The following is a 57671-nucleotide window of genomic DNA, read 5'->3' as shown; positions in this document are numbered from 1 at the left end:
CGGGGAAAACCCTCCTCCCCGCTCACCATGACCGACAGCAACAGACCACGATCCCACAACCGCCTTACTTGCGCCTTCAGATCAGCCGGCGTGGTCCACTTCATCCCTTGAGCCTCTGCTTTTCAGCACGGTATTCCTCGATACTTAAATTGCGTAGAACCGAAGCCTTGCCCTCTTCGTTGTAAACAAAACCAACGCTGGCGACAAAAGGTTCAATAATATGGATTTTCTGCAGTGGGGTAACAATCAACAGTTGCAGGTTGAGTTGTGAAAAAAGCTGCAAGCCATACTGGGCCGATTCGTCAGATCCTCGGCCGAAAGCTTCATCGATGACGACAAAACGAAACGAGCGCGAGCGGATTGCTCCCCATTCGAGTCCGAACTGATAGGCGAGGCTGGCCGCCAGTACCGTATAGGCGAGTTTTTCTTTCTGCCCACCCGACTTACCACCGGAGTCGGCGTAATGTTCATACTCGCTGTCGTCTTCGCGCCAGCGTTCGGCGGCGGCAAAGACGAACCAATTGCGCACATCGGTCACCTTGGCGGTCCAGCGGCGGTCCAGATCGGAGTAATCCTCGCGCCCACGGAAGCGCTCAATGATTCTTTTTACTTGGAGAAACTTGGTCTCTGAATACTGGGTGTCCTGTGAACCGCTCAGTGTCCCCTCGGTGCAGGTGCGCAGCTCACTCTGAAATTCCCGGACCTCAGCGTCTAGGGTCAGCTGGGCCTCAAGGCTGATATAGCGCCCCGGATTGTAGTCGATCTGGGTCAAGGATTCGTTGATCCTGGCTATCCGCTCCTTGATGGTTTCGCGCTCGCGAGCTAATTGCGATTGGAAATTTGCTACTTCACGAATGGTATTTTCATTTAATAACTCCTTGAAACGACCTTCGAAGCGCGGCAGATCGTCAGCCTGAAGCTGTTTCAGCATCGTTCTGAATTCGGATCCGGCGGCAATGTTGACATCGGCATCGCGGGTTTCAAGTGGCCACTCTTTCTTGTATTCCGCCATGGCTTTGATCATTTTTTCACCCAACTTGCTAAGCTTTCTGTCTTCGGCATCAATCCGGGTCTGCAACCAGTCGCGCATGTCCCGTTCACGATTGTCGCAAGACTCAACCGTTAATTGATGACTGCCCAGAGCTTCTTCCCGCAGCTCTTCAAGGATCGAAAAACGCCGCATGGTAGCGTCGGGCAGATCGACCAGCAACACCTGAGACTGTTGCTGCAAGGCTTTGGCATCACTGATTTTTTGTTCGGTGCGGGCGCGCTGATCATTGCGATCTTTAAGTTTTTGCTCGATTTCGCTGATGGTCTTTTCAACCCTGTGCAGCTGATCCGTCAAGGTCTTTAACAGATCGGATGCCGCTTCGAGTTCCTGCCTTTCCGTTTCCAGCCGGGCGACGGCAACAGCGACAGGTTGCCAGTCCAGCTCACGATAGTCCTCATATTCTCCAAGCTTGGACAGGGTTTGCAGACGTTCTTTGAGCTTTGACTGCTCCTGATGCAAAGCACCGATGCGACTACCTAGTTCCGCCAGGTGGTCTTCCTGCTTTTTGGCCCTGGCTTCAAGGACCGCGATTTTTTCGGCGTTACTCCATCCCAGCACGTAACGGCTACGATCATCGAGATGGTGGCGGTCATCTTTTTCATGACGTTCTCCCGGCGCCTTGATCTGTCCGGCAGGTGTAACGGCGCGCTTTTCGCGACGAAATTGCTCCTGGGTGAGACAGCAGGCCAGGTCAAAGCGGTGGGCTACTTCCTGTTCAAGCCAGTCGTAAAAGGGGGAATCAGGCTTGACCAGCAGTTTACGCACCAGGGAATCGGGGTGAAGGGTCGGCAGTTCGCCACGTTTGACATCACGGACGCGGAAGTACACCAGTCGTCCCCGCAAATGAGTTTGATCAACCCACTGGGCGACCTGGGTATAGTAAGCATCAGGAACCAGCAACGACAAACCAAAGTTATGCAGCAACCGCTCAATCGCACCCTCCCATGAGCGTTCTTCCTCACGGACCTGCAACAACTCACCGGCAAAAGGCATCTCAGCTTCCGGCAGATTCAGCGCCTTGCCCAGAGAACGTCGCAGGCTGATCTGCCTTTCATCAATATTGCTCTTGCGCGCTTTTAAGCCGCTGATTTCGGTTTTGAGCTGGTCGTACTCACCACGCCCCTGGGCAAAGAAAACACCCGCCTCATTGATATCGTTCTGAACGCGGATTTCTGCATCCTCTACATTTTGCCGTTGCTGCGAGACCTGCGCCCGTAACCGACTGAAATCTTCTATTGTCGATGGCGCCGACTCTCCCACTAGAAGCAGAAGGTCTTCGTAGCGTCGGGCTTTTTGGCGACGTCGGTCAAGCTCTTCCTGATGACGACGAATCTCCTCACCAATAGCGGCAATGCGATCACCACCATTTTCAGCAATATTGCGGCGCAATTCACGTTCCTGCGCTTGGTCATCAAGGCGCTGTTTATCCAGCCCGGCAATTGCCGACTGATGACGATTTAGATCCTCATTTAAGGTTATCAGGCGTTTTTCCAGCAAGCTCAATTTTAAACGGCCAAACCAGGGGCGCAGGGCATCGCGACAACCGCGTAGATTTTCAGCGGATTGGGACAGTTGCTGATGGCGATCACAATCGGCCACCAGGGGTTCTAACATCTCAACCTGATGCTTGGCCTTTAAAACGGCCTCATGAGCCCGGGTAAGATCCTCAAAGTGGCCAATCAAGGCAACGATGCGCGGCGCTACGTCAAACGCCTCCAACATGTGGCTGCGAACAAAATCGGTCAAATTACCTACCGATTTAAGGGACACGGTCTGATGAAACAGTTCCAGGGCTTGGTCATTATTGATCCCAAAACGGCGCCGAAACCAGGAACCGTAGGGAGGAAAGCTCTCGAACAAATCCACGCCGGCGGCGCGAAGCTGCTTACGCAGCCCACCGATCTCGCTGCCGAAACCGGAGAAGTTGCCACTGATGGAAAGATCACCTTCGCAGGCCACGTACAGCCGCGCCGGTTGGGCATTGGCGTCCTTGGTCCAGAAGACCTGGGCCAGGGTCACGGTTTTGTTGTAACCGGCATTGTGAAAAACCCCGAGGATGACCGAATAGCAATTGGTATCACGCAGGGGAACCGGCTTGGTACTACCAAGGGCTTCCTGACGTTCGGATTTGTAGTAACCCTGCACATAGGAACGCAATGAGCGCTCGCGGCTATCGGCCCCGGCCGCTTTATTGTAGGCAACCCGATGACTCGGCACCAGCAGGGTGGTAACGGCATCGACCAGGGTTGATTTACCGGAACCGATGTCACCGGTTAAGAGGGCGTTCTTGCCCCCGGTTCGCAAGGTCCAGACCCGCCCGTCGAAGGTGCCCCAGTTGAAAACTTCAAGACGATGCAAGCGGAATCCGGCCAATTGATCGTCGCCGATAAATTCCAGCTCCAGGTTTTCACTCATCGGTCCCCTCCGCTGCACCGCTTAATTGCTGCTGATATTCAGCCAAGCGTTGATCAAAGTCGGCAAGCCACTGGGCATCGACATAGGCCTTGATGATCCGGCGGACCTCAATCATCTGTCCCTGCCCGCGCAGGCGCCGAACAAAGCCGAGTTCGGCAATCTTGTTCAGGGTCGCATCCACCTGATCAATTAATTTGATCTCGTTGCTGCCCTCAGGCAGAAAAATGCGGATCAACTCCACTACCTCTTCCCGGGAAAGGATGAGACGAGTTTCCCCACCGTGAGCGTCGAACTCAGCCAATTTTTTACGCAACAGAGCCAACAGCAGACTGACAGGATACGACAGTTGACGCCGGGCAACTAATCGCGGAACAGCTATGGTATCATCCTCATCTGTTTCCGGTCGGGAGCGTAAAAAGGCATAGCCTTCCGCTTCATCAACGATCAGTTCCAGGCCGATAACAGCGACATAATCCTGAACGCTGCCCTGCATCTGCAATAAGGAGTTCCACAACCCCTGTTGCTCATCGCGGTAAACCACCCCTTTGAGCAAGGGCACCACGACCAATGACAGTTCGTAGGGAGGGTTGCCCGACTCGGCACGATCCTGTTGTATATTATCTGTCATTGGTTCCTCAGTAAGATTATCCGTGGCAGACTCGCCCTCCGCACAACTCCGTCATCTGCTTCCCAGCTGATGTGATCCTCAACCTCATCATCAACCACGGTATCAGGCCCGTCACCAGCTAGTTGCAGATAAGCCACCAGTTCGGCCAGTCCATGGCGCAGCGGATAGCGGGCAACCACCTCGGCAAGGCTGACCTGATGTTGCCCCTTCAGCGCCTGGCGAATATGGTCAGTCAATTCCGCACGGTCAACAATAATCTGGGCATAAAGGATAGCCGCGTCAACATCAGCGTCCCCTTCATCCATTACCAGATCAGAAATCACCGGCTTAAATGGGGCGCGATAGAGCGGCCTTTCCAGCGCCAGGTCAACGCTAACGCTGGTGTCGGACAGGGGCATAAAATGCCCCACCGGCTGATGCTCCCGTAAATCCAGGGCGCGGCTTTCAACACTGTGGAGAATATCCATAATCCGCCGATTCTCCAGCCACGCCTGGTCATCAAGAAATCGGCGTAATTGTTCGGACAGGCGCGCTACCGTTCGTTGGGTATGCTCCCCGGCTTCCAGCCAGTCGTAGTGAACCCGCTGTAATCGGATATCCGGGCGCATCTCAAGGATTGGCGGTAACGCCAGAACCTGTTCAAGCAGTCGGCTCAGTTCTTCCTGGCGTGACTGAGACATGAGAAAATCCCAGAAAGCGCGAAAACTTTTACCCTGGTCCGAATCTGCAATGGCATCCCGTTCCCCCATAATCTGTTCGAGTAAGGCGCCCTTAGCCCCCTCCCACCGGGCAATGCGTTCACGTACGCGGCGGTCGAGGGTGCGGAAGTTGTGCTCCACCTCACGAAAATCGGTCAACAGCTCACGCGCCAGCTGCAGAAACTGCTGAAAACGATCCTTCAACGCCGTTTCATCGAGGAGCGGGATGTTTCCCGCCATCACCTGAGCCATTTCCGCGTCAATCTCATTGCGGCGCTTCTGCAATTCTGCCAGGCGCAGTTGCGGATCATCCTGACTCCCCTCATTCATTTGCCGCAACAGATCAAACAGGGTCAGCAGGCGCGATTCTGTACCGACAAAAGAACGTTCCGTCAAACTCTCCAGCCAGGTCAGGGCTTTTTCCGTCGCCGGAGTCAGATCAAAATGAGGCTCATCTGTGCCCACTGGATAAAACTTGCGCAACCACCCCTTATCATTGTCGGCCCAGTCATTCAGATAGCTCTGGGCTGATCCGGGAAAAACATCGCCGCCCAGCTGTTGGCGCAAGGCAAAGAGTTCATCCTCAAGCGCCTCAACCAGGTCGGCCTGAGCCATGACCCGCTCATTAGGTACGATAAAAACCCGCTGCAAAAAACTCGCGACCAACGGCGCATGCTGAGCACGCAGCAAACGCCAGGCCGGGTGATTTGCCCGCAACAGTTCCAATGTAGTGAAATCAAAAGGCATGAATCAAAAGATTTCCATCTGTGGGCCGACAAGTTTGCGGTTTTTTTCCAATCCATCCAACACCTGCATGAGCCTCCGTTTAGCCTTGTGTTCTATCCGTAAGCGTTGCAGCAGCGATGTCCATTCAGACAGACGATCCGTTCTTTGGTAAACCTGATGCATCCGACGTAAATACTTTGCCGCTTCTTCATAGGCTTTGGGTTTTACCTCAGCGATCAACCCTTTAGATATGGATAGCCAGATCTGCAAAGCCGTATCCGGATGACTTTCGGCAACAGCCTGAGCCAGTTTTCCATCGATCAGCCTCCCCCTGCCCTGCACTTTAATCATTTCCTGGTAAATTGACACGGCATCGTTATGACGATGTTCGAGAATGGCAATATCGATTAACGTTTCCCAATCGGGGAAACGTTTGTATTTTATTGTGTTAACCGCAGGGGGTTTCTTAACCTCCGGCTCAGGCAAAGGCCAATTCAATTGACCCTTGTCTGAAGATGGGCTAACTCCCGTATTCAGATAATCAAGAATAGCTGTGCGAACTGCAGACCATGCCCCGATTCTTTCTGCCATCTGCCGCAAATCAAGGTATGTTGACTCATAAGATTGGTCAAAAAAATCTTCCGCAAGATAAGCTGCGGCCAGATCGTATCGCTGTTCTTTTTCAGCCAGTAACCGTAGCTCTTTCTGTAAGCTCGCAGCAATGCCCGGAGCATCGGCTATCGTTTGCTTAAAACCGTGAATACACCAGTGCCGGGCGGACTGATGCTGCCCGGCATCCAGCAAGAATTTAATCAGCACATCATAGTTGCGGCAAAGATCGGCTTCCTGCTCCAGCAAGGGGATGATTTTTTCAGGTTCACCGCCACACTGGTAGGCCGTTTTTAACCAGTTAACAATTCTGGTGCGCTGGTAACGCGCTGAGCATCTGTCTGGTTTTGCCTTGTCGCAATGATCAAGCCATTCCCTTAATGTCAATGACACCTGATGCCAGTCGTCAAGGTTATAGTTGTGGTCCGTCGCTATGGCACCAACTCCATCCAACAAGCCATATTCATCCTTCAATTCATGATCAATACGCCACAACAGTTGATCCGCCGGACCGAGTGATGTTGCCGGCAGAGCGCGCAACACTACGGCAAGGCAAGAAGAAATTGCCAGGGCCGTCTCGCCTTCATCATGTGCTTCTTCGACCTGAACAATACCCCGATTCCACAGTTCTTCACCCAACTCCAGGACAGCATCGGCATATCCTTTTGCCAGAAGTGCCTCGAGCTGTTCTTCAACGTGGCTGTAGTCAGGCAGATTCCCCTCATCTCGCCAGTGATTAAACCAAACCTCCTCGGCGGTCAATCGTCTGATTTCCCTACGCAGGGTCCGAACAACCTGGTCGACGTTTCCACGTTCAAGACGCATTATATCGTGCAGGCGACGAGACACATCGGGAACATCAAGAGCCAGATCAACCAGCAAGGCCAGCAGCTCTTGATGACTTTTCTCAGCCAGCATCGACTCCAATTGGGATGAGCGACCCTTTTTCAGACCACAGGGCTCCGCAACCTCGTCATCAGCATTCTCTTTAGCAAGCCAACCGCCCGCTTCCGCATCGAAAGCCTCCTGGTACAGCTCATCATCACGATCAAGCAACGGTATATTCTGTCCACGTGTCAACAATTGCGAAGCCGACAACAATACAGCTACTGAATGTTTACAGGGTCCGTAGTCATCATACGGACAGGTGCAGTCATGATCAAACTCGCCGTCTTTCACATGTCTTACCCATGTTGCATATTCATCCGTACCTGAAACCCAGGCCACCAAGGTACCGTCTTCAAGGCGAGAGAGTTGTGACACGCCGGCGATATACTCTTTGCCACGGTTATAGATTTTACTGCCGGCCCATTCGCGCAGGTCTTCAAGGGTCAGGTTTTTTAACGAATTGATGATTTTTTCCATAAAGTTGTTTCCGACAATCAGATCCTTACATCACTCCCAGAATCCACCCTTCAACCTGAACAGCCTGAATATCCCTGCCAACGACAAAAATTTCTCAGGGGTCAGGGGCTTACTGTTCAGTCTCCAATCGGTCCAAACTTAAAATCCCGCAGCAATGCCCGGAAGCGTGCTTCTGTCCGATCAAGGTTAAGGTAATGACGGAAGCGGCTTTTCATTTTTGCACCTGCCATGCGGGGTTGGCGCGGATCGAATTCCCAGGGGTGGATATAGAAGACAAAGGGTTGCTGCTCTTTGTTGTTGATCTGCTTCAAACCCCAGCGGGTGATATGGTACGGAAGCAGACGGAAATAACCGCCACCGGCAATGGGAAGGTTTTTGCCGGCGAGATCCAGGGTGGTGATAGGTATTTCACGGATCCCTTGCTGACCGGCAGCTATAGCGTCGACCGCCAGCCATTGCTCGCCTTGCTTGACGGCATAGCCGGCAAAACGGGGCCAATCGGGAATGCCGTAAAAGTCGTGATGCATGGGGAAAATGCTGGAATCGTAGGTGAAACCGGCATCAATCAGCTCATCAAAGGCCCAGCAGGTCCGGCGGGTAATAGAATAACTGGGTGCGCGATAACCGTTGACCGCCTGACCACTCTGATCTTCGAGCAGGGCTTTGGCGCGGCGGATATCCTGGCGATAGGTGTCGCGCTCCATCAGGGCGACGCGTTGATGGAGATAACCGTGACAGGCTATTTCGTGACCACGGGCAGCTATGCTTTTGGTCAGCTGAGGGTAGCGTTCAGCCACCCAGCCGAGGATAAAAAAGGTCGCTTTGGTGTTGTTTTCATCGAGAATAGCAAGAATCAGATCGGTATTGCCCTCAACCCGACACTCACGCGTCCCCCAGGTTTCCGGTGGCGAGATGTTCTCGAATGCTGAGACATGGAAGTAATCTTCAACGTCAATGGTAAGATAGTTAGTAATGGTCATTGGTCTGCCGCTAGAGCGGCGTCCTTTGTCTACCGCTTCGCGGTGTCCCTTGTCATTTGTCTGCCGCTAAAGCGGCGTCATTTGTTGAAAAACGTAAGCCGTGAACGGTGAGCCGTGAGCGGTAACTGCTTACTGCTTACTGCTTACTGCTTACTGCTTACTGCTCACTATTCTCTCATCCACTCCCAGGTACGTTTCAACCCGTCGGCGATTGGATATTGGTTGTGAAACCCCATCTGCTCTCTGACTCGCTGGTTGTCGGCGCAGGAATAACGGATATCTCCGCTGCGGGGGTTGCTGTAGCGGATATCCAATGGATGACTTGAAAAATCCTGGATAGCGGCCAGCAGTTGATTGAGGCTGGTTTGCTTGCCGTTGCCGACATTCATCGGCATAGCTGCAGGTTCGGTCGTAGTGACAGCCTGTTCCAGCAGACGGACCAGCTCAGCGACATAAACAAAGTCACGGGTCTGCTCACCATCACCAAAGACAGTGATCGGCTGGTTGGCCTGTGCCCGCTGAAGAAAGATGCTGATGACCCCGGAATAAGGAGATGATGGGTCCTGCCGGGGGCCAAAGATATTAAAAAAACGGAAAATGACGGGCTTGAGATGGTATTGGCGGCGATAAAAGTCGATGTAGTATTCGCCGGCAAGCTTGTCGGCAGCGTAGGGGGTCAGGGGATTAAGCTGAGTCGCTTCGCTGACCGGCAACTCGTTCGTATCGCCATACACAGCCGCGGAAGAAGCATAGACAAAACGCTTGATTCCCTGCTTTTTAGCCACTTCGAGCAGATTGAGGGTGCCGACCAGGTTGACCTGATGGGTACCGCAGGGATCCTCGACAGAAGCTTGAACCGAGGCCACTGCTGCCAGATGAACAATGGCATCACAGCCGGTTGCTGCCTGTTCGACGGTATCGCTGTAACGGATATCGCCATTGACAATGCTCAGCCCTCGATCAGCACTGGGGAGATTATCTAATTTCCCGGTGCTGAAGTTATCAAGAACCACGACCTGGTGATTCTGCGATAACAGGAGATCCACCAGATGTGAACCGATAAAACCGGCACCACCGGTTACGAGAATTTTTAATTTGTCATTTGTCATTTGTCTACCGCTTCGCGCTGTCTGCCGCAGGGCGGCGTGATTGGTCCATCGCTAAAGCGATGTCTACCGCTTCGCGGTGTCATTTGTTTAAGGCCGTGAACTGTAAAGCGTACGCCATGAAGGGTTAACTACCCACTACCCACTACCCACTACCCACTACCCACTACCCAACTACCCATTATCCTTGCACACAACCGATTCGAGCTTGATGATATCCGGATCGGCGACCCGGCGGTTGTCGGTCAGGACGGCCTGGCGTAAGCGCTCGACCTGGGAGGAGATCCTTTTCAGTTGATCCTCAATCTTGATATACTGCTTTTGCTGCTGATTGATCAGATACTCTATAATACTTCCCTGGCTCGACAAACGTTCAATAATCGCCTCGTTTTCCGCGCGGGCAGCACTGATTTTCGCGTAATTTTCTTCAATCCGCGCGACCCGGTCGTCAAGGCTTGAGCCGGTGAAGATCCGCCGCGCCGGCGAGACACTCTTTCCAGCTGCAGCCCCTCCCCGCTCTTCAGTTTCGTCCAGCTGTGTATCTTCAAAGGAAAGCTCATTGATTGCATCTTGAACCATATCCCTATCGACATTGCGGGTTTCTTCGACAAAGGCGGAAAGCATCAGAAAATCACAGATCAGATTGATCAGTCTTGGAATACCGCCACTGAATTTAAAAATGCCATCAAAAACCCCCTCCTCAAAAGTGACACAGTCACGCTTACCGACCGTGCCGAGGCGATGCAGGATATACTCCTCGATTTCTTCGCGATTGAGAGGGTTTAAATGGCAACTGATGCTGATGCGTTGACGGAGTTGGCGCAGTGAGGGACGGGCAATGATCTGCTTAAGCTCCGGTTGCCCGACGAGAATAATCTGCACCAGTTTGAAGCTGTCGGCTTCGAGATTGGAGAGCAGCCGAATTTCTTCGAGGGCTTCTTCGCTTAAATTCTGAGCTTCGTCGATAATGATGATGGCCTGGCGACCGGCGGCATTTTCACCAAGGAGAAAGTCGTTGAGTTCGTTGATCAGTTGAACCTTGTCTTTACCTTCAGTCTTCAGCCCGAAATCATCATTAATCAGGGCGATCAACTGATGTCCATCAACTTGGGTGTTAAACACCATGGCCAACGACATTTCTCCACTGATTTTATTAATGATATCCCTTAAAATGGTGGTTTTCCCTGAACCAACTTCACCCGTGAGGAGGGAAAAGCCGGCCCGCTCCTGCACACCATATTGCAGATAGCTCAAGGCCTTGCGGTGGCCTTTGCTTAAATAAAGAAACTGCGGGTTGGGCAGCAAGTCAAAAGGTTTGGCGCTTAAATCAAAAAACTTTGTATACATAATTAAAACCGTAATGTTCCTCGAAGGGTAATAATGTTGTTGCGATAGTCACGACCGTTGAGATCGGAATCGTTGTAACGGTGACGATAAGAAAGGGACAGATTAAAACGTCGATATTCGTAGCCGAGGGTGCCGCCAAGGGTGTAGCGATGAATTTGTTCATCCGTCGCCGAATCTTTATTATCAAAATGTTCATACCCGGCATTCATCCCGGCTGTCAATGAGCGTCCAAGCTGCCGGTCAATCAACAGGCGCACCCCGTAGGATTCATCAATACGGTTCTGCCGCTGATAGTCAAGTTCGCGCCAGAACAACTGGGTGCGCGCACTGACCTTCGGCGGCGTATAAACCAGGGTAAAGCTACCCTCGCGGGTTCGAGACAAACCGTCAATAGCAGTCATGGTAAAATCCTGACTGTAGGCCAGGGTTGCCTGGATGGCTTCACTGAGCCGATAGCTAAGATCCATTGACCAGATGCTGCTGTCGGTTTCATCACCAAGGTCATATTCGATCCAGGTGCGACCAACCGTTGCAGACAGGGTCGTACGTGCTCCGAGCCGATAATCCCCACCGACAGTAGCGGCATGACGATCATAGTCCTCCAGGTCGTCATCATTGTCATGCACAGTGTACTGGTAGCGGGCCCAGATATCGAGGTTGGCAGTCAGGTTGCGATTAAGGGTGACCCGCCCCTGATGCTCGATGTAATCATCTCCCCTGCGATCCGCGTAATCGACCAGATTAAAGCTGTAACCGAAGATCGCTGAGGTGGTGGGCCCCAGACGCAAGCGATACTCAGGGGTGACTGATAACCGATAAACGGTTGAACGATCGACCGTATCATTGTATTCGAGATCGCGATCACGCTCATTCAAGGTTTCCCGACTGATGGTGCCGGTGGTGCGCAAGGTAAAGGGTCGACCACGGAACAACAACAGGTTGGCAGATCCGCGCTGGACGTCGCGAAATTGATCCTGATCTTCTGAGGTATTGTTTTGGTACAACCGATAGCGCAGGGAATAATCAAGGGCGAGATCGATGGAGCGCTGGTTGTAGCCAAGAGATAATCCCGGTTCTATTGTAGTGATCCAGTCACTTTCACGGTTGGATTCACGCAGAAAAATATTGTCATTGTATTCCTGCGCCAGGCTGAAACGTGGGGTGATGTCAATCGCTGACCAGGCAACCGGGGTGATCATCAAGCTTACCGCCGCTACCAGCAAACAAGCAAGAAATCTCAATGTTTTCATGATGTTATCCCCACTTAATGATTTAATAGTTACCATAGTAATAACTCTGTCGATTGACAAAGCTGTGAGCATCGTTAAAGACCACCCCGAGCAGATGATGACGCTTGAATTCTTCGAGGGTTTCGACAATATCTTCCAGCTTGGCCTTGCCTTCGCGGACGACAAACAAGGTGGTATCGACCAACCCCGCCAGCACTCCGGCATCAGCAAAAGGCAAGGCCGGGGGGGTATCAAAAATCACATAACGGTCTGGATAGCGCTGCTTGAGTTCCTTGACAATTGCTTTCATCCGGCCTGAGGACAACAGATCCACGGGTTCCTTGATGGCCTCGCCGGCAGGCAGAACGACCAGTTTACCGACGCCGGTTTTGATCAGCGCTTGTTCAATCGGCAGGTTGTCACGCAGGCAATGAACCAGCCCGACCTCCGGCTGGATGTCGAGATAGCGATGAATCGATGGACGACGCAAATCGGCATCAACCAGCAGGACCGTATGATCATGCTCTTTGGCCAAAGAGATGGCGAGATTCAGGGCCGTCATGGTCTTCCCCTCTTCGCTGACGGTACTGGTCACCATCAACGTATTCAGGGGTTTTTCACCGCTGGTCAGGGCAATCAGGGTTGAACGGAGTTTGTTATATTCCTCAACTACGGCCGTTTTTTCATCACGGGCGGTGGCCAGCATCAAGTGGTTAATCTTCAGGGGAACCACATCAAGCAGGGCACTCACTTTTCGCTTGAGGGATGCAGGCGCTGGGGTTTGGGGCACGGTATCAGCCTGTTCCTCGCGACTCTGCTTGCGCTGTTGCGCGGCTTTTTTCAACGCTTCTTCAATACGACTCATACTATTAATAACCTGTCATCAAGGAGGTCACCAGGGGGATGATCTGATCGGAGAAGATAAACACTCCGATAAAGGCAATAAGATAGATACCGGAGGCGCCAACAAGTACGACATCTCTGTAAAAGCGCCGTTTGAGGACTGCCGGATCAGAAATATTCGGGACAACGGCCAGCACCTCGACACCGAGATCATTAAGCAGACCGACATCACGGACACGACTGTCCATGTTCTCGATCAGAAAAACCAACCCCAGGCCACAACCGAAGCCCCCGGCAACAGCCAGCAGCAACATGCGCAGCATGTCCGGCGAAACCGGTGCCCGGGGCAGCACGGCGGGGTCGATGACGCGGAAGGTGGAAGCCTTGTTTGCCACCTCCATCTGGGTCGAGACTTCTGATTTGGTCATCCGCGAGAGCAGATCATTATAAATGGTGCGGTAGGAATCTCGCTCCTGAATAAGGATGCCCAACTCTTTCTGCGCTTCCGGAATTTCCTGCAACTCTTGTTCACGAGTGCGGATATTCTGCTGCAGATTGCGCTTACGCGCCTCCAGCGATGACAATTCCGATTCCACCTCATAAAGTTGACTCTGCAATTGCTGGTGCAGCGGGTTCGTGGTGGTCATCCGCGTGCCGCCACGCTCCAGCTGTGCGGTTGCCGGATCTTCCATGCGCTGTTTGAGGGCTTCAATCTCAAACTTGAGCCGCACCACCTCCGGATAGTTTTCCGTATAGCGCAGCAACAGATTGCTCAGACGATTTTCCATCTCCATGACGCGATTGCTCTCTGCTGCCTCGCTGACCATGTCGATGGTGGGACTGGTATTTTTCAGTTGTTCGGTCAACTGCGTTTGGCGGGCACGCAGGGTGTCCTGATTCAGTTCAATGTCTTCGACCTGATTCATCATCTGCCGGATAGCGGCCAGGGTCCCGGCCTCATCGACGGAAAAAAAGATCCCCTGGTTGTTCCGGAACTCAATGATCCGGTCCTCGGCTGCTTCAAGGCGGATTTTGAAGGAATCAAGCTGTTCCTGTAAAAATCGGCCGGCGCCAAAGGTCTCTGCGCGAGTGGAAGACAGACTCTCTTCGATATAGATTCCAACCAACGAGTTGATAAAACGGTGGGCAAACTGGGGATCGGGATCATCGATTGAGACGGTAAAGCGGTCCATCTGTCGAGTAACATTGATGCGCGTACGGCTTTGTAATGCTGAAATATATTCCTGTTGCGCCGCTTCACTGCGGGTCAGGATGTTGGAGTTGAGCTCAACCAGGGTCTTGATGATCATGTCGCGGCTGAGCATGGCGGCCTGTAGCACCCGCACCCGATCTTCCATGCTTGGGGTGATGGCGATACCGCGCACCAATTCGTCAATCACATTACTTTCGATAAAAACCGTGGTATCAGCGCGATAAATCTTGGGCAGGGTAAGGCTGTAGATACCGATAGCCGTCATCACCAGCAGTGTTACGGCAACAAACAGATACTTATAGCGATAGAGGGCCTGCAGAAAACTAAATATTTGCTTAAGGGTGTCTTTCATTCGTTTTACTAACCTTTAAAAGAGACTTTCATCAACGATGAGATAGTCGCCGGGACGTAACTGAACATTTTCTTCAATATCACGACCTCGGCGCACTTTACGCAGATCGATATTGATCCGCTCCCCCCCTTCGCGAATAATCGATACCGAGTTTTCACGGGCAAAATCGGAAAAACCGCCGGCACCAAGGACGGCATCCAGCGCCCGCATCCCCTCAACATACTGAATCGGCTGGGGATTGTTAACCGCGCCAAGCACATAGACAATATTGGTCATGTTGCTCGGGATATAGATGATGTCTTCGGCCTGGATCGCGACGTCCTGACTCAAATCACCACGGAAATAAAGCGCGAAAAAATCAGCATTGATCTTTTCATTGTTACGCGACAGGTAAGCGCGGCGCAAATCGGCACGGCTGAAATCGCCGAGTTCACTGAGCAGCTTGAGCAGGGTCATCTGATTGGTCATATCAACCACCCGTGAAACGCTGCCACCAATGACATACACCCGGTTGTTGCGAATCTGCTGTACCGAAACAGTCACCACCGGCTGTTTCACGTAGCCTTCAATAACTTTCGCGATATGGCGGCTCAACACCATCGGCGCGATACCGTCGGCCACCACATCCCCCACCGCCGGCAAGGTAATTTTTCCGTCCGGACGTACGGTCACCGTACGACTCATCTCAGGGACGCCCCAGACCGAAACCTCCAGCACATCACCGCTGCCGATGCGATAGTCTTCTGCAGCTGCGGTTGTCATCAATACAACCAGAACAAAAACCCATGTAAATCCAAAAATTTTCATTTTTTATCTCCCGCCAAAACCTGAAGTAACAACACGAATGGTATCAAGAATAATCTTGAAGTCGAGCGCAATAGAATAATTCTTGATGTAATAAAGATCATAACGCAGTTTTTCCAGGGCATCTTCATCGGATGCGCCATAGGGGTAACGTACCTGGGCCCAGCCGGTCACCCCCGGCTTGACGAAGTGTCGGGTTGAATAAAAGGGGATCGACTCTTTCAACCGCTCGACAAAGGTCATGCGTTCGGGTCGCGGACCGATGAAACTCATATCCCCCTTAAGCACATTGTAGAGCTGGGGGATCTCATCGATACGGGTTTTACGCATGAATTGACCGACCCGGGTAACGCGTGGATCATTTTTCTGGGCCCACACCGCGCCGGATTTTTTTTCTGCGCCGTCGCTCATGCTGCGAAATTTATAAACGAAAAATTCATACTCATTTTCACCAACACGTAATTGCTTGTAAAAAATCGGGCCCTTTGAATCGATGATGATTGCCAGGGCAATAAAAGGAAAAAAAGGAGCGGTTATCAGCAAACCTGTTCCCGACAAGGCAACGTCAAATAAGCGTTTATAACTGCGCATAAATGGAGTCATGCGAAAGCGCTGATTGAAGATAAAAGAACTCGGATGCATTTCTTCGATCATCAGACAGCCGCTGACATGCTCATAGTAAGCGGCAGCATCGTACACTTCGACGCCACGCAATTTACTGTGCATGATCTCCTTAAGCGGCAGGTTTCCGCGCCGTTCGGTCAGGGCGATGACCATTTTTTGCGGACGATAATCAAGGATTATCTGGTCAATGTCATTGATATGGCCGACAATCAGGTCCGGGTCAACAACGGGAACCTTATCAGTACAGGCAACAAAACGGGTATAGCTGTGCATGTTGTGATCGGACGGCACAATCTCGGAAATTTTTTTGGCCAGGGAGCCGGCACCAACGATTAATACCCGGTTAGCAAAAAAAGACACCCGCGAGAATTTTCGGATCAACCAGCGCACCAGTATTTGGCAAAAACCAAACAGCAGTAAACTGATCAGTAAAACGCCGCGCCAGAAACCGAGGCCGGGAAGGATATAAAACAACGCTGACAGAGCAAGAAGAGAGACGGTCAGGGCAAAAACAATCTTGGCAGCAACCCTCCACAGCTCGTTAAACTGTTGAAACTCATAGAGGTTAAACAGATAGGAAATGGTAATAACAACAACCACGTAAGAGGCCAGCTTAAATATTCCACCCTCAAATATCAGGGTCTCGCTACTCAATCGACCATAACGCAGATAATGCGCCAGCATCAGGCAGACCACAGCCAGAAAGGTATCACTGAGCTGCAGCAGAAACGATGGTCTGATCATGCGCTGCACCCCTTAGAGTTGATTCAATATTCTTCTAGCGGTTGCCGCATCCTCTGCTGATGCATTGTCGCGGACTTGTTCCAGCAAGGAGCGGGCCTCCTCTTGATCGCCCAGAGCCATTTTGGCCTGAGCAAGGTGAATAGCCACCACCGGGATATCCGGGAGCAACAGATGGGCTTGTTGCAACAGGTTGAGTGCATCCTGTGCGCGGTCATTTTTGACCAGGATGTACCCGAGGGTATCCATGATGCGCGGGTCATTGGGACGCAACTGGTATGCGCGCATGGCGTAATCGAGGGCCTGTCGATCCTCACCGAAATTGTCGGCCATGATGTAGGCCAGATTGTTCAGGGCAATCACATTGTCGCGGTCGTGACTGAGGGCCTCCTGATAATGATCACGAGCAGCGCCCTTGTTGCCACGCCGCTCTGCCAGGGTGCCCATCGCAACGTGTACCGGAGCAAAGGTCGGATCGGAGCTGAGAATGCGTTGATACAGCTGCTCTGCCCGCTGTACCTGCTGCAATTGTTCGAAAATGGTGGCCAGCTGCAACTGCAGACGTGAAGGTCGCTGCAGCCTGCTGATTCCCTGTTGAAGCAGATTGGTGGCGGTATCGGTATCCCCTGACGCCAGATGCAGGGAGGCCGCCAGCAGATAGGGATATTCCTGCCCGGATTGCGAACGGAGCAGATCATCGACCAGCTCAACGGCTTTATCGCGCTGGTTATTACTCATGTAATGGCGCCACAACAGGGTATTACCACGCTCCGGGGCGACGGATGCCAGACCGGCAAAGGCTGCTTCAGCAGCGCCGAGTTCTCCTTGCTGTTGATGTAACGCACCCTTGATTTCCATTAAAGGGGCAGAGTTGCCATGGAGCTGCAAGCCACGATCAACCACCGTCAGAGCCGCCAGCTGGTCACGCTGACGCAGGCGATATTGAGCGGTGGCGACGAAACCCTGCTCAGTTCCTGTCGCTTCAACCCGGCGATAAGCGGCTTCAAGATCGTCATTGCGACCTTGCACATTGTAGATGGCGGCGCTGCCCAGCAAGGCTCTTAAATTGCTTCCATCACGCTCGATGACTTGTAGAAACTGCTGCAGGGCCTGATCATAATCGGATTGCGATGCATAGTAAGAGGCCAGATTAAAGTAAGGAGTCAGGTACTCGGGGTTGGCGGCTATGGCAGCCTGCAGTGCGGCGATGGCCTGCTGCGGACGATTCTGGGAGAAATAAGCTGCGGCCAGATAATTATTGAGCAACGCATCCTGCGGCGTGTCGTTCATCCCTTCATTGAGGGTATCAATGGCCGCCGGATAATTTTTCTGACGCAGATAGTGGGTCACCAGCATCAGTCGGCTATTAAGCAATTCCGGAGACATATGCAAAGCCCGGATGAGATCTTCTTCGCCGGCATTAAGCTCTCCCTGCGATAAACGTACCGCACCACGCTGCAGATGAGCCTCTACCAGCGTCGGATCGAGGTTGGTTGCCGCCTCCAGTTCGGCCATGCCGCGATCAAGTTGACCGGCAGCAAGCAAAGCGCTACCAAGAATATTTCGCGCATAGGCATTGTTGGGGTTGTCGCGCACAACCCTCTGGATCTGGGTAATGGCATCATCAACGCGTTCCTGCTTGAGCAAGGTCAGGGCAACCAGCACCCGCGCGCGCTCAAACTCGGGGCTGATATCGAGGGCATTCTGAAACTGATTGAGAGCCAGTTCATAACGCTCCAGGGAATAATGACTTAAGCCCAGAAACAAAAAGGTCAGCGGATGCTGCTCACTGCGTAGTGACTGCTCGAGCGCGACCCTGGCATCATCGTAGTTACCCTGACGATAATGTAACATCCCTTTTAACCGAGAGCCTTCAGGACGGTCTGGAAATGTACTGCCAAGCTGCGCAACAGTTTTTTCGGCAGCGGCAAAATCGCCCATATCTAGCTGTAAAATGCCGGCCATATAAAGGGCATAATGCTGACGCGGCTCAACCGCTACCAGATCCAGGTAAAGCTGCAGGGCGTTTTCAATGTCGCCCCTGGCAGTTACCAGCGGAGCTAACAAGAAATAGGCCTCAAACTGACGATCATCAAGAGCAATCGTTTCGCGCAAGCGCTGCTCAGCACGCACGATGTCGTTGCGCTGCAAGTAGGTTTTCGCCAGATTCAGATGGGCCGGGGCATAAGAAGAATTGAGGGCAACAGCTTGATTGAATAGATTTTCTGCTTCAACGAGATCTCCAGAGGCGCCATAAGCTCGCCCCTGAAGGGTTAAAGATTCAGCGGTGGGAGAAAGGACTGAATGGAAACGCTCAATTTCAGCCAAACCCTTTTGCGGATCACCATTATCAATAGCAATAGCAGCTAACTGGAGTAGAATGCCATGGGAGGAGGGATTTTGCAGTAACACTTTTTGCAACTCCTGCTCAGCCAGGTCCAGGCTGCCACTTTCCTGGTAGGCTGAAGCCAGACCAGTACGGGCAGTCAGATCATTGGCGTCCTTTTCCAGGGCATTTCTATAAAGCACAATGGCCCCGCGGACGTTACCCTCAGCCATAAGCCGGTCACCTTCGGCAACAAGCTCCTGAGGCGTCTGGCTAGAACAGGCCATGAGCAAACTAAAAGTGAATAGAACAAGCAGATATTTCATTTAGCCCCCTTTTTTTCTAAATTATTGTTTTCATTTGGTTTACTATATTTTCACAATCTGCTTCATGAATAGATAAAATCAATCACTCATTAAATGTAGCAGAATGCGAACAAAAAGCAAGAGAACAATCAACCCAAGCATGCAAACCCAACTCAATGAGGGTGAAATCGCATGAAATAAGCTAATTATTAGAATATATAACAACGGGCTTGATTGAAACAAGGTAGGACGAAACAGAGACAAAAGACACCAACCCCTTATGTATCAAGCCAGGCTCTGATGTCTTCGGGTGATGTCGGTTTTGTGAAAAAACAGCAACCAAGGGCCGTTATTTGTTGTTGCTGCTCTTGCGATAAGTCACTACAGAAGACCGCCTTATAATGATCTGGCAAACAGCAACCACCGCGCTTGAGGCGCTGCAAAAAATCGATCCCGCTCATCCCCGGCAACCGGTTTCCGACCAGGATCAGATCGAAGCAGTGTTTGTTCTCAGAGCAAAAATGCCCCTCACGTCGCAACATATAGGATATCGGGTTGGCAAACATATGAACCACATAGCCCATTGATGTCAGAACTTCCATCATCTGCTGACGATGTTCTACGTCATCATCCAGCAATAAAGCGGTTTTTTCTTGCACACTGAACTCCTCATCCTGGTTGCCCGGAATAAACAACAGCAAATAATGATTATTATATGGTAACTATTCACCACTGTCCTTGCGCAGGGTCGGGGTTTCTGTGGCAAGGGTGTTTGTCGCCATGGACGGCGACAACAAGCGGTCAGGGATGACGAAAATGCGTCCCTTGACATAGGAACCCCGATCCGGTGCTAAACAGATACATTATATGAACCATATCTGACAGAAATCTGACTGGGGGGAGCAAATGAATATTTTTTTTCATTTTTTTTTGTTATCTTTTCGCAGAACTTAAGGTAAATCCGGATTTGCCTTCATCCGGCGGGTCCAGATGGACACATACCGATGATTATTTGATCTGTTCAGCACCGGGTCGGGGATCCTATGGCTATGCGCAAGGATAGAGCTGAATAGTTACGATTATTTTTTCCTTCAGGGCTAAATTTTCAAACTAACGGAGATAACATGGATATCGAAAAAGGTGCTGGAAAAATTGCTAAATGTCTGCGTCTGATGCTTAAGGACAAGCCTGGCCATTTATCCAGCGTAACCAATGCCATTGCCCAGAATAATGCCAGTGTTGGCGACATTCACCTGGTGCGCGTTGGCCGCACTCACAATACCCGTGAAATTGTGGTTTATGTTGATTCGGAAGAACAGTTTGATGAGCTTGTTGAGGCTATTTCAAAGCTTGAAGGAATTATCGTTGAAGATCTGATCGATCTGGTTCATCAGGTTCACGAGGGCGGCAAAATCGCTACCCGCAGCCGCGTCCGGATTGAAACCATTACCGACGTTCGCCAGATCTACACCCCCGGTGTCGCTGCCATTTGCAAGGACATCCAGCGTTCACCGGAGTTGGCCAACAAATACACATCTATCCCGAATCAGGTTGCCATTGTCACCAATGGTACGGCGATCCTTGGGCTGGGTGACATAGGTGCCGTGGCGGGGATGCCGGTGATGGAAGGCAAGGCGGTATTGTTTGATCATCTGGTCGGGGTCAGTGGCGTGCCTATCCTGATCCAGAGCCACGATCCGCAGGTTATTATTGATACGGTTCTGAACATTGCTTCGACTTTTGGCGCAATCAAGCTTGAAGACATAAAAGCCCCTGAGTGTTTTCTGATTGAGGAGGTGCTTGATGCCCAGCTGGACATCCCGGTCATGCACGACGACCAACATGGCACCGCAGTTGTTGTCCTGGCTGCCTTGCTTAACGCAACCCGCTTCTCAGGCATGATGCTCAAGCAGGCAACGGTCGGGATGATAGGACTGGGGGCGGCGGGGATGGGAATCAGCAAACTACTGCTCTCCTACGGCGTAAAAAAGGTCATCGGCACCGACATCGACAGCAATGCCCGCGAGCGCCTGGTTGCTGCCGGCGGCAAAGAAGGAACCCTTGAAGAGGTCATGCAACGTGCCAACATTGTTATTGCAACGACCGGGCGACCGGGTTTGATCACCCCGGAGATGGTGCGTAAAGGGTCGGTTATTCTGGCCCTGTCCAACCCGAATCCGGAAATCGAACCGGAACTTGCCATGCAGGTCGGTGCATCCTTCGCTGCCGATGGTAAAAGCGTCAATAACGCCCTCGCCTTCCCCGGTCTGTTCCGGGGCGCCCTCAACGTCCGTGCAACCAGAATCAATAACAAGATGAAAATCGCAGCGGCCCAGTGCATCGCCCGTCATGCTGAAGAGCACGAACTGGTGCCATCCCTGCTCCACCCTGACGTTCACAAAGAGGTAACGGCTGCGGTTGAACGGGCGGCGCTGGAATCAGGGGTGATTAAACATTGGGATGGGGATTGATGTGGGTAGTGGGTAGTGGGTAGTGGGTAGTGGGTAGTGGGTAGTGGGTAGTGGGTAGTGGGTAGTGGGTAGTGGGTAGTGGGTAGTGGGTAGTAGGTAGTGGGTAGTGGGTCAACGAACAAAAAAAGACCGCTTTCGCGGTCTGTTTTTTGGTGCCGAAGGGGAGACTCGAACTCCCACGGGCCTACGCCCACTAGACCCTGAACCTAGCGTGTCTACCAATTCCACCACTTCGGCGCGAAACGTGCGCACGTTATAACAAAGGAATTTTTTGTTTGCAACAAAAAAAATCTCATCCATCCAAGGGGATCAGGGGCGTAAAGGCGCTGCAATCAGGGTCTGGTACTTTTTAACGGTTACCAGTCCGGGACGAGCACCCTTGGGGCGTGATACGCTCTCTGCGGTAGCCATCATCACCTCGACCTTGGCATCGTTTTGGGCTTTGGAATATCCGGCGGCGATGCTTGCGGCATAACTGATATCCTCAGCGGTTACCGGCACCGCGACGGTTGATGCTTTGAGCACCACATGGGCGCCGGGGCATCCGTTGGCATGAAACCAGAGATCCCCGGTTTTCAGCTGACGCCCGGACAACTGATCGTTTTGCTGATTATTTCTGCCGCGCAGGACCTTGATTCCGGAAGGGCTGACCAGTTCCTGCGGGGCGCTGGCCTGGCGGGTGCGTTTTTTATGGTGTTCGTCAGGACCCTTGAGCAGACCGGCGTCATCCAGCTCGGCATAGATGGCTTCCAGATCGGCTGGCTCAGGGTGATCGTCCAACTGATAGAGCAATTCGTCCAGCCACTGCAGTTCGGCTTTAGTTTCTGCGTGCCGGCGCCGGCTGTGGTCGACGCCTCGTGCCGCTTTTTTGTATTTTTTGAAGTAGCTCTGGGCATTCTGCTGCGGGGAGAGGCGCGTATCCAAAAGAATATCTAGCGTTTCTGCCCGGTCAGAAAAGATATTCGCTACGCTTAGCTGTTCCATCCCTTTTTTCACCAGATGGAGATTCGCCAGAAGCAAATCACCCCTGATTCTATCCTCTTGCGCCTGCTGCTGGCGCTCCAGCTCTGCACTGATCTTGTGATAACGCTTGTTGAGTTTTTTTTGCTGACGGACAATTGTCTGACGCAGCCGCAGCTGTATACCCTGTGGAGTAGGCACGACGGCCGGGTCATTTCCCTGTTGATCGAGATAATCACTCCAGCAGGTAAAATTTTCAGGCAGGGGCACCGAACCTTGTGCCGGATCAATCGGCCCCTTAGGTTTGTCGGGATAACTGTAGGCTTTTCCCGCTAATAGTAACCGACCCGAATCTACGCCACGATCGCGTTTCAACCCATCAATAATGATGTCGTGCTGATCGACCAGTATCATATTGCCGATCGTGCCGATCATTTCCACCATCAAAAAACAAGGGCCTTTAGGTCCGTGGCAGTCAATCCGTACCACCCGATCATCATTGACCAGTTGCACCCGGTCGATTCGACTGAGCCGTGAGCGCAGCAACTGGCAGAAGCGTGGCGGCTGATGGGGATTAAGCCATTCTCTTTGAGATAAGTGAATACGTTGCTGACCCGATTTGACGGAAACAAGTAACCGCAGGTTAGCAGTGCCGTTCCATAGCCGCAGGACCAGCACCTCCGCTTCGGGCTGATGGATTTTTGATATCCGTGCCCCGGCGATCCGCGTTTGCAGTTCGGTAATGATTTCTTTAAGCAGGGCATATTTCATTTATGCAACCCGGATCATTTCTGTTACCCGATCATTTTTGTTGTTTCTGCCAGGGTCGGCATCCAGTCATCTCCATCTCAATGGCAAAGCTCAAGAATGTTCTGATCAGAACAATGACCGCCAACATACCGACACTGGCAAAGGTCAATTCAACCGCTACGGTTTTGATAATATCTGCTGCGACAAGGAATTCGAGGCCAAGCAGAATGCCCCGCGCTAACTGCAGACGATAACTATGAAACAGCTCCTCACTCGTCCCTTTTTTGATCAACAGGTTGAGATTATAGAAGGTTGCGTAAAGCGAAAACAGCATGATGATGCCGATTCCCAGTAACTCAAGGGTAAAAATACTCCACTGGGCAACCGTTAACACAACGTCATAAAAACCGGCCGTCATGGCTCCTCCTCTTTATCTGCCTGAAAAAAATCAGAATAGTGTCAGACGTAGACATCCTTGCTTATTTCGCTTTCAAATCCATTCTGTTAGTATCTGTCTTTCACCAGTTTAATCAACCAGTAATCCAACCTGCCCATACAATGACATTATTCAAGGAGGCATTCCATGCAAAAAAGCTGGAAAATTGAAACCCAGGCGGTTCAGGGAACCTATGAACCCCGACCGACCGAACCTCGCATCCCGGCGATCTGCCAGAGCACCACGTACAAATATGACAGTGCCGACCATGTGGCCAAGCTCTTTGATCTGGAACTGCCCGACCATATGTACACGCGCATCAGTAACCCCACCACCGCCGCCTTTGAAGGGAAAATCGCCCTGATGGAGGGTGGCGTCGGGGCCCTGGCGACATCCTCGGGACAGGCGGCATCAGCCCTGGCCATCCTTAATATCTGCCGCAACGGTCAGCACCTGGTTGCTACCGGCACCCTCTATGGCGGCACTTATTCGCTGTTTGCCAATACCCTGCCTAAAATGGGGGTCGAGGTCAGCTTTGTCAACCCGGAGGCGTCCCTGGAAGAGTTGCAGGCGGCCTTTCGACCGGAAACCCGCTGTCTGTTTGCCGAAACCATCGGGAATCCCGGCTTGAACGTCCTGGATTTTGCCAAATTCAGCGAACTGGCCAAGCGGATGAATGTCCCGTTGATCATTGATAACACCTTCGGCACTCCGTACCTGTGCAAGCCGTTGGAACTCGGAGCCCATATTGTGGTGCATTCGGCGACCAAATATATCGACGGTCATGGTACCAGTGTCGGTGGGGTGATTGTCGACGGTGGCACCTTTGACTGGAGCAGGGAGGGGAAATATCCGGAACTGACGGAGCCTGATTCCAGTTACCACGGCCTGCGCTACATGGACACCTTTGGCCCGGCGGCCTATATTGTCAAAGCTCGCGTTCAGTACATGCGTGACCTGGGAGCTACCCCCGCTCCACAAAACAGCTTCCTGTTTAATCAGGGATTAACCACCCTGCCCTTGCGCATGGAGCGTCATTGCAGCAATGCCCTGGCCCTGGCGGCCTACCTCCAGCAGCATTCAAGCGTGACCTGGGTCAACTATCCCGGGCTGAAAAGTCACCCGAGCTATGACTTAGGCCGGGAGTATCTGCCCAAAGGCTGCAGTGGTGTTCTTACCTTCGGCATCAAGGGTGGGCGAGACGCCGGTATCAAATTTATGGAGGCCTGTCGATTGATTGCTCTGGTCGTGCATGTCGGAGATGCCCGTTCCTGTGTGCTCCACCCGGCCAGCACCACCCATCGTCAACTTTCGGATGAACAACAGATCGCCTCCGGGGTGTCCCCTGACCTGATCCGTGTCTCGGTGGGGATTGAACATATCGACGATATTATTGCCGATGTGGAGCAGGCGTTGAGGGTCAGTCAAAACTGATGACGTATTAAACTGGGCGCGATGAATCGCGCCCCTACGATAATAACCCCGCATACTGGTGCCTGATGTCAGGGCGCAATTCATTGCGCCCTGTTTTTTCTCCAATATCCGTAAAATAAATCTTTCGTAGATTCCAGTTGCAGGTTCATTATCTATCTGCTATAGAATTAATATTGCTTTTCCTACTACATAGATAAACTATAAACCTCAGTACGCTGAAACAGGAGAGACCTATGCCTGATCAACCCCAGCATGCCATCGAGACGCTGCTTCTTCATGCCGGTCAGCAACCCGACCCGACCACGAAATCCCGGGCGGTGCCGATTTACCAGACCACCTCTTATACCTTTGACTCGGCAGAACACGCAGCCGATCTTTTTTCCCTTAAACAATTAGGAAATATCTATACCCGCCTGATGAACCCGACCAGCGATGTGCTGGAGCAACGCCTGGCCGCCCTTGATGGTGGGGTCGGCGCCTTGGCCCTGGCCTCCGGTTCGGCTGCCATCACCCTGGCGGTCATGAACCTGGCGATGGCCGGTGACAACATTGTATCCGGGCGCGCCCTCTACGGCGGCACCTATAATTTATTCAACCATACATTTAAACGTATGGGGATAACTGTCAAATTTGTCGATAGTTCTGATCCTGCCAACATTGCTGCAGCCATCGACGAAAAAACCAAAGCTGTTTATATTGAAGCCCTCGGCAACCCGCTGAACAATGTTGATGATTTTGACGCCATTGCGGCCATTGCCCATGAGCATGGTCTGCCGCTGATTGTTGACAATACGGTAGCCACCCCGTACCTGTTTCGCCCGATCGATCATGGCGCCGACATTGTCTGTTACTCCCTGACCAAGTTCATCGGTGGACATGGTACCAGTATCGGTGGCGCGGTGGTGGACAGCGGACGCTTTGACTGGTCGAGTGGACGCTTCCCTGAATTTACCACCCCTGACCCCAGCTATCACGGTCTGGTTTACCACGAAGCGTTAGGGAATCTCGCCTATATCCTCAAGATGCGTCTGACCCTGCTGCGCGATATGGGCCCCTGCATCTCTCCCTTCAACTCGTTCCAGATACTCCAGGGGCTGGAAACCCTGCATGTGCGGATGCCGCGCCACTGTGAAAATGCCTTGAAGCTGGCCACCTGGCTGGACAAGCATCCGCACGTTGGACAGGTCAGCTATCCTGGGTTATCCAGTCACCGCGACTACGAGCGGGCAAAACAATACCTGCCCAAAGGGCAAGGAGCGATCCTGACCTTTGAAATTAAAGCCGGGCTTGAAGCCGGCAAAAACTTCATCAACAAGGTCAAACTGGCCAGCCATCTGGCCAACATCGGTGATGCCAAGACCCTGGTCATCCACCCGGCCTCCACCACCCACTCCCAGTTGACCGCTGAGCAGCAACTATCTGCCGGGGTAACGCCGGGAATGATCCGGGTGTCGGTTGGAATGGAACACATTGATGACCTGATCGCTGATCTTGATCAGGCCTTGCAAGGCTGACCAATCGCCCTTAGCGCAATGTCAATAAAGTCATCTGTGGTCAGACCGTGGGTGAAGTTATAAGACAAAAGCAAACTTGACCATCGGCGCTCCTTTGTTTACAATATGTAAACAAAGGAGACCTTCAATGACCAAAGCAAAAGATCCGGCGATTGTTGCTCTGAAAGCCCTGATCAAAAGTCGTGGGCTGACTTACGCTGACCTGCGCCAGGAGATCGGATCAAGAGGCTATGTCTCTCTGATTCTGTCCGGTGAACGAAGCCTCACCAAAGGACACATTCAAAAACTTACTGCCAGATTTGGTATACCGCCGGTTGTTTTTTTCGATCAGCAGGCCGCCAATCTCTTCGCCGGTCGTAAAATCAAGGTACCGGTTGTCGACCTGCTTAACCCTGATGTCGAGCCCAACCCGGAAAACATGGATGCCCTGCTCTACGATGTCGCTCTAAAGGCTACCCGAAAGGCACAAAAAGCTCATAAAACCTTGATGAATAGTTTGCGCGATGCGGTCCAGAAGGCTGTTGCCTGATGCCACCCACGCACCAACCGGTCATTGTAGTCATCGCCGGGCCGAACGGTTCCGGCAAAACCTCATTAACACAAGATCTTCGTCTTCACCAGTGGGTCGCCGGTGAAGGGTGTATTTATGTTAACCCGGATGATATTGCCCAGGAAGTGTACGGGGACTGGAATTCCACCGAGGCGACGATAAAAGCAGCCAACCAGGCCGACAGGATGCGCGAACAGTGTCTTGAACAAAAAAACAGCCTGGTCTTTGAAACCGTTATGTCGGCTGCGAACAAGGTCGATTTTTTGCGCCGCGCCAAACGCGCCGGTTATTTTATTCGATTGTTTTTCGTCGGGACCAACTCTCCAACCATCAATGCCGCCAGGGTTGCCCAACGGGTGACGGAAGGTGGCCATACCGTACCGATCGAAAAGATTATCAGTCGCTACAGCAAATCTATCGTTAACTGTGCAGTCGTTGCCCGCTTCGTCGATCGCACCTACGTTTACGACAACTCCATCGACGGACAAAAAGCATCCAGGCTATTTCGTGCCGTTGATGGAAAAGTTCACAAAATTTATCAGGAAAATATTAACCAGTGGGCACAGATCGTACTCGACACCCTGGAACATGAATAAAGCTATGACAAACGCTAACCAAGCCTCCGCACCACCCTTCCATATTGTCCTGATTGAACCGGAAATTCCACCCAATACCGGCAACATCGGCCGCCTGTGCGCAGCGACCGGCAGCTGGCTCCATCTGGTCGGCCCGCTGGGGTTCTCTATCGATGCCAAGCAGGTGCGTCGCGCCGGCCTTGATTACTGGCCTCATGTTAAGCTGCGACGCTGGGATTCATTTGAACAACTCCAACAGGAGTTCCCCGAGGGCCGATTCTGGTACACCTCGAAAAAAGCGCAGAAGAACTACACACAAGTTCAGTTTACGGCGGGTGATTTTATCGTGTTCGGCAAGGAAACCATGGGGTTGCCGGAAGAGATGATCGAAGCGGTCGGCGACCAGGCGATCCGCATCCCGATCTTTTCACCGGCGGTGCGCAGTCTCAATCTGGCCAATGCGACGGCGATTATTCTGTTTGAGGCGTTGCGGCAGACGGGGAGGCTTGGGTAGTGGGTAGTGGGTAGTGGGTAGTGGGTAGTGGGGACTAGGGGTTTTTCCATTTACGATGAAGTCCGGTCAGCAATCTGCCGACCCTATCACTCAATTCGCCTACAGAATTTTCCGATGGTAAAAACCCCAACATTACAGCAATTTTCACCTGTGTATCCAATTCAGCAAGCGATCCTCGAGCGATAGAAATAAAATGAGCATATTCTTTACTACCATACCTGGCAGCCCCCTCCGCAATATTTGATGGTATAGAAATCGCTGCCCGGCGCATCTGCTGAGACAACCCAAACCGCTCTTCAATTGGAAAATGTGCAGTCATGTCGTATATAGCTTTAACCAAACGCATTGACAGCTTCCAAGCTTCCAATTTTTCATGGCCCTTTTCCATGTCCCCCCCCTGTCACTACTACCTATTCCCCATTACCCACTCCCCACCAATCAGATCATTCCAAGGAGCTTCCCACTACGCTCCATAAAACCGGCCATGCGTTCTTTGCTGATGGCCTGGTGGGAGAGCATGGCGAGGTCGTAAATCTGGTCGATCAGCATGTTGGCGGTTTCGCTGTTGTTGTCGTCAACCAGAGCCAGCACCTTGGCAATAGCCGGGCTGGCGGTGTTGACCATCAGGGTGTGGTCAGCAAACAGGTCGGGCATCTCTTTACCCTGCCCCATCATCCGGGTCATTTCCTTGAAGCGCCGCTGCTGCTCATTGAGCAGAATCATTCCCGGAACCGATTCATCTTTGAGGGTCTCAACGCGAATGTGCAAGCCCTTGATGTCGAGATGATCCTTGAAGATCTTTTCGATCTTCTCTTCCTTGGTCTGGTTATCCTCACCGGTTACAATCTTTTTGGAGGCATCGTGCTCCAGCAGATTTTCGGTGATATCAGAATCGACCCGCTCGAACTTGAGATCCTTGTTCTTCGACTCAAGAAACTGGATAAAATGATTGTCGATCATAGCATCGAGGATCAGTGCTTCTAAATCTTGCGACTTGAACAGGCGCAGGTAGGTCGCCTGGGCACCCTCATCGTTGGCGTAATACACCTTGTTTTCATGCTGTTCTTTGCCACGCTCAAGATAATCGGGCAAGGTCGTATAACGCTTTTCACCAGTTGACCGGTAGATCACCTGATCCTTGACCTTATCGTAAAATTTATCCTCACGCATCATGCCGTATTTGACAAAGGAGTGAATATCCTCCCAGATTGGCACGAAGGCATCGGGATCTTTTTTCGCCAGGTCAACAATTTTCGCGGCGACCCGACCACTGATTACTTCACGGATTTTGCGCACCTGCGGTTCATTCTGCAGGTAACTGCGCGAAACATTCAGGGGCAGATCAGGGGCGTCCAGAGCGCCCTGCAACGGGGTCAGAAACTCCGGAATCAGTTCCGGTGTGCTATCGGAAACAAACACCTGATTGCAGAACAGGTTAATGTGGCTGCGGCTGACATCAAATTCATTGGTCAGACGCGGGAAATAGAGAATCCCTTTGAGATTAAAGGGGTAATCGATATTCAGATGGATCCAGAACAGAGGATCATCGGACATGGGGTAGAGCTTGCGGTAAAACTCCTTGTATTCGTCTTCACTGATCTCGGTAGAAGCCTTGGTCCAGAGGGGGTTTTTGTCATTGACCTCCTCCCCTTCGAGACAAATAGAGACCGGCAGGAAGTTGCAGTATTTCTTGATCAGTTCGCGCACCTTGACCGGATCGAGGAACTCCTTCTCATCATCATTCAGATGCAGAATCACCTCGGTGCCGCGCTGATCCTTGCTGATTTCCTCGATGCTGTAGCTGGTGGTCCCTTCACAGATCCAGTGCACCCCTTGCGCTTCTTTCTGGTAGGACAGGGTGCGGATTTCCACGGTTTCAGCGACCATGAAGCTGGAATAAAAACCCAGCCCGAAATGACCGATAATCTGGTTTTTGTCTTCGAGGTCCTTGAACTTTTCGACAAAGTCCTCCGCTGAGGAAAACGCCACCTGGTTGATATACTTGCGCACCTCATCGGCGGTCATGCCGATGCCGTTATCGGAAACACTTAAGGTACCGGCATCCTTGTCGATATGGATAGTGACCTGGTATTCGTCGGAAAGCTGCAACCCTTCCAGCAGGTTGACATTCTGCAGCTTGTGGATAGCATCCACCGCGTTGGAAACCAGCTCACGCAGGAAGATATCTTTGTCGCTGTAGAGCCACTTTTTGATGATGGGGAAAATATTCTCGGTGTGAATGGAAATCTGACCTTCTTCTTTTTTGACTTTCTTGCTCATATTGGTTCAATCCTCCTTGAAAATTTTGATCATCATTCTGATCGAACTTATCCCATTAGTGAAGGCGGGAGCCTAACATATCCAGAATATTTTTGCTGAAAACATACACCCGGTAGGGACGATGCATGCGTCGCCCTGTCCGTCGCCCTTCCTTCACCCCGCCAACCATCTGGATCCTGCGACTACGCGCAGGATGACACACAGACGCTTGTCATTGGAGCATCACCCTGATGTCATTCTGCGCGGAGCGAAGCGTAGTCGCAGAATCTAGTTTTTTCAATTTCTAGCCCACCAAAAAATAAAAAAGAGCCACCAGCTTTGTCAAGAGGGATGACAACAACCGCGACTCCAACACTGTAAAATTTTCCGACAAAAAAGCCCCGGCATTATGCCGGGGCTTTAAGGTTGTTATGATGTGCTGCTGCTTAGATCAGCTTCTTTTACGACGATACAGGGCCAGGCCAGCGATACCGGCACCGAAGAGAAGCAGGGTTGCGGGCTCGGGGACTTCTGATCTGGCTCCATATAATTCGACGTGGGAAATCGCACCATTACCATCAGACCAAAAACCGGTTAATACGAGAGCGTCCGTTCCATCCCATTCCAAAAATGTCAAATCAAACAGATACCAAAAGGGGGAATTACGACCATCCTTAACAACCAGATAAGCTGGTGCTTCTACAATATACGGCCCTACCCAAGAGATTGTTGCTTCAGTAGGATCCGACGGAGAATTAAAATATTCTGTATTGTAGCTGCCCATGAAAGGCCCTTCTTCACCATCATCTACATTGCTCTTATAAAGAGGATTCTCAAGCCCATATTTATTGTACAAATAATCTTTAAGTCCACTATTGCTATTATCAGGAGAAATAGCGGGGTTAGGGCCCTTATCTAATTCAAGGCCGGGATAGATGCTCAAACCAAATGCCATCGGAACTACCAAAAACATCATCGCCACTAAACTAACTAAAATCTTTTTCATATCGGCCTCCTGTGCCTGGTTATTGTTTGATCAGATACATAAGCACAGCTCATGCCAAAATTTTACTATCTGTATTTACAAGAACTTACCTCGTTCTCGCCAACCGTCTACTCACAATGTAAAATTTTCCGACAGAAAAAAACCAAAATGGATAGGTATTAAGCGTCGATTTGCCAAAAGTGTAAATTTTTCCGACAAAAAAGGCCGCGACCCTTCAGGACCCGCGACCTTTTTTTAACGATTGTAAAGTTTTTCGGCAACGCTATCAGGACGCCATCGCGATGAACCCCTGAGAAAAAGCAACCAGAGCGAAAATCATTGGCACACAGACATTGGCAATAAAGTGGAGGGTCAGCCCCTGGCTACGCCCCCAGACCTTTTTCACCACTGCCAGATAATAATGTTCCTCGTCATCCAGCAGGCGGATAAGCGCAACGCCCACCACATATACAGCAAAAACACCCTTGATCAAATGAACGTCCATGACCGCCTCCACACACCCTAAGCTCGCTGTTGTACCTACCCCTGCATACCTCGATAAACATTTGCGATATAACGTTGTTATAAACATATCAAAAAGAAAATAATTATGCAAACGATGTTTTATCGTCTTTTGTTTTTTTTTCTAGCTGTAGCGATAAATGTTATTTTATCTTATTTTATAAGTATTTATTCTGCTGAACGGAGACATCTTGAGATGTAAAAACAGCACATAAGAAAAAAATACCGGGGTAAACAAATCAAAGTAAACATAAGGCAAATAGATCTCTATATTACGCTGTTCTATTGAAAACAAAGACAACAATCGTGAAGGACATATCGGGTTACGCCCTTTTGGAACGGTTCGCATTCCCCAGTCTGGAAGAATTAGCCCAAAAAAAAGTCCCGGCCGATATGGCCGGGACTTAGGTCTCGCTATGGAAGAAACAATTAACCCTAAATGCTAACCTTACGACGATACACGCCCATTCCTACCAATCCTGCACCTAAAAGCAACAGGGTTGCAGGCTCTGGGACAGCCTGGGTATTGTTAAACACAGAGTAGTGCGATAGATCTCTGTCAATATTGCCAGGAAGAAAAAAAGCACTTAGCCCACTAACAACCCAGACGTGAGAAATAGTTGCATATTTTCCCAATATGTAGTCAGCGGTCATGCCTACAAAGCCCAAACTGGCGAAGGGTTGCTCTACCTTGTAAGAGAAAATTGCTTCAGGAAGAGGATCAAGCACGTTGCTTGAACGAGTGAAAACACGAGAGAACACAGGATTCAGCGGCTCTAAATATTGAGCATCGACATCCATACTGATGAGCTGATTTACATAAGCCGTTTCATTAGCAGGACTTGCTGGATCACTGCGCTCAATGGACCCAAGATAGTAATCATCAGTGATACTCAGAGCAAATGCTCCCGATACACTGAAAATCAACAGTACCATCAAACTTAAAAAAATTCTTTTCATATAGACCTCCGGTTCATGTTGTACTTTTTAAACAGTGGTATTTTTAATTTTATTTAAATTAGCATGTGATTTATTTAGATCAACCATAGCAAAACAATAAATTTAAGTTATTGTTTTCCGATATCAGTATAGATACCTTACAATAAACGTTTCTGATGTATCAGGACTCGATATATAGTATCTAAATTCGAAACCATCATTTTTTATCATCTTATTTAAAACAAAAACCCCTATCAAGCTTTCTGCTGGTGAAAACTCCGAACCTCCTAGAAAATCCTGATTTTCTGTGAATGAAATAACTTCAGTTCCATTATAAAGTTCTGCTCTTGTGATTCTGAAGGTTAATTCCGAATCATTTGTAATGGTGGCATAAAACTGTGATCCAGTAAGATAATAAACTCCATCAGCCGATTCATATAAGGCGCTCCCATCGCCATCGATTGAAAATAATGACACGTAACTATTTTCACTGATAATGATAGTTTTTACAGGATCTGATGCTACCCCGGTAGCATCATCAAAAACGGTCAAATAGATTTCATAGACCCCATCTACGTCAGCGGTAAAGGAAGAAGTAACTTCTTCAGGGGTTAATAAAACAGCGCTGCTGTTGGCGGGCAAATTCATGTCCCAGCTGTAGGTCAGTAGTCCGCCGACTGGGCTGGTGGTGCTGCTGCTTGCGTCAAGCTGAACGATTTGCCCCGTTTCAACATACTGATCTGGTCCTGGATTTGCGGTTGGGACGATGGATACAAAATCAGTTGCAGGAACACTGGGATCACTGGAACTGCCACCGCCCCCACCGCCCCCACCACCACCGCAGGCCACAAGAGCCAACAGACTGACAACCAGAGCTGAACACCTCAAAATCTGCCGAATGAATTTTTTCCACTGTAGCGGCATCATCAAAACCTCCCTAAATATAAAAGCCAAACCATTCCGCGAGATATATCAACACTCCATATGCGCAACGAACATGCCACCGCGGATGACACCCCGAGAGACATGCTATCTACATGATTGTATTGATTAAATTGAGAACTGCGGGGGGAGGGCTCAGTAAAATCCAGCAAAGATACCCATCATATTTGGCTTTTCTGCTGCATATGATGGGTCAATGGTCCGCTTCATCTGAGCATTGGGAACAAAAAACAACGACGCACAAAAAAAAGGGCCGACCGTAGCAGCCGAACCCTTTATTCTTATATCGGAAATTAGGTAGTGGGAGCTACCCACTACCCACTACCTAATTCTCCGTCAAAAAGATCTTCTCGTAAAGGTCTTCCAGCGTCCGCAGGTGGCGGGTTTCATCAGCCATCAGGCGCTTGAACAGGTCCATCATTGGCGCGCCTTCGCAGCCGGCGATCAGAGCCTTATAAAACTTGACCGCCTGCTTTTCCAGGTGAATGGCATAGGCCAGTGATTCACGGGCATCAGCGTCAGGGGCAATCTCCTTCTGCTGATATACATAATCAAGGTTCATGCTTGATAATGGTTCGGTCATGATTGAAGCGTTCTTATCATGCCCTTCAAGCAGGGCATTCTCGATCAAGTTTTTATGACCGAGTTCCTCCTTGGCGGCGTCCCGCAGAATCGCTTTTGCCTGACGATCCTTGACAATTCTGACGGCATGCAGCAGATTACGAAAGGCTCGCTCTTCCATCACAATGGATTTTTCCAGCGCTACTTCCAGGGTGTAACACACATTTTTTTCAACGCCGGCCTCTTCAACAAAATCTGACATTTACTCCCTCCCTTCAAGGTATGGTTTAATAAATCACAATGTAGCCATGTTTGGTTGCAATGGCTGAAATCTCCAACACATCCTGAATGTCATACTCGGCACCATCGAGAACAAAGCGGTACCCGCCCTCGGGTTTTTCCTTGGCCAGACTGATCAAATATTCAAAGCTTGCTGTTTTGATCGTTTCCATGTTGTCTCACTTATAGCAACCAGCACCCGCTAACCCATACTCCATCCGGCACAGCATATCATATTTAAATCAATGGGTATGGCGGTTACTCGCCAATAATTTTCACCAGCACCCGCTTACGTCGCCTGCCGTCAAACTCCCCATAGAAGATCTGTTCCCAGGGACCAAAATCGAGCCGGCCATCGGTAATGGCAACCACGACTTCACGCCCCATGATGGTTCTCTTGAGATGGGCATCACCATTATCCTCGCCGGTATCATTATGACGATAGCGACTGATCGGCGCATGGGGAGCTAACCCCTCCAGCCACTCTTCGAAATCCTGATGCAGTCCCGCTTCATGGTCATTGATAAACACACTGGAGGTAATGTGCATGGCGTTGCACAGTAACAGTCCCTCGTTAATTCGACTCTGTTCAATACAATCAACAACCTCAGCGGTAATATTGACAAAAGCACGACGGGTGGGAATTTCAAAAACCAGTTCTTTGCGATAGGTTTTCATGTCGCCTCCTGCCTCGATGGTCCCGCTATCATAGCGGAAGATGAGGCTGCATTGACTAAATCGATCAGCTTGGGTATAAAGTCCTTCTGTTTTTTCCCACGATGGCCAAGAAACGTTACCGTTTCATCGTGTTTATCTGGGGCTGTGTCTTGGCAATATTGCAGAGATAGCCGAACCAGCACCACTTAAAAAGGACAGCTATGTTGAAAACACCAAGCCTGCTCTTCATTACCCTGCTGCTGGGGCTGTTGCTGGCAAGTTGCCGCGACAACACCGAACCGGTTGCACAGAGAACGGAAGCGATCGAAACGAGCGTGCCATCATATCAGGGGCTGCAAGAAACATTCAAGCTTTACAACTATCAACTTGATCAGATTGATGATGGCGTACCGCCACTGATCGTCGATAGCATGCCGATAGACTTAAACCGCATCCCGGAGACAAAAACACGCAAACAGTTCTTTTTTAAAATCATGCTGCCACTGATCCTGCTGGTCAATGAAGAAATTCTTGCTGAGCGCGAGCAGTTGTTAGCCATTCAACAGCTATATGACGCAACCGGAGCTCTTGATCAGGAGCAGACAACCGTTCTACTCGCCCTCGCCGACCGTTATAAAGTCAATCTGGAAGCGGAGGGCATTGACCAGGCGATTGAGATTCTATTGCGCCGCGCGAACATCATTCCGGTCGAACTTGCCCTGGCTCAAGCCGCCAACGAATCGGCCTGGGGGACCTCCCGTTTCAGCCTGGCGGCCAACAACCTGTTTGGTCAATGGACCTTTATTCCCGGACAGGGAATTGTCCCTGAGGGACGCCCGGAAGGGGAGATTTATGAGGTACGCAAATTCCCCAATCTGTATGAGTCCGTTCGATCCTACGCCAACAACCTGAACACCCACCACGCCTATCAAAGCTTTCGCTACTTGCGAGCAGATCAAAACAGTGAAACGCATCCTGACGGACTGGTGTTAGCCGAGGGGCTGGTGAACTATTCCATTCGCGGTGAAGAATACATTCGTGAAATTCAAGCGATGATCCGCCAAAACAATCTGCAACGCTTGAGTAACGTCAACCTGCGCAAAGAGGAATAGCCCGAAATATCCTTGCTGGTCCACGCAATAACCTTGGCTATTTTCTTTGATTTCGTTCGTTATTTCCGTGTTTTTAGGTGGACACCTGTCTTATCTATGCGGTGGATTGTCGGCGTTGATCCAGAGCTGACTGAACCATTGCCATCCCCCTTCCGGTGCCTGCCGCGTCAAGGTGTATTTGTTACGTCTTCCCTTTAATGGCCCATCTGCCGTGATCTGATACCAACCGGGACCGCGCTCCTGATTGACCGTGACACTACAGCGGTTCCCCCCTTGGGCAAAGCAGTTAAATTGACTGGCACTGCCGGCAATATCGGGCAGGGACAAATCCAGTACCGGCGCAGTGTCGGGAGCGAAAATAACCGGATTGACGGGGTGCTGTTCAGCGACCACCAGCGCTTTCATTGCCACCTTCGACTTGAAATCAGCGAGGGTCGCGAATGGACCGCCCATGGGAAAGCGCGGCAAGGTAAAAGGATCATGCTGCTGGTGAATCACTCCGGATTGCTGGCCGTAGGCAGCAATAAAGCCGAGCTCCTTTACAATATCAATAATTTCTGCTGAATATTCACCATAGGTGTAGGCGAAGATATTCGGAGCAAAACCAAGCTCACGTTCGAAGGCTTGCTGCGCTGATAATATGTCGTCATAAATACGCCGGCGCCACTGGGCATCGGTTTCCCCCGCCATTTTTTCCACCAGATACGCATGGCTGGCGGTATGATTGCCGATCTCGACCCCCTGTGCTGCCACTTCACGAATCTGATCCCACGACATATAACCCGGGGTTCCGACCGCATCGGTGTTGACAAACAGGGAAACCGGAACCGCGAATTGACGGACAATCGGCATGCCGGCCTGATAAAAAGACAGATAGGCATCATCAACGGTGATCATGGCTGCATGGTCAGGCAACGCCTCACCGCGGGCAATCCGTTCGGAAATCTCCTGGGTAGAGACCACAGGAATATGACGCTCCCGCAGATGCTCCAGTTGTTCGGTGAAGATGGAACCGGCAATGTTGGTCGAGGGGTAACGATCGTCATCAAAACGATGATAGATAAATGAATTGACCTGACCGGCACTAAGTACAACCGGAATCAGCAGACAAAAGACGACAAAGATCATGACTAAACGGACCAATAGTTACTCCTTTTCATTGGTTGCTTCGGTTTGCGCTGCCCGCACCTTGTTGCGCAGATAACGGCGGATACTGTTGCGCGCTCGCGGGGTTATCGCCCACTCCAGCCACTTGGGCAACACTTCAGGTTCCTGCGACGTTTCAACCATCACCTGATCGCCATCCAGCAGTCGGGTTTTCAGCTGGCGGATGCGTCCGTTAATGTGGCCACGACGGGCATGAAGGCCCACTGAATCGTGAATATCGAAAGCAAAATCCAGCACGCTGCTGCCTTCCGGCAACTTACGCACCTCCCCTTGCGGGGTATAAACCTGGATCGTTGCCGACGCCAGTTTCAGAGATTCGGTGTCAAAGGCTGATTCACCATCCATCAAGGATTTCATCAAGGCCCGGAAGTTATCGTGACGGAAACGGAAGCCGGGCGCCAGCACCCCGGCCTGATTAAAACGCGCCAGTTTGCGCGTAGTAATTTCAACGCGCATGCGCTGCTCTTCAGCCTGGACCGTGGTTTTGATGGCCAGATAACCATGCTGTGAGGTCTGATTCAAATGGTCCCGCAGCTTGCCGGGAATCGGAGGAAACAGACTGTGCAAAAGGCCGAGGAACAGATAGGCATCCATCATCCGGTCGACGTGTACTTCCAGGGTAAACAGGGCACCAAAGCCTCGCCCCATCTCCTGTGCTGCAGGGACGGTAAAGGGGCGCCAGCGGTCCTTTACCACCACCGATAATTTCTGTTTTTCGCAGGCGACATGAATCTTGCCACGAATCTGGCGTAAATAGCCTGCAGCATCTTCCTGCAGCTGAGCAATCACCTGCTGATAGCGTTTGGCGCGCTTGGGGTAAAGCAGCGAATGTGACAGGGATTCCAGCTCATTGGCGACATAACCCATGCCCAGATGGCGCGCCAGAGGGACATAAACACTTCGGGTTTCCTCAGCAATCAACTTTTGCTTTTGCAGAGGTAATGCGTCAATCGTTTGCAGATTATCGATACGATCCCAGAATTTCAGGCACAACACCCGAATGTCGCTGATGGCTACCAGCAGGGTTTTTTTGTAGGTTTCTTTTTTTAAATCGTCACGCCCCATTAATTCGGAGGTGACCTTGGTCAAACCATCGACCAGATGAGCTACCTCGTCGCCATATTTGGTCCGCACCTGCTCCAGGGTGACCGGCGTATCCTCCACCACGTCATGGAGCAGCGCCGCGATAATCGACGAGAAGTCCATCCAATGCCGGGCCGCCAGATGAGAAACTCGTAACGGGTGAAAAATGTAAGGTTCGCCCGATTTGCGCACCTGTCCGCGATGGGATTCCCGGGCGTCGCTAAGAGCCATCTCAAGGCGCGCAATTTCGCTATCTAGAACATCTTCGGTCAGCTCGGCGCCATAGTGGGTGACCAGCAGTTCCATAATGTCATGCATCAAGCGTTGTTCTGTTTTTTCATCAACCATGATCATCATATTTTACCAACTTCATGTAGTTTCCGGCTGGAAACTTAGATTATGTTCATCCAGAAGGGTATGGATGGACACAACTTAACCGGGAGGCCAGGTCAGCTGCCGTTGACCAAGAAGGTGAAAATGCACATGCCAGACGGTTTGACCACCGGCCTGATTACAGTTGTTGACAATGCGGAAACCCTCATCGGCAAACCCTAGATCCGTTGCCATTTTTGCGGCAACCTGAAAAACATGCCCCACCAGCGCGTTATCGTCCGGGGTCAGATCGAGGGTAGTTGGAATGTGCTTGCGTGGAATCAGGAGCAGATGGGTCGGAGCCTGAGGGTTGATATCTTCAAACACCACAACAAGATCATCCTGATAACGGACAGTTGCCGGTATATCCCCGGCAGCAATTTTACAGAACAGACAATCAGACGACATGGATCACCTCTATTCTGACAATAGTGTTTTGTGATTATTCAGCTGCTGCCCTTGGTGCAGGACCGTTGGATCCTGTGGCAAGGGTTTTTGTCGCCATGGACGGCGACAACAAGCGGTCATGGATGACCCAACGGGAAACAATCGCGTCCCTTGACAGAGAATTCAAAGGCCCGGTGCTGAACAGATACAATTTTTTAAGATATTCTTTCAAACACGGCATTTTAGCAAAAACCGGCGACAACAGCTAATCATTTGACATTGCCGCATTGGCTACAGTTGCATTTTTTTTTGCAGGTGGATAAGAAATTCCTTATTCCCTTTTGACCCAAGCACCGGGCTCTCAATAATTCCTTTGACGCAGCAACCTAAATCAAGCGCGAGCAACCGGATGCGCTCCACCACCTGGTCGTGGAGTGCGCCATCCCGGACAATCCCTCCCTTACCCACCTGCCCTTTACCCACCTCAAACTGGGGTTTGATCAGGGCGATAATGTCAGCTTCAGGGCTCAACAGGCTCAAGGTGCAGGGCAAGACCTTTGAAAGCGAAATAAAAGACGCGTCGATGACCGCCAGTTCGGGGATATCTGCCAACTGTTCTGGTTGCAGGTGCCTGATGTTGCAACGTTCCAGGTTGATCACCCGGGGGTCATCACGTAATTGCCAGGCCAGTTGATTATAACCCACATCGACAGCATAGACCTTGACGGCACCCTGCTGCAGCAGACAATCGGTAAAGCCGCCGGTGGACGCACCGACGTCCAGGGCGATACGACCACCCACCTGAAGGTCAAAAGCGGCAAGGGCACCAGCGAGTTTCAGGCCGCCACGGGAGACATAAGGGATATCACCGGTTTTCAAGCGGATATCAGCCTGCGAATCAATCTGCTGGCCGGCCTTGTCGACCCGGTGATCATCAACCACAACCTGACCGGCAAGAATTAACGCGCGAGCACGTTCGCGCGATGCAGCCAAACCACGCTCTACGAGCATCACATCGAGACGCTTTTTCATAACAGGATCCGCAACCAACCGGACAAAAAAAGGGAAGCATATTGCTTCCCCCATTTCCTTGACATTGGTGGCGATAATTTAACCAATGAAAAACTCGCGGTTTTCATTAAAAACTTCGTCAATTTCCTCAAGCACACCCTCGACCTGTTCAGCCGTAAGATTGAGCGCTATAGCACCAGGACATTGCGCCACGTCAAGATCTTCCAATGGCTGGCGACGACCAATGCCAAGCTTCATACAGACAAAACCGGCCAGGTTGACGGTTGCCGCCAGGCGCAGCATCTGCTCTGCATCTTCTTCCTCATCCGGCGAGATAGCCAGATCCTTATGATGCAGTGCGGTCATCACCAACGAGCGGTTAAAATTCCACTTGTGCAAAACTGCCGCACCAACCACCTCGTGGGCATAAGGAAAAAAACGGGCTTCAACTTCCGAGGGGGACATCTCCTCAGTGTAAGCCGCCTCAACCAGAGCACGGTATTTATCCGGCTCACTGTAATTCATCACTATTTTTCCCAGGTGGCGAAACAGCCCGGCCAGAAAGGCTTCTTCCGGATCGGCGGAAGAAAACTTGCGCGCGATGATACGACTGCCGATAGCACAGCCCATGGCATCTTCCCACAACAGCTTTTCCAGCAACCCGTAGGATTTGCTGATTCCTTCGAGGCTGGCAGCCAGGACCAGACTGCGCAAGGTTTTTTCACCAACGATGGCAATGGCGTGATCGATCGTTTTGATCTGACGCTTCATACTGTAAAAGGCTGAGTTGGCAACCTTAAGCAGACGCGCAGACACTGCCGGATCACTGGAGATGGCTTCACCTAGTTTACTATAGTTGACATTTGGATCGCCCAAAAGCTCCAGAACCTTGTTGGCAACCGCCGGCATTGGTGGTAAATCACGGACCGATCGGACGACGGTCTGGAAATCTGTATTCATCTTCCTCTCCTTAAGCCTGACACTGACAAGGGCGTCATCCTAGCAGAAGTCATGCAAAGATGCATCGCTTTTAATCTAATCATCAATCCAAAAAAAGATCGGGGCACAGGGGCTGGTCAGCAGCAACCGCATAGGTACTAAAATCGCTGATACCTTCTTCACCCAATACCTCTTCGTCAATAAAAAAGCGACCACTGGCATGGCTACTGTCACGTGTGAGCAGATACCAGGCGGCATCGGCCATGATCTCCGGAGTACGACAATTTTCAGGTTTGACCATACCACCCAACATGGCCAGAGCGGCGGTGGCGATGACGGTCCTGGGCCATAAGGCATTGACAGCCACGCCCTGTTCGCCATATTCGGCGGCAAGGCCAATAACCGCGAGGCTCATTGCGTACTTGGACATGGTGTAACCGGGGTGATGTTTAAACCAACGGGGATCAAGGTTCAAAGGAGGTGAAAATGACAGGATATGAGGATTATGTGACTTGAGCAGGTGCGGCAGGCAATAGCTGGCCGCCAGATAAGAGCCGCGCACATTAACCTGATGCATCAGGTCAAACCGCTTGACCGGCGTCTGTTGTACGCCGGCCAGAAAGATGGCGCTGGCATTGTTGATCAGGATGTCGATGCCGCCAAAGGTCTCAACGGCTTTTGCCACCGCAGCCTGCAGCTGGTGTTCATCACGGATATCAACAGCCAGCGGAAGAGCCTGGCCACCGGCTGCGACAATCTGTTCTGCAGCGGTATAGATTGTGCCGGGCAGCTCAGGATGAGCTTCTGTTGTTTTGGCCGCCACAACAATGTTAGCTCCATCGGCTGCCGCTTTAAGTGCCACCGCCAGGCCAATGCCACGACTGGCACCGGTAATAAAGAGTGTTTTTCCAGCCAGACTACGTACCATTTTTCCACTCCCCACTCCCCGCTCCCTATTCCCCATAAACCGGCTGATAACCGAATTGCCGACAGAACAGCGTCACCACCTGCTCTTTGATTTGCTGCATATCAACCGGCTTGCCGGTTTCCCGGACCAGGGAGGTCACCTGTTCGTCAGGCACCCCACAGGGCACAATGAGGTCAAAGGTTGAGAGATCATTATTGAGATTCAGGGCGATACCGTGACAGCTCACCCAACGCTTCAGGGCAATACCAAAGCTGCAGATTTTGCGTCCCTTAACCCAGACCCCCGGATTGCCCGGTCGCAACTCCCCAACCACAGCATACTGGGCGAGCAGGTCGACAACAACCTGAAGAACGCCGGAGGTAAAGTGACGCAGATCCCTGACCGGCAGCTCCACCACCGGATAGACCACCAGCTGGCCGGGCTCGTGAGCAGTGGCCAGACCTCCACGATTGATCCGCTGGAGCATAACACCACGATCAGCAAAAGTCTCTTCAGCACAGCGCAAGTCAGATTCGCCGCCACGCCGACCGAGGGTGACGGTGGCTGGATGTTCAGTCAGCACCAGGGTGTTGGTACCACAACCGGACAACAGCCCCTGCACCATGTCCTGTTGTCGGACGCAGGCCTGCTCATAAACAAGTACGCCCCAATCCTGAATCTGCAGCAAAGGGGCGCTAGTAGCAGTGGTTGCAGCCATATCGTTCACATCATTTTTTTCGTTGTTGTCCCAACCCGTAATAACGCCCACGCAATGTGCTGCGAACCGGTTCTTCACCAAGCACTACCCAGCTGTTGTTACGCTCAATCCGCTCGATGTCACTCATCAGAATCATTTCATCGAGGGTTTCAGAGGGAACCAGGTCGATGCGACCATCTTTATAACGTACCCGGATTAACATACTTGATTTTTTCTCCATTGTAAAAGTCGCACAAATGATTCCAGCCGGCAGCAGCAGTAAAAACCACCTGTCTGCATAAAATCTACGTATCGAGCAACGCATCAATCTCTTCAAAATTTAATCTTTTCTCGGCCAACTCAGTCAATAACTTTAGTTTATGGGTGTCTTCCACGGTCAATTTGGAAACATCATCACTGATCATTTCAAACACCTTTGATGAGGTGCGCTTGGCAATCATGTAAGGGATACCACTGCTGTTGATGATTTTCATGGTGATATGACTGATCTCACTCGATCCCGGGATCACCACGCCGGCAATCCTGGGGCGAAATTCATCAAGATGGTAGAGGTTGGACAGGGTCACCAACAATTCATCACGACTGCTATTGACGATAACCAGGGTAGAATCACGCAACAATTCAACCACCCGCTGGGCCGAGGCAGCACCAATCTGAACGTGATGGATAATGCGCTGGGACTGGTCGTAGTTGGCTTTTAGTTCAACCCCAAGCACCCCGGCGATACGACGCATGGTCGGATTGGCGAGAATCGGCTGATAATTAAAACCGCCCAGCACCGTGATATCTTCATCGGCAAAGGCCATATCGAGATATTTCAGGGTCTGTTCACGCTTCTCCGGGATAATCTTGTTAATCAGAATGGCCTTGACCCGTGCCTGTTCCTTTTGAAAAAGTGCTATGTTTACCTGGGCGCTATCAATAACATTCCCTAGTCCACCCCCGGTAACCAATAAAACCGTTGCTCCGGTCATTTTGGCAATATGAGCATTGTTGCACCCCAGAACGGTACCGACCCCGGTATGACCTGCGCCTTCGATAATCAGAAAGTCGTTTTTTTCGTCCAATTCTTTTATCGCCCCGAACACCTGATTGCGAATCTGCTCCCGGGTCAGTTCCCCATCAATGACCCGGCGCGTATCCCCGTCTTGCAAAACAAAGGGGGACATCAGATGCAGGTCATTCTCGAGACCGAAGTACCGCGCCATCAACACGGCATCCTTATCCGCAAGCTGCCCCTGAAATTCAACCGGTTTAGGGCCGATCGGTTTAATAAACCCAACTTTTTTGTATTTACGCAACGCCATGTGCATCAATGATACACTGGTGGTGGTTTTACCACTGTTCATGCCGGTTGCGGCTACAAATATTTTGCGCGCCATGATCCATCTCCTTGAAAGCTGATGCTGGCTACCGTATAAAATATATTGACATAAAAGTCACGCAAAGTTCAGCGTTCTGATCGGATTTAATCTCATTATTCCAAAACACCATCAACCAACCTTGGAGACGGCATGAGCAGCCAGCAGATCAACTTCACCAATCCTGATAGTGGCCACCAACTCGCGGGTATCCTTGACGTGCCTGAGAAGGCTAAGCCGCGCGGCTGGGCTCTGTTTGCCCACTGCTTCACCTGTGGTAAGAGCCTTAAATCAACCCGCCATATCAGTCGCGCCCTGACCGCTAAAAATATCGGGGTGCTACGTTTCGACTTTACCGGCCTGGGTGACAGTCAGGGAGATTTTTCCTCATCCCATCTATCCTCAAATATTGGTGATCTGGTAGCTGCTGCTACCTGGCTCAAGCAGAACACCGCAGGACCGGATATTCTGATTGGCCACTCCTTCGGCGGCGCCGCTGTTCTGCAGGCGACCCGTCTGATGGCATCCGTACGCGCGGTGGTGACCATCGCTGCTCCTTTTGATCCACAGCATGTGACCCACCTGCTGGCTCACGCGCTCGAGGAGATCAAGGAACGGGGTTCAGCCACGGTTGACATAGCCGGACGCAGCTTTACCATTGGCAGGGAGTTCGTTGCGGATCTGGCAACCCATAAATCGGAAGAGAGGATTAAAAAACTTGGACGACCGCTACTGGTATTGCATTCGCCCAGCGACCCGGTGGTCAATATCGATAATGCCCGGCTGATTTATCAGGCAGCCAGACACCCTAAGTCCTTTATCAGTCTCGACAATACTGATCACTTGCTGTCAAAAGAAGCCGACGCACACTATGTTGGCGAGCTGATTGCCTGTTGGGCCGGACGCTATCTGCCCGCTGAGAACTGACACAGTGCGGCAGCGTTAACCGGCAGACTGGTGCCGTTCTTCCAGCTTGACCAGTTTGCGAATCCGGGTGGCCATATGCTCTGCGTTGAGACCAAGGCTGTCATAGAGTTGCGCCTGCGAACCCTGCTCAATAAAGCGATCGGGAATACCGATGCGTATTACCGGAACTTGCAGTCCGACATCACTGAACATCTCCAGCACCGCTGAGCCAAAGCCCCCCTGTAGCACGTTTTCTTCCACTGTCATGACAAAGGGAGCGTTTTCAGCAAGGGCAATCATCCGGTCACGATCCAAAGGTTTGATAAAGCGCGCATCCAGAACACCCAGGTCAATCCCTTCGGTTGCCAGTTGCTCCGCGGCAGCCAGGGCTTGCTGGACCATGCTGCCAATAGCAATCAACAAGCCATCTGGACCTTCTCGCAACAATTCCGATTGACCAATAGCTACCGGTTCAATTTCCTCCGGCAACAAAGTTCCCGTCCCCTTGCCCCGCGGATAGCGATAAGCAAAAGGTCCATCAACGCTCAGGGCGGTTTTCATCAACCGCTGCAATTGGTATTCATCCCGCGGTGCGGCCACGATCAGGTTGGGAATGGAGCGCAAAAAAGACAGATCAAAAGCACCATGATGGGTCGGACCATCGGCCCCGACCAGACCACCACGGTCAAGCGCCAGGGTAACCGGCAGATTCTGCAGACAGACATCGTGCAACACCTGATCAAAAGCCCGTTGCATAAAAGTGGAATAGATAGCAACGACCGGGCGCAATCCACGGGCAGCCAGGCCGGCGGCGAAGGTCACTGCGTGCTGTTCGGCAATACCGACATCGTAAAAGCGTTGCGGGTACGTTTGTGAAAACGGCTTCAAGCCGGTTCCTTCTGCCATCGCTGCGGTAATTGCGACAATCCGTTGATCAGTGGCGGCAAGATCAACCAGGGTTCGACCAAAAACTTCGGTGTAGGATGGCGGTGTTGCGGCAGCAGGTGCCGGCACCTCTCCGGTTTGCGGATCAAAGGGACCGATTCCGTGAAATTTGGCCGGGTTTTTTTCTGCCGGCTCATAGCCCTTCCCTTTTTTGGTCAATATGTGCAGCAGAACCGGCCCCTTAATCTGGGCAGCGTTCTTCAGGGTTTCCATCAGATCTTCGAGATTGTGACCGTCAAGAGGACCAAAATAATCAAAACCGAAGCCCTCAAACAACATGCCCGGGGTCATGAAGCTTTTCAGCGACTCCTCTGCGCGCTTGGCGATACCGACCAGATCACGACCAATTCCGGGGATATAATTCAGCAGGGTTTCCGTTTCTTTTTTAAACCGGATAAAGGTATCAGACGTCATCTTACGACTCATGAACGACGAAAGGGCGCCGACGTTGCGTGAAATCGACATCTCATTATCGTTAAGGATAACGACCATTTTCTGTTTCAGATGACCGGCATGGTTAAGAGCCTCAAACGCCATACCAGCGGTCAGAGAACCATCACCGATGACGGCGACAATCCGATCATCAGCACCGAGAATATCCCCGGCCACGGCCATCCCCAGCGCCGCTGAGACGGAGGTGCTGGAGTGCCCAACATCAAAAACATCGTGCACGCTTTCTTTGCGTTTCGGGAAGCCGCTTAGACCCTGCCACTGGCGCAAGGTCGGGAACTGCTCCTGGCGGCCGGTCAGCAGCTTGTGGGCATAAGCCTGGTGCCCCACATCCCAGAGGATTTTATCCGCCGGGGAGCTAAAAACCCGGTGCAGAGCAATGGTTAACTCAACCACGCCCAGCGAACTACCCAGATGACCACCATTGGCGGCCACCGTTGTGACAATCTGTTCACGCAGTTCGCGAGCTAATTGGGGCAGTTGCTTTTTATCGAGAGCTTTGAGCTGCTCCGGCGATTGGATCTGCGGCAATAGCCTTTCCATTTGTTCTCCTTGTCAACCGGATTCAACCGGCACCTTACTCACATCGGGTACGGTCACGTGATCAGTATGAACGCTCGATGACATAACGCGCAATAGCTCGCAGCGGCTGTGCTTCCAGACCGAAAACCTGCAAGGCGTTGATCGCCACCTCATTCAGTTCCCGCGCGCGCTCCCGGGCCTGGTTAAGGCCGAGAAGAGCTGGATAGGTTGCTTTGCCGCGTTGCAGGTCGCTGCCGCTGGGTTTGCCCAATTCTTCCGTTTTTGCCGTCACGTCGAGGATGTCATCAGCGATCTGAAATGCCAACCCGACGGCCGCAGCGTAGCGCTGCAGAGCGTCTCGCTGCTCGGGCTGTGATCCACCAATAATACCACCAATGTCGATTGCTGCCTTGATCAGCGCCCCGGTCTTGTGGGTATGGATATATTCCAGTGTCGGTAGATCAATGGGACGTCCTTCAACCTCCATATCAACCATCTGACCGCCCACCATACCACGGGTACCGGCGTGGGTTGCCAGCAGGTTGATGATGGTCAGGCGATCAGCTGCGGATACTCCCGGCAACAGATCACTACGACTGAGCAAGACAAAGGCTTCAGTCAACAAACCGTCACCGGCCAGAATAGCGGTCGCTTCGCCATAGACCTTATGGTTGGTCGGGCGACCACGCCGTAAATCGTCATTATCCATAGCCGGCAGATCGTCATGAATCAACGAATAGGCATGAATCATTTCGACCGCACACGCCGCCGGCAGAGCGTGGCGGCCATCACCTCCCACCGCTTCACATGCCGCCAGCATTAACACCGGACGAATGCGTTTACCGCCACCTAACACCGAATAGCGCATGGCTTGATGAAGGCGGTCCGGACGGATGGTAGCAGCCGGCATGAAACAGTCTAAAGCTTCTTCAATCAGCGCCAATTGACGACCTAAATAGGCCTGCAATTCGCTGCCATTATTGTCCATCGACAAGCTCCCGCTGTTCACTGCCATCGCTCTGTTGCAGCAATTGTTCGACTTTAAGCTCAACGGCACGCAAGGACTCGCGGCAATAGTCGGCTTCTTTGACCCCGGAGCTGAAGACCGTAAGGGCTTTCTCCAGCGACAGCTCACCTGACTCCAGCTGTTCAACCGCCTGTTCAAGTCGCTGCAGTGCTGCCTCAAATCCGTTTTTCTTTGACATAAGTACTGTCCCTTAAATTTTGGTAACTACTCAGCTCTGTCCTTGCGCCGGATCGGGGATCCTGGGGCAAGGGTGGTTGTCGCCATGGATGGCGACAACCAGCGGTCATGGATGACGAAAAGCGTCCCTTGACATAGGATCCGAAGATCCGGCGCAAGGTCAGATACGAATGTTGTTTTGCTGATTATCTACACCCCGATGACTACAGGTCAAGAGTGGGATCCACATCTTCTTCATCTGACCCGGTCACCGCTGTCACTTGTACCTGTATTTGCCCTTGCGCCAGGATAACGCGCAGGTCATCTCGGCTTTGAACCTGACGGCTCGACACAACCACCTGGTTGTCGTGCAGGACGATTGCATAACCACGGTTAAGCACTGCCGTCGGCGAAAGAGCCGTTAATCGTCCGGCAAGCTGATTGAGACGATGATGGTGCTCCTGACATCCATGCCGCATCCCCTGGACCAGGCGTGACAGCAGCTGGGCCACCTGCTGTTGCTGCTGCCGCAACGGCTCGGTCGGAGATTTCAGCCGTTTTTTCAGACCATCCAGGCGGCTGTTCAGCAGGTTGAGCTGCCAGCGCATCTGCCGTCCGAGGCGCAGCATTAACTGATCAAGGTGCCGCTCCAGCTCCAGACGATTCTGGACAACCAGTTCAGCGGCGGAACTGGGTGTCGGGGCCCGCAGATCCGCTACGAGATCAGCAATCGTCACATCGGTTTCATGGCCAACCGCAGAGATCACCGGAACCTCTGAAGCAGCAATGGCGCGCGCGACAACCTCTTCATTGAAGGCCCACAAATCTTCTTTCGATCCGCCACCACGCCCGACAATCATGACATTGACATCCTTGTGACGGTTGAGGTCGGCGATGCCTGCAGCAATTTCCGCTGCCGCACCAACACCCTGAACCCGCACCGGACGTAGTAATACGGTCACCCCGACCGCCCGGCGCCGCAGAATCTGCAGAATATCCTGAAATGCTGCCCCGCTGGCTGAGGTGACCACGCCAATGGTTTGCGGAAAAGCGGGCAGGGGCTTCTTTTTCTCGCGCGCAAACAGCCCCTCCCTATCAAGCCGCTGCCGCACCTCTTCAAATGCCTGCTGTAGACTCCCTACCCCTTCAGGATTCATTTCTTCAACAATCAGCTGCAGATCGCCCCGTTGCGCATATACAGATACCCGGCCGCGACAGATAACACCCTCTCCGTCCTGCGGTAGAAAGTTCAACAGACGCGCCTGACTGCGAAACATGGCGCAACGGATCTGGGCAGATGAATCCTTGAGGGTAAAATAGAGATGACCGGAGGTTGGGCGTGAAACATTGCTCAATTCCCCCTGAACCAGAACGTCGACAAAGTTGTCCTCAACCAGTTCCTGAAGCGCTCCGACCAGTTCGGTAACCTTCACCACCGCCGGATTGTAATGTTCACTGTTCACAAGAGATTCCATGTTTTATGCCAAAAACTAACATCACCGTTGTATCAATTGTTGTAACGTTTCACCAATCGCGATGCCGGGACAAAATCAATGGGTTGAGACAGCAACCAATCCTTTTCCAGCCGCAGAGCCTCAAGGGTTTCCGGATACGGATGAGCAATGGCGATGACCTCAGGCTGCTTCTTTGCCAGTTGTACCATTTTGCGTAACTGGCGGCGGATATAGTCTACATTTTCTTCATTATCGAGAAAAATATCACGGGCGGCGGTTTTTAATCCCATCCGTCGCGCTTCAGCAAAAGCGACCGAACTACTGATAGTAACACTGTCAACAAAAAACAGATCCTGACGTTTCAGTTCGTCCAGCACAATCTGCATCGGCTCGGCATATTCGGTAAAACGCGAACCCATGTGGTTGTTCATGCCGACTGCGCCCGGCACCTGGTCACGGTAGTGTTGCATCCAGCGGCGGATGTCAACTTCCGAATGCTGCAGCAACAGGGCATCAGCACCCGGATTGGTCTGTGGATAACTCCGCGGTTCCATGGGAACATGGATCAAGTATTCGCGGCCGGCTTTACGCAGCAGCTCAGCCGAAGCTCCGGCCCTGTCACTACCCGGCAGGATCGACGGAGTGAGGGGCAACCCCAGATCAAGAAACTGGCGCAAGGTAGTTAATGACGGACCAAGATCATCAATAATAATGGCAATCCGTGAACGTTGAGCACGATCTACCGGAGCCGGAGGCTCAAAAATCAGTGTGAGCCGGGGCTCCCCTTCCCAGTACAACTGGATAACCCCTTGCGGCTCAGCAATGTCCAGACGCGCCGGAGCACGGGTTTGCTCAATATGCTGTGCCAGTTCCGACAAGCGCCCAGGATGAGGAAAACTGCCGAAAATTTCACGCGTATCAACACCATCCGCAGCCGAAACCCGACGCCAGCCTTGTGATTGTGGACCACTGATTAATTGCAGATCAACCAGCCGGTAAACATCGTCATAAACATACTGGCGGGTCGGTTGATATTCTCTGACCGGCTCTTCATAGACAACGACATCCGCCCGCATCAGCAACCGGTCGCGCAAGCTGGTCAAAACCAGCAAACAGACACCGACAAAAATCACCAGAACAACGCTTGCCACCAGCATGCGGGCGGGTTGACTCAATACCAGTTGTGATCCTGATGGGGGTTTTGCTTTCTTCGCTACTTTTTTGGTGGCAGACGTTTTTTTTCGGGTGGCCATTAGTGATACATTCTTTCGGCATGGATGAAGTTGCTCAGCAACTATGCAGCTCTATTCTCGTACCGGGCCTTTGAATTCTATGTCAAGGGACGCGATTGTTTCCCGTTGGGTCATCCATGACCGCTTTTAGTCGCCGTCCATGGCGACAAATACCCTTGCCACAGGAGCCCCAACCCGGTGCTGAACAGATACGTTGTTCAAACTATTATGATCTACAGCTGTATCTTTCTTGCGATTAAAATGCTGGTAGCCTTTAAGTAGATCGAGGGCGCGCTGCAATTGATAATCGCTATTCCGGTCCTGTAATTCCTGCTCCTCTTGCTGCGACAATGGCCTGGCCTGGGTGCGGGGCGCCTGTGCCGGCAGGTGTTTATCCAGATCCTGTTCACGCATACCATCAGGGACCCTTTGCTGTGATAGCAGCATCTGTGGAGCGAGAATGTCGGGGGTAATCCCCAAGGCCTGGATCGAACGCCCTGACGGGGTATAATAGTGAGCCGTTGTCAGCCGCAACCCGGCCCGGTCAGGCAGGGGGATGATGGTCTGCACCGACCCTTTGCCGAAGCTCTGTTCGCCAAGGATAACGGCACGTTGATGATCCTGCAGGGCGCCGGCAACAATCTCTGAAGCGCTGGCACTGCCGCCATTGATCAGCACCACCAGCGGATAGTCCGGCTGGGTATTATCAGCCTGAGCCGGGAAGGATTGCCGGGTTTCCGGTTGGCGTCCGGAGGCAGAAACAAGCACGCCGTCAGCAATAAACAGATCCGCCACAGCCACCGCCGCATCCAGCAATCCACCGGGATTATTGCGCAAGTCAAGGATCAGTCCGTTGAGCCCACCATCAGCTTGGCTGTGGAGTTGCTGCAGATGTTCGGCGACATCCTCTCCACTGCGTTCCTGAAACTGAATCAGGCGCAGATAACCATAATTGTTATCCAGCAAACGACTCCGCACCGATTGCACCTGAACCACCTCACGCACCAGAGTCACCTCAAAGGGCTCCGCCATGCCGGGTCGCGAGATGGTCAGCTCAACCCCCTCGCCGACCTCACCGCGCAACAACCGTACCGCCTGCATCATATCAAGATCACGGGTCGTTTTACCGTTGATCACAACAATCTGATCGCCGGCAAGGATGCCGGCACGACAGGCCGGTGTACCTTCAATCGGAGCGACAATGACCAGTTCACGATCCCTGATTGCCAACTCGATGCCGATACCACCAAACTGCCCCTGGATCTCAACCTTGAGATCATCATACATATCTGCCGTCAGGTAACTGCTGTGGGGATCGAGATTCTCGAAAATACCTCGCACAGCACCCTCAATCAATGTTTCCAGGCTGATCTCTTCCACATAATTGTCACGCACCAGGGTCAGCACGTCGATCAATAATTCCAGGTTCTGATAATCCTGCTGACTGTTCAGGACCGGTGCCGCCGGCACCATGGTGGGGTAACCGATCAGCAGAATAAAAATCAATGACAAAATACTCTTACGCAACAACATTAGCTTGCTCCTGATCACAGAGGTCTTAACCAGATCAATGGATTGACCGGTGCGCCCTTGTGGCGAATTTCAAAATAGATACTTTCGCGGCCTGATAAGCCACTGTGACCGATCAGCTCAGCGGTCGCAACTGAATCACCGGTTTTTTTATGCAAACGATCCAGCTGGGCGTACAGGGTGTGATACTCCCCTTCATGACTGACAATCAAGAGATTTCCATAGCCTCGGAAAAAGTCGGCATAAACAACCTGACCATTGGCAACAGCACGGACCTCGGTATTTGGGCGGGCGGAAATTTCCAGGCCATTGCTCTCATATATTGTACCTAGCTTGTCGTCTCGCTGGGTTCCAAACCTGATCAACACGGCCCCCTGCAGTGGCCAGTTCAGCTGACCGCGCTGACCGGCAAAATCAAGCGTCCCACCAGGCACGACGGGCGGGACGGTACGTGATGGCGGCGGCGGGGTTTTCTGCAGTTGCTCTACCAGCCCTTTAAGGCGCCGAGCATCCTGGTGTAAGACGGTTATTTCTTCCTGCAATTTCTTGTTTTGACTTTGCGCCTGCTGCAACAGCCGCGCCTGTAACCGGCGCGCGCCGACCGCCTCTTGCCGTTCTGCCTCTTCACGTTTGAGCAGGTCCGACTGGTGCTGCTGGAGTTGCTTGAGTTGGGTCAGTTGGTGCTGCTGATTGGTAATCGCCTGACGAAATTCATCCAGTTGGTCCCTGTCGTTCTCCATGACCCGGGTCAGGTAGTGGTACTGCTGCATCAGTTCGCTGGGAGAATCTGCTGAAAAAAGAATTTTCAGCATACCGGTTTCACCTTCTTTGTAGAGAGCTACCAGACGCTGTTCGAGGCCTTTAGCAATTTTTTCCGATTGGGATTGACTCTGCCTGAGCCGTTGTTGCTGTTGTCCCAGGTCGCGTTGCAAACGTTGCTGTTCGTCCTTGATCCTGCTGATACGCTCATCAATCCGCTGCAGTTGGCCACCCAACAGGGCCAGGTCACGACTGATGTCGATTTCCGTCTGACGTTGCGCCTTGATGTCGGCTTCCGCTTTTTCGATGCGCAGGCGAATCTGCTCAAGCCGGTGCTGGGTTTGCGCCAGATTGTCGGCATAGACCGTAACTGAGAGTAGAAAAATAAAAATAATCAGGCAAAAGACGGTTCGTTTCACCATCAGATCCGAACAAAGCGGCGCAAAGAGGAGAGGCTACCGAGGACACCAAGCACCACCCCGGCCAGAACCAGTAATAGCTGCTGGGTGGCAGTCAGGAACAGCAGATCAAAATCCATCGGGGTCAACCAGAAAGCATTTAACCCGCGTGAAATGATCATAGAGAAAGAAAAGCTCAGAAACAACAAAGATAACAACCCGCCGACAAATCCCTGGATTGCCCCTTCCAGCATAAAAGGGATTTTAATAAAACGCATGGTCGCGCCAACCAGAGCCATGATCTCCAGTTCATCGCGCCGCGCATAAAGGGTCAGCCGAATGGTATTAGCGACGATAAAGAGGGTTGCAAACAACAGAAAACCACCTAAAAAAGCCCCAACAAAGCGCAGCATACTGATAAAATGATTAAACCGCTCCAGCCAGGTCTGGCCATAACGCAGATCATCAACCGGAATCAGGTTTTCCAGTTGTCTGATAATCTCTTCTATCCCCTGGTGACTGCGAAAATCCCGGTGCAAGGCCAGCTCATAAGAAGCCGGCAACAGATCAGGCCGCACCCCCTGCAACAAGGCAGCATCTTCCCCCAAGCGCTCGCCAAAGCGTTCCATCGCTTCACTCGGCGATACATAGGTGACCCGCTCAACGCCGTCCAGTTGTTCCAGCTTATTGACCAGTTCAGGCAGCTCCTGAGGTGTCGGGGGACGTTGCAAATAGACAATCACCTGGATTTCCTCGGTCCAGCGAGCGGCCAATTGTTCGATATTCACGACAATCAGGAAAAAGGTCGCAATCGTCGCTAAGGATACCGCCATGGTGAGGATCGCGGCACTACATAAAAAAGGCCATTGACGCATATTGCGCAAGGCTCTTAGAAAAAAATAGCGAACTGTTTCCAGCACCGCCGGAACCTCCATTTCGATAATTTAATGCTCTGACCCGACAGAATCCAGCGGGCGCTGGTCGCCAACCAGTTTGCCCTCATCGAGGGTGATAACCCGACGGGGGAAGCGTTGATGAAGGTTATAATCATGAGTAGCCAGCAGCACCGTCGTGCCCCGGGCATTTGCGCGCTTGAAAAGTTCCATGATTTCAAGGGTCACCCCCAGATCCAGATTCCCACTCGGCTCATCAGCCAACAGAATCAGGGGATCAACCACCAGCGCTCTGGCTATAGCGATGCGCTGCTGTTCTCCGCCGGAAAGCTCCAGCGGTTTGCGCTGTAAACGGTGTTCAAGACCGACCTCTTTGAGGGCCTGATACACCTTTTTACTGACCTCAAAGCGTTTTTTACCCTGGGCTTCGAGGGCAAACGCAACATTTTCAAAGACACTGCGACTCTGTAACAGCTTGAAATCCTGGAAGACGACGCCGATCTTGCGGCGTAAATAGGGAATATGGTGACTGCGGATGCGGGTGATATTCTGACCATCCACCAGGATCTGGCCACGGGTTGGTCGTTCAGCGACGTAGAGCATCCGTAAAAAGGTGGTCTTACCAGCGCCTGAGGCGCCGGTAACATAGACGAATTCCCCCTTGTCAATTTTCAGTGACAAGTCGTTAACCGCTACCGAATCGCGGCTGTAGCGTTTGGAGACGTTATACAGCTGGATCATGGTTATCTGCCGACCAGACTGAATCGATCATCAGGCCTGTGCCTGGACCGCGGTGATCGCCGCCACATTGACAATATCATCGACCGAACAACCGCGGGACAGATCGTTAATCGGCTTTGCCAGACCCTGGATAATCGGCCCGACCGCTTCTGCTCCGGCCAAACGCTCAACCAGCTTGTAGCCGATATTACCCGCATCCAGATCGGGAAAAATGATCGTATTAGCACGACCGGCAACGGATGAACCCGGGGCTTTCTTTTCACCAACCTTGGGCAATAATGCTGCATCGGCCTGCAGTTCGCCGTCGATAGCCAATTCCGGCGCCAGCGTGCGGGCAATCTCCAAGGCCTTGAGGACCTTGTCGCAATCGCTATGGGCGGCGCTGCCCTTGGTTGAGAAGCTGAGCATGGCGACCCGGGCATCAACACCAAGAAAACTTTTGCAACTGGCCGCGGTACTGACAGCAATTTCGGCCAGAGCCTGGGCATCAGGGTTAGGATTAACGGCACAGTCAGCAAAACATAAGACCCCGTTTTCTCCAAATTCCGGGGTTTTGGTCACCATCAGGAAAACCGAGGAAACGGTATTCATGTTGGCGGCAGTGCCAACCACCTGAAAAGCGGCACGCAGGACATCACCGGTGGTATTGGCAGCGCCGGCAACCGCCCCCCCAGCTTCGCCAAAACGCACCATCATTGCAGCAAAATAGAGGTTGTCGTCAGCGGTCAACAAACCAATAGCTTGATCGCGAGTCAGGTTCTTTTTTTTGCGCAACTCGACCAGCTCATCAATAAAAGCCGGCAGGTAGTCGGAATTTTTCGGCTCTACCAGAGCCACCCCGGCAAGGGACACCCCCAGGGTTGCAGCCTGGGCAATGAGTTCGTCGGGTTTACCCAGCAACACCACATTGGCAAGGTTATCACCGACGATCCTGGCTGCTGCTTCGATCATGCGATCATCGTAGCCTTCAGGCAGAACGACAGTTTGCAGATCGGCACGTGCCTTGGCTTTAATCTGATCAACCAGATGCATTTGAAACCTCCTTTAGTTCACGTAAAAAACGGCTGATTACCCGTTGGGGGTTAGACTTTTTGTGTCTGTTGGTTATACTCAGCCCCTCACCGAGGGTCAATGTTTTTCCTTTTTTTAAGTGCCTGCCAGGGGCATTCATCAGCGCCGATATGAACCTGTCGCTTGTCGATATTTCACGAATGATGACAAAGTAAAAGCTACTGGTGACCTGCTGCAATGACAGTGTATAGTCAGACATCATGGACAATCTTTCATCACAAAAATCAACCAGGATCGTTAGCCGTACCCACCTGTTCCTGGCGTGCCTGCTCCTGTCCTTGCTGCTACATGTCGTAGCAATTTTGTTGTTACAGACCGCAGAGCCAGTGGCAACGACGTCGCAGCCGACGGTTATCCAGCTGGTCGATATGCCACCACCAGAGCCGGAACCTGAACCGGAACCACAACCCAGCTACGAAATCGACCAACCGCCCCGCCCCCCTGAACCGGAGCAGGAGGTAGAATCACCCCGCCGGGCCGAACGTGATCAACGGGTAGAACGGGAACAGGCCCCACCAGGTGACGATGTGCGCGACCAGCGTCAAGGCATCATGCCGACCCCGGCACAACCACCAAAACCTGCGCCGCTACCGCCATCCGTTCCAGAGCCACCGGCAGCGGCTGCCCCGGCAGCGGCACCGACTCCACCACCAACCACCCCGGCAGATCCGGAGCAACCACAACCCCGAACCGAGGAAGGTCCACAGGAAGCGCAACGGCTTACGGAAGATCCGGCGCCACTGGAACAACAGGAACCACCCCGGTTAACCCGTGACCAGTTATTTCCTTCGCCCAGCAGGCTCGCTGAAATTGCCGCAGG

54 protein-coding genes and 1 tRNA gene (2 of these 55 only partly in view) are annotated in these 57671 nt (G+C 51.8%); 9 read left to right on the top strand and 46 right to left on the bottom strand.

Annotation, left to right across the window (positions count from 1 at the left end; genetic code table 11):
* The 15 genes from ICT70_RS02675 to ICT70_RS02605 all read right to left on the bottom strand — a co-directional run.
* Nucleotides 1–104, bottom strand: partial view of a DUF3322 domain-containing protein gene (locus ICT70_RS02675; RefSeq protein ID WP_191153838.1) — the 5' portion only. 1099 nt of this gene lie to the left of the window's left edge; the window shows 104 of its 1203 coding nt (coding positions 1–104); it begins with the start codon at nt 102–104; its stop codon lies beyond the left edge, outside the window.
* Nucleotides 101–3466, bottom strand: a complete 3366-nt coding sequence (locus ICT70_RS02670; RefSeq protein WP_191153837.1) for an ATP-binding protein — start codon at nt 3464–3466, stop codon at nt 101–103. The genes ICT70_RS02675 and ICT70_RS02670 overlap by 4 nt, the downstream gene beginning before the upstream one ends.
* Nucleotides 3459–4094, bottom strand: a complete 636-nt coding sequence (locus ICT70_RS02665; RefSeq protein ID WP_191153836.1) for a DUF4194 domain-containing protein — start codon at nt 4092–4094, stop codon at nt 3459–3461. Before ICT70_RS02665 ends, ICT70_RS02670 begins: the two co-directional genes overlap by 8 nt.
* The gene (locus ICT70_RS02660) at nt 4091–5539 is read right to left on the bottom strand and encodes a DUF3375 domain-containing protein (RefSeq protein ID WP_191153835.1); all 1449 of its coding nucleotides are present in this window, start codon (nt 5537–5539) and stop codon (nt 4091–4093) included. The genes ICT70_RS02665 and ICT70_RS02660 overlap by 4 nt, the downstream gene beginning before the upstream one ends.
* A gap of 3 nt (nt 5540–5542) precedes the next feature.
* Nucleotides 5543–7492: an SWIM zinc finger family protein gene (locus ICT70_RS02655; protein WP_191153834.1), complete on the bottom strand. Its 1950-nt coding sequence runs from the start codon at nt 7490–7492 to the stop codon at nt 5543–5545.
* Between the two features lie 116 nt (nt 7493–7608).
* Nucleotides 7609–8472 carry an XrtA system polysaccharide deacetylase gene (locus tag ICT70_RS02650; RefSeq protein ID WP_191153833.1) on the bottom strand — a complete coding sequence of 288 codons (864 nt, stop codon included), beginning with the start codon at nt 8470–8472 and terminating at the stop codon, nt 7609–7611.
* Nucleotides 8473–8639: 167 nt separating this feature from the next.
* Complete coding sequence (locus ICT70_RS02645) at nt 8640–9581, bottom strand: NAD-dependent epimerase/dehydratase family protein (protein WP_191153832.1); 942 nt, start codon at nt 9579–9581, stop codon at nt 8640–8642.
* Between the two features lie 171 nt (nt 9582–9752).
* A complete protein-coding gene (locus ICT70_RS02640) occupies nt 9753–10925 on the bottom strand; it encodes an XrtA/PEP-CTERM system-associated ATPase (RefSeq protein WP_191153831.1) in 1173 nt (390 codons plus the stop codon).
* 2 nt (nt 10926–10927) lie between these two features.
* The gene (locus tag ICT70_RS02635) at nt 10928–12175 is read right to left on the bottom strand and encodes a TIGR03016 family PEP-CTERM system-associated outer membrane protein (protein ID WP_191153830.1); all 1248 of its coding nucleotides are present in this window, start codon (nt 12173–12175) and stop codon (nt 10928–10930) included.
* Nucleotides 12176–12197: 22 nt separating this feature from the next.
* Entirely contained in the window at nt 12198–13019 is an 822-nt protein-coding gene (locus tag ICT70_RS02630) for an XrtA-associated tyrosine autokinase (protein ID WP_191153829.1), read from the bottom strand.
* 4 nt (nt 13020–13023) lie between these two features.
* Complete coding sequence (locus ICT70_RS02625; RefSeq protein ID WP_191153828.1) at nt 13024–14562, bottom strand: XrtA system polysaccharide chain length determinant; 1539 nt, start codon at nt 14560–14562, stop codon at nt 13024–13026.
* 15 nt (nt 14563–14577) lie between these two features.
* Nucleotides 14578–15369 (bottom strand): polysaccharide biosynthesis/export family protein, encoded by a 792-nt coding sequence (locus ICT70_RS02620; protein ID WP_191153827.1) that lies wholly within the window; start codon nt 15367–15369, stop codon nt 14578–14580.
* Nucleotides 15370–15372: 3 nt separating this feature from the next.
* Complete coding sequence (locus ICT70_RS02615) at nt 15373–16734, bottom strand: TIGR03013 family XrtA/PEP-CTERM system glycosyltransferase (RefSeq protein ID WP_191153826.1); 1362 nt, start codon at nt 16732–16734, stop codon at nt 15373–15375.
* A 12-nt stretch (nt 16735–16746) separates the two neighbouring features.
* Entirely contained in the window at nt 16747–19383 is a 2637-nt protein-coding gene (prsT, locus tag ICT70_RS02610; protein ID WP_191153825.1) for an XrtA/PEP-CTERM system TPR-repeat protein PrsT, read from the bottom strand.
* Between the two features lie 257 nt (nt 19384–19640).
* Nucleotides 19641–20021, bottom strand: a complete 381-nt coding sequence (locus ICT70_RS02605; protein WP_191153824.1) for a response regulator — start codon at nt 20019–20021, stop codon at nt 19641–19643.
* 465 nt (nt 20022–20486) lie between these two features.
* Here ICT70_RS02605 and ICT70_RS02600 point away from each other — a divergent pair, with 465 nt between their 5' ends.
* Nucleotides 20487–21833 carry an NAD-dependent malic enzyme gene (locus tag ICT70_RS02600; protein ID WP_191153823.1) on the top strand — a complete coding sequence of 449 codons (1347 nt, stop codon included), beginning with the start codon at nt 20487–20489 and terminating at the stop codon, nt 21831–21833.
* 150 nt (nt 21834–21983) lie between these two features.
* Here the strand turns inward: ICT70_RS02600 and ICT70_RS02595 are convergent.
* The 3 genes from ICT70_RS02595 to ICT70_RS02585 all read right to left on the bottom strand — a co-directional run bounded on the left by ICT70_RS02595 (nt 21984) and on the right by ICT70_RS02585 (nt 23961).
* Nucleotides 21984–22070 (bottom strand) — tRNA-Leu (locus ICT70_RS02595).
* A gap of 72 nt (nt 22071–22142) precedes the next feature.
* Complete coding sequence (locus ICT70_RS02590) at nt 22143–23564, bottom strand: Rqc2 family fibronectin-binding protein (protein ID WP_191153822.1); 1422 nt, start codon at nt 23562–23564, stop codon at nt 22143–22145.
* Between the two features lie 31 nt (nt 23565–23595).
* Nucleotides 23596–23961 (bottom strand): DUF1622 domain-containing protein, encoded by a 366-nt coding sequence (locus ICT70_RS02585; protein ID WP_191153821.1) that lies wholly within the window; start codon nt 23959–23961, stop codon nt 23596–23598.
* 165 nt (nt 23962–24126) lie between these two features.
* Between ICT70_RS02585 and ICT70_RS02580 the strand changes: the two genes are divergently transcribed.
* The 5 genes from ICT70_RS02580 (at nt 24127) to ICT70_RS02560 (ending at nt 28566) form a co-directional block, all read left to right on the top strand.
* On the top strand, nt 24127–25413 hold the full coding sequence (locus tag ICT70_RS02580) for an O-acetylhomoserine aminocarboxypropyltransferase/cysteine synthase family protein (RefSeq protein WP_191153820.1): 1287 nt from the start codon (nt 24127–24129) through the stop codon (nt 25411–25413).
* A 233-nt stretch (nt 25414–25646) separates the two neighbouring features.
* Nucleotides 25647–26927, top strand: a complete 1281-nt coding sequence (locus ICT70_RS02575; RefSeq protein WP_191153819.1) for an O-acetylhomoserine aminocarboxypropyltransferase/cysteine synthase family protein — start codon at nt 25647–25649, stop codon at nt 26925–26927.
* A gap of 127 nt (nt 26928–27054) precedes the next feature.
* On the top strand, nt 27055–27456 hold the full coding sequence (locus ICT70_RS02570) for a helix-turn-helix domain-containing protein (protein WP_191153818.1): 402 nt from the start codon (nt 27055–27057) through the stop codon (nt 27454–27456).
* Entirely contained in the window at nt 27456–28073 is a 618-nt protein-coding gene (locus ICT70_RS02565; RefSeq protein WP_191153817.1) for an ATPase, read from the top strand. The genes ICT70_RS02570 and ICT70_RS02565 overlap by 1 nt, the downstream gene beginning before the upstream one ends.
* 4 nt (nt 28074–28077) lie before the next feature.
* Nucleotides 28078–28566 (top strand): tRNA (cytidine(34)-2'-O)-methyltransferase, encoded by a 489-nt coding sequence (locus tag ICT70_RS02560; RefSeq protein WP_191153816.1) that lies wholly within the window; start codon nt 28078–28080, stop codon nt 28564–28566.
* Between the two features lie 34 nt (nt 28567–28600).
* On the opposite strand, the gene ICT70_RS02555 is transcribed toward ICT70_RS02560, so the two are convergent.
* The 9 genes from ICT70_RS02555 to ICT70_RS02515 all read right to left on the bottom strand — a co-directional run bounded on the left by ICT70_RS02555 (nt 28601) and on the right by ICT70_RS02515 (nt 35731).
* On the bottom strand, nt 28601–28954 hold the full coding sequence (locus tag ICT70_RS02555) for a four helix bundle protein (protein ID WP_191153815.1): 354 nt from the start codon (nt 28952–28954) through the stop codon (nt 28601–28603).
* A 50-nt stretch (nt 28955–29004) separates the two neighbouring features.
* The gene (gene htpG, locus ICT70_RS02550) at nt 29005–30846 is read right to left on the bottom strand and encodes a molecular chaperone HtpG (RefSeq protein ID WP_191153814.1); all 1842 of its coding nucleotides are present in this window, start codon (nt 30844–30846) and stop codon (nt 29005–29007) included.
* 430 nt (nt 30847–31276) lie between these two features.
* Entirely contained in the window at nt 31277–31831 is a 555-nt protein-coding gene (locus ICT70_RS02545) for a PEP-CTERM sorting domain-containing protein (protein WP_191153813.1), read from the bottom strand.
* Nucleotides 31832–32096: 265 nt separating this feature from the next.
* On the bottom strand, nt 32097–32315 hold the full coding sequence (locus tag ICT70_RS02540) for a hypothetical protein (RefSeq protein ID WP_191153812.1): 219 nt from the start codon (nt 32313–32315) through the stop codon (nt 32097–32099).
* Between the two features lie 452 nt (nt 32316–32767).
* Complete coding sequence (locus ICT70_RS02535; protein ID WP_191153811.1) at nt 32768–33292, bottom strand: PEP-CTERM sorting domain-containing protein; 525 nt, start codon at nt 33290–33292, stop codon at nt 32768–32770.
* Nucleotides 33293–33415: 123 nt separating this feature from the next.
* A complete protein-coding gene (locus tag ICT70_RS02530) occupies nt 33416–34198 on the bottom strand; it encodes a PKD domain-containing protein (RefSeq protein ID WP_191153810.1) in 783 nt (260 codons plus the stop codon).
* A 340-nt stretch (nt 34199–34538) separates the two neighbouring features.
* Nucleotides 34539–35036 (bottom strand): ferritin family protein, encoded by a 498-nt coding sequence (locus ICT70_RS02525; protein ID WP_191153809.1) that lies wholly within the window; start codon nt 35034–35036, stop codon nt 34539–34541.
* A gap of 25 nt (nt 35037–35061) precedes the next feature.
* A complete protein-coding gene (locus ICT70_RS02520) occupies nt 35062–35226 on the bottom strand; it encodes a hypothetical protein (protein ID WP_191153808.1) in 165 nt (54 codons plus the stop codon).
* A gap of 85 nt (nt 35227–35311) precedes the next feature.
* A complete protein-coding gene (locus ICT70_RS02515; RefSeq protein WP_191153807.1) occupies nt 35312–35731 on the bottom strand; it encodes a secondary thiamine-phosphate synthase enzyme YjbQ in 420 nt (139 codons plus the stop codon).
* 200 nt (nt 35732–35931) lie between these two features.
* Here ICT70_RS02515 and ICT70_RS02510 point away from each other — a divergent pair, with 200 nt between their 5' ends.
* Nucleotides 35932–36822: a glucosaminidase domain-containing protein gene (locus ICT70_RS02510; RefSeq protein ID WP_191153806.1), complete on the top strand. Its 891-nt coding sequence runs from the start codon at nt 35932–35934 to the stop codon at nt 36820–36822.
* A 90-nt stretch (nt 36823–36912) separates the two neighbouring features.
* On the opposite strand, the gene ICT70_RS02505 is transcribed toward ICT70_RS02510, so the two are convergent.
* From ICT70_RS02505 to ICT70_RS02465, 9 genes are all read right to left on the bottom strand, one after another.
* Nucleotides 36913–37965 carry a polysaccharide deacetylase family protein gene (locus ICT70_RS02505; protein ID WP_191153805.1) on the bottom strand — a complete coding sequence of 351 codons (1053 nt, stop codon included), beginning with the start codon at nt 37963–37965 and terminating at the stop codon, nt 36913–36915.
* 3 nt (nt 37966–37968) lie between these two features.
* Nucleotides 37969–39429 (bottom strand): HD domain-containing protein, encoded by a 1461-nt coding sequence (locus tag ICT70_RS02500; RefSeq protein ID WP_224746759.1) that lies wholly within the window; start codon nt 39427–39429, stop codon nt 37969–37971.
* A 75-nt stretch (nt 39430–39504) separates the two neighbouring features.
* On the bottom strand, nt 39505–39852 hold the full coding sequence (locus ICT70_RS02495; protein WP_191153804.1) for a histidine triad nucleotide-binding protein: 348 nt from the start codon (nt 39850–39852) through the stop codon (nt 39505–39507).
* Between the two features lie 270 nt (nt 39853–40122).
* A complete protein-coding gene (locus tag ICT70_RS02490; protein ID WP_224746758.1) occupies nt 40123–40863 on the bottom strand; it encodes a TlyA family RNA methyltransferase in 741 nt (246 codons plus the stop codon).
* Nucleotides 40864–40941: 78 nt separating this feature from the next.
* Nucleotides 40942–41802, bottom strand: coding sequence for an HDOD domain-containing protein (locus ICT70_RS02485; protein ID WP_191153802.1), 861 nt, complete (start codon nt 41800–41802; stop codon nt 40942–40944).
* Between the two features lie 82 nt (nt 41803–41884).
* Nucleotides 41885–42709, bottom strand: coding sequence for an SDR family oxidoreductase (locus ICT70_RS02480; protein ID WP_191153801.1), 825 nt, complete (start codon nt 42707–42709; stop codon nt 41885–41887).
* A 25-nt stretch (nt 42710–42734) separates the two neighbouring features.
* The gene (gene lipB / locus ICT70_RS02475) at nt 42735–43406 is read right to left on the bottom strand and encodes a lipoyl(octanoyl) transferase LipB (protein ID WP_191153800.1); all 672 of its coding nucleotides are present in this window, start codon (nt 43404–43406) and stop codon (nt 42735–42737) included.
* Nucleotides 43407–43416: 10 nt separating this feature from the next.
* Complete coding sequence (locus tag ICT70_RS02470) at nt 43417–43608, bottom strand: GSU3473 family protein (RefSeq protein ID WP_191153799.1); 192 nt, start codon at nt 43606–43608, stop codon at nt 43417–43419.
* 82 nt (nt 43609–43690) lie between these two features.
* Complete coding sequence (locus ICT70_RS02465) at nt 43691–44788, bottom strand: phosphotransacetylase family protein (RefSeq protein WP_191153798.1); 1098 nt, start codon at nt 44786–44788, stop codon at nt 43691–43693.
* A gap of 132 nt (nt 44789–44920) precedes the next feature.
* Here ICT70_RS02465 and ICT70_RS02460 point away from each other — a divergent pair, with 132 nt between their 5' ends.
* Nucleotides 44921–45694: an alpha/beta hydrolase family protein gene (locus ICT70_RS02460; protein WP_191153797.1), complete on the top strand. Its 774-nt coding sequence runs from the start codon at nt 44921–44923 to the stop codon at nt 45692–45694.
* Nucleotides 45695–45709: 15 nt separating this feature from the next.
* On the opposite strand, the gene dxs is transcribed toward ICT70_RS02460, so the two are convergent.
* From dxs to pta, 10 genes are all read right to left on the bottom strand, one after another.
* Complete coding sequence (dxs, locus tag ICT70_RS02455; protein WP_191153796.1) at nt 45710–47611, bottom strand: 1-deoxy-D-xylulose-5-phosphate synthase; 1902 nt, start codon at nt 47609–47611, stop codon at nt 45710–45712.
* 61 nt (nt 47612–47672) lie between these two features.
* A complete protein-coding gene (locus ICT70_RS02450; RefSeq protein ID WP_191153795.1) occupies nt 47673–48578 on the bottom strand; it encodes a polyprenyl synthetase family protein in 906 nt (301 codons plus the stop codon).
* Nucleotides 48568–48795, bottom strand: a complete 228-nt coding sequence (gene xseB, locus ICT70_RS02445) for an exodeoxyribonuclease VII small subunit (protein ID WP_191153794.1) — start codon at nt 48793–48795, stop codon at nt 48568–48570. Before xseB ends, ICT70_RS02450 begins: the two co-directional genes overlap by 11 nt.
* Before the next feature lie 202 nt (nt 48796–48997).
* Complete coding sequence (xseA, locus tag ICT70_RS02440) at nt 48998–50236, bottom strand: exodeoxyribonuclease VII large subunit (RefSeq protein ID WP_337906556.1); 1239 nt, start codon at nt 50234–50236, stop codon at nt 48998–49000.
* Between the two features lie 44 nt (nt 50237–50280).
* Nucleotides 50281–51402 carry a divergent polysaccharide deacetylase family protein gene (locus ICT70_RS02435; protein ID WP_191153792.1) on the bottom strand — a complete coding sequence of 374 codons (1122 nt, stop codon included), beginning with the start codon at nt 51400–51402 and terminating at the stop codon, nt 50281–50283.
* A gap of 204 nt (nt 51403–51606) precedes the next feature.
* Nucleotides 51607–52992: a S41 family peptidase gene (locus tag ICT70_RS02430; RefSeq protein ID WP_191153791.1), complete on the bottom strand. Its 1386-nt coding sequence runs from the start codon at nt 52990–52992 to the stop codon at nt 51607–51609.
* A gap of 14 nt (nt 52993–53006) precedes the next feature.
* A complete protein-coding gene (locus ICT70_RS02425) occupies nt 53007–54170 on the bottom strand; it encodes a murein hydrolase activator EnvC family protein (RefSeq protein ID WP_191153790.1) in 1164 nt (387 codons plus the stop codon).
* Complete coding sequence (gene ftsX, locus ICT70_RS02420; protein ID WP_191153789.1) at nt 54170–55066, bottom strand: permease-like cell division protein FtsX; 897 nt, start codon at nt 55064–55066, stop codon at nt 54170–54172. The genes ICT70_RS02425 and ftsX overlap by 1 nt, the downstream gene beginning before the upstream one ends.
* Nucleotides 55067–55090: 24 nt before the next feature.
* Nucleotides 55091–55780 (bottom strand): cell division ATP-binding protein FtsE, encoded by a 690-nt coding sequence (gene ftsE, locus ICT70_RS02415; RefSeq protein ID WP_191153788.1) that lies wholly within the window; start codon nt 55778–55780, stop codon nt 55091–55093.
* Between the two features lie 30 nt (nt 55781–55810).
* Entirely contained in the window at nt 55811–56812 is a 1002-nt protein-coding gene (pta, locus tag ICT70_RS02410) for a phosphate acetyltransferase (RefSeq protein ID WP_191153787.1), read from the bottom strand.
* 239 nt (nt 56813–57051) lie between these two features.
* On the opposite strand from pta, the gene ICT70_RS02405 reads away from it, so the two are divergent.
* On the top strand, nt 57052–57671 hold the 5' portion of the coding sequence (locus tag ICT70_RS02405) for an energy transducer TonB (RefSeq protein ID WP_191153786.1). Its footprint extends 391 nt past the window's final position; only the first 620 of its 1011 coding nucleotides appear in the window; the start codon lies at nt 57052–57054; its stop codon lies off the right edge, out of view.

It is taken from the genome of Pelovirga terrestris (assembly GCF_014773365.1).
GTDB classification, from domain to species: domain Bacteria; phylum Desulfobacterota; class Desulfuromonadia; order Desulfuromonadales; family Geopsychrobacteraceae; genus Pelovirga; species Pelovirga terrestris.
This window is presented reverse-complemented; position numbering and strand designations above follow the sequence as displayed.

Bases quoted from the DNA above. Each gene is read 5' to 3' on its own strand.
- ICT70_RS02670 (WP_191153837.1), bottom strand. From the start codon at position 3,466: ATGAGTGAAAACCTGGAGCTGGAATTTATCGGCGACGATCAATTGGCC.
- ICT70_RS02665 (WP_191153836.1), bottom strand. From the start codon at position 4,094: ATGACAGATAATATACAACAGGATCGTGCCGAGTCGGGCAACCCTCCC.
- ICT70_RS02660 (WP_191153835.1), bottom strand. From the start codon at position 5,539: ATGCCTTTTGATTTCACTACATTGGAACTGTTGCGGGCAAATCACCCG.
- ICT70_RS02655 (WP_191153834.1), bottom strand. From the start codon at position 7,492: ATGGAAAAAATCATCAATTCGTTAAAAAACCTGACCCTTGAAGACCTG.
- ICT70_RS02650 (WP_191153833.1), bottom strand. From the start codon at position 8,472: ATGACCATTACTAACTATCTTACCATTGACGTTGAAGATTACTTCCAT.
- ICT70_RS02645 (WP_191153832.1), bottom strand. From the start codon at position 9,581: ATGACAAATGACAAATTAAAAATTCTCGTAACCGGTGGTGCCGGTTTT.
- ICT70_RS02640 (WP_191153831.1), bottom strand. From the start codon at position 10,925: ATGTATACAAAGTTTTTTGATTTAAGCGCCAAACCTTTTGACTTGCTG.
- ICT70_RS02635 (WP_191153830.1), bottom strand. From the start codon at position 12,175: ATGAAAACATTGAGATTTCTTGCTTGTTTGCTGGTAGCGGCGGTAAGC.
- ICT70_RS02630 (WP_191153829.1), bottom strand. From the start codon at position 13,019: ATGAGTCGTATTGAAGAAGCGTTGAAAAAAGCCGCGCAACAGCGCAAG.
- ICT70_RS02625 (WP_191153828.1), bottom strand. From the start codon at position 14,562: ATGAAAGACACCCTTAAGCAAATATTTAGTTTTCTGCAGGCCCTCTAT.
- ICT70_RS02620 (WP_191153827.1), bottom strand. From the start codon at position 15,369: ATGAAAATTTTTGGATTTACATGGGTTTTTGTTCTGGTTGTATTGATG.
- ICT70_RS02615 (WP_191153826.1), bottom strand. From the start codon at position 16,734: ATGATCAGACCATCGTTTCTGCTGCAGCTCAGTGATACCTTTCTGGCT.
- prsT (WP_191153825.1), bottom strand. From the start codon at position 19,383: ATGAAATATCTGCTTGTTCTATTCACTTTTAGTTTGCTCATGGCCTGT.
- ICT70_RS02600 (WP_191153823.1), top strand. From the start codon at position 20,487: ATGGATATCGAAAAAGGTGCTGGAAAAATTGCTAAATGTCTGCGTCTG.
- ICT70_RS02590 (WP_191153822.1), bottom strand. From the start codon at position 23,564: ATGAAATATGCCCTGCTTAAAGAAATCATTACCGAACTGCAAACGCGG.
- ICT70_RS02585 (WP_191153821.1), bottom strand. From the start codon at position 23,961: ATGACGGCCGGTTTTTATGACGTTGTGTTAACGGTTGCCCAGTGGAGT.
- ICT70_RS02580 (WP_191153820.1), top strand. From the start codon at position 24,127: ATGCAAAAAAGCTGGAAAATTGAAACCCAGGCGGTTCAGGGAACCTAT.
- ICT70_RS02575 (WP_191153819.1), top strand. From the start codon at position 25,647: ATGCCTGATCAACCCCAGCATGCCATCGAGACGCTGCTTCTTCATGCC.
- ICT70_RS02570 (WP_191153818.1), top strand. From the start codon at position 27,055: ATGACCAAAGCAAAAGATCCGGCGATTGTTGCTCTGAAAGCCCTGATC.
- ICT70_RS02565 (WP_191153817.1), top strand. From the start codon at position 27,456: ATGCCACCCACGCACCAACCGGTCATTGTAGTCATCGCCGGGCCGAAC.
- ICT70_RS02560 (WP_191153816.1), top strand. From the start codon at position 28,078: ATGACAAACGCTAACCAAGCCTCCGCACCACCCTTCCATATTGTCCTG.
- ICT70_RS02555 (WP_191153815.1), bottom strand. From the start codon at position 28,954: ATGGAAAAGGGCCATGAAAAATTGGAAGCTTGGAAGCTGTCAATGCGT.
- htpG (WP_191153814.1), bottom strand. From the start codon at position 30,846: ATGAGCAAGAAAGTCAAAAAAGAAGAAGGTCAGATTTCCATTCACACC.
- ICT70_RS02545 (WP_191153813.1), bottom strand. From the start codon at position 31,831: ATGAAAAAGATTTTAGTTAGTTTAGTGGCGATGATGTTTTTGGTAGTT.
- ICT70_RS02540 (WP_191153812.1), bottom strand. From the start codon at position 32,315: ATGGACGTTCATTTGATCAAGGGTGTTTTTGCTGTATATGTGGTGGGC.
- ICT70_RS02535 (WP_191153811.1), bottom strand. From the start codon at position 33,292: ATGAAAAGAATTTTTTTAAGTTTGATGGTACTGTTGATTTTCAGTGTA.
- ICT70_RS02530 (WP_191153810.1), bottom strand. From the start codon at position 34,198: ATGATGCCGCTACAGTGGAAAAAATTCATTCGGCAGATTTTGAGGTGT.
- ICT70_RS02525 (WP_191153809.1), bottom strand. From the start codon at position 35,036: ATGTCAGATTTTGTTGAAGAGGCCGGCGTTGAAAAAAATGTGTGTTAC.
- ICT70_RS02520 (WP_191153808.1), bottom strand. From the start codon at position 35,226: ATGGAAACGATCAAAACAGCAAGCTTTGAATATTTGATCAGTCTGGCC.
- ICT70_RS02515 (WP_191153807.1), bottom strand. From the start codon at position 35,731: ATGAAAACCTATCGCAAAGAACTGGTTTTTGAAATTCCCACCCGTCGT.
- ICT70_RS02510 (WP_191153806.1), top strand. From the start codon at position 35,932: ATGTTGAAAACACCAAGCCTGCTCTTCATTACCCTGCTGCTGGGGCTG.
- ICT70_RS02500 (WP_224746759.1), bottom strand. From the start codon at position 39,429: ATGATGATCATGGTTGATGAAAAAACAGAACAACGCTTGATGCATGAC.
- ICT70_RS02495 (WP_191153804.1), bottom strand. From the start codon at position 39,852: ATGTCGTCTGATTGTCTGTTCTGTAAAATTGCTGCCGGGGATATACCG.
- ICT70_RS02490 (WP_224746758.1), bottom strand. From the start codon at position 40,863: ATGAAAAAGCGTCTCGATGTGATGCTCGTAGAGCGTGGTTTGGCTGCA.
- ICT70_RS02485 (WP_191153802.1), bottom strand. From the start codon at position 41,802: ATGAATACAGATTTCCAGACCGTCGTCCGATCGGTCCGTGATTTACCA.
- ICT70_RS02480 (WP_191153801.1), bottom strand. From the start codon at position 42,709: ATGGTACGTAGTCTGGCTGGAAAAACACTCTTTATTACCGGTGCCAGT.
- lipB (WP_191153800.1), bottom strand. From the start codon at position 43,406: ATGGCTGCAACCACTGCTACTAGCGCCCCTTTGCTGCAGATTCAGGAT.
- ICT70_RS02470 (WP_191153799.1), bottom strand. From the start codon at position 43,608: ATGTTAATCCGGGTACGTTATAAAGATGGTCGCATCGACCTGGTTCCC.
- ICT70_RS02465 (WP_191153798.1), bottom strand. From the start codon at position 44,788: ATGGCGCGCAAAATATTTGTAGCCGCAACCGGCATGAACAGTGGTAAA.
- ICT70_RS02460 (WP_191153797.1), top strand. From the start codon at position 44,921: ATGAGCAGCCAGCAGATCAACTTCACCAATCCTGATAGTGGCCACCAA.
- dxs (WP_191153796.1), bottom strand. From the start codon at position 47,611: ATGGAAAGGCTATTGCCGCAGATCCAATCGCCGGAGCAGCTCAAAGCT.
- ICT70_RS02450 (WP_191153795.1), bottom strand. From the start codon at position 48,578: ATGGACAATAATGGCAGCGAATTGCAGGCCTATTTAGGTCGTCAATTG.
- xseB (WP_191153794.1), bottom strand. From the start codon at position 48,795: ATGTCAAAGAAAAACGGATTTGAGGCAGCACTGCAGCGACTTGAACAG.
- ICT70_RS02430 (WP_191153791.1), bottom strand. From the start codon at position 52,992: ATGTTGTTGCGTAAGAGTATTTTGTCATTGATTTTTATTCTGCTGATC.
- ICT70_RS02425 (WP_191153790.1), bottom strand. From the start codon at position 54,170: ATGGTGAAACGAACCGTCTTTTGCCTGATTATTTTTATTTTTCTACTC.
- ftsE (WP_191153788.1), bottom strand. From the start codon at position 55,780: ATGATCCAGCTGTATAACGTCTCCAAACGCTACAGCCGCGATTCGGTA.
- pta (WP_191153787.1), bottom strand. From the start codon at position 56,812: ATGCATCTGGTTGATCAGATTAAAGCCAAGGCACGTGCCGATCTGCAA.